Origin of the sequence: Alkalihalobacillus alcalophilus ATCC 27647 = CGMCC 1.3604 (assembly GCF_000292245.2) — a bacterium.
Lineage (GTDB): Bacteria > Bacillota > Bacilli > Bacillales > Bacillaceae_D > Alkalihalobacillus > Alkalihalobacillus alcalophilus.
Window position 1 is genome coordinate 1 of sequence record NZ_ALPT02000017.1, and the last position, 57,671, is coordinate 57,671.

Below are 57,671 nucleotides of genomic sequence, written 5' to 3' on the forward strand. Positions count from 1 at the left end.
AAAAAGCGTAGCCTGTTTGCCCAGAAGCGAGAAAAAATAAGAACAGCTGATGAAGACGCTTTTTGTCTTCATTCAGATGGGCGATTTTTCTCGAGCTTCTAACAGGTGTAGCTGGATTAATAAAAAGCGTAGCCTGTTCGGTCAGAAGCGAAAAAAATTAGGGGCGGCTGATGAAGACGCTCTTTGTCTTCACTCAGACGAACCGATTTTTCTCGAGCTTCTAACAGGCGTAGCTGGATTAATAAAAAGCGGAGCCTGTTCGGTCGGATAAATATTTTAAATATTCAAATTATTTATTTCATTTTACCACTCATTTTGTTTATTGTGAATTTAGTCAAAGCACCTGTAAATAATCTTTTAGAGAAAATAAGAGAAAACGACCGCGGCTACTATCGTTTTCTCCTTTGCTATTTAGGCGTCAAAAACGTTTTTAGCTGAAAAAGCTTGTGCTAGTGACGAATATGTTTCAACAGATTTAAAGTTAATACCTAATTGGATCGCTGTTTGAGCGATTTCAGGACGGATGCCAGAAAGACTTGCCTTCGTTCCGATTAATTGTAAGCCTTCAATTACTTGAAAAATCTTACTCGCAACCATTGTATCAACAATCGCAACGCCAGATAGATCAATGACTAAGTTCTGCACTTGTAATTCATTACATTGTGCCAACGTCTTATCAAAAATAACTTGAGCTCGATGTGTATCAATATCCCCAACTAAAGGAAGGATCGCTACATCTTTTCTAATCGATATCACTGGAGAGCTTAGTTCTAAAATCATCTCTTGTTGAGAACGTAACAACTTCTCAGACTCCACGATATTACGTTTACTAAATTCTTGAACGATCTTATTAAAGGCATTTGTTATCAGTTTCGTCCACTTAATTGCTTCTTTATGTGACGGTTTCTCATCTAAACCCTCAATATAATCCTGAATTAATTCAATATACTGTCCTTGAACATTAAAGAACTCACCAATAATTTGGTCTAATGGTGTATTTAGATGCGCTTGGTCTTTAGCAATATTATCAACCCATTTATCAAATTCACCGTTTAATTTTGTTGTTTCTTCATTAAACAACTCAGCAAAATGCAAATGAAACTGATAGTTTTGCTCTTTTAATCTCTTGATTTGATTAGGATCGGTCGTACTATAAATTCCATCTTGAGTTTTATCCAGTGCCGCGTACCAAGCTTCTGTAAGCTCCCATGTTTGCTCCTTAAAAAATTCATAGACCGTTTTCATGATTCCGCTACCCCTTTTATTTACTTAATTTATTGTACGAAATGACTAGCCTCCATTAAGACTTAAACGATTACTACAACTATTATCAAATGACTTATCCAAACTTGATTGGCAACGATTCAGTCGTCCTTATTTCATCGCTCTCTATCCCTTTTAAGAAGGATTTAGCGAATCTGTCCCTTTGCAGAAAATGATCCTTTTAACACAAACGTACACCTATACCCTAATTTTGTCACCATTAAACCTACTTCTAATCTTTTTTTCGATAGATTTCTATTTTTCCTTGCCAAGTGCTGCTTAACTGCTCAATTGTTATGATTTGCCAAGGATTAAACATCAGCTGTCCATCTTTGTTAAAAACTAACCCGACACCTAAATAAAAATTCGTATGGATTAACTCATTTTCGTCATTTTTCCAAATGATCACATCTTCAGCTTTTAACATACTCTCCTCAATGGTTTCCATTTCAAAAGCAAATACATAATCACGTTGTTTTAAGCCTAGCAGGAACGAATCCGGCTGTAGCCATTGATTAATAATCCAGTCAGCATTGTACTGTTTTTCAGTTGCTGCTGCTAATACAGTTGCAAAACAATTTGCTCCGTTTTGTTCAGGATATCGATTGATAAATTTGAGTAAGTGAGGATACTCTTTTTGGATGAATTCTTTTTTCTCTATCTGTAAACTTGTCCATACATCTTCATAGTTCACAAATAACGTTGCATATACTTTTAAAAAGAAGACTTTCTGTTCCCAAGATAATTGATTCCAATTATGATGGTTAATTGCCACAATCCTCTTGCCTTCATAACTAAATAGAAAAAACTCTTCAATTATTTGTAATAGCCGACTTTTTGTTTCTTTGTCAAGCTTGCTAAAATAATAATCAATAAGCTGTTCATCCCAAACTAACCCTCTCCCTAAACGGTGCTGCTCCAATAAAACCTTCACCTGCTGTTCAACAGACCAAGTTAAAAATAGCTCATTTGGCACGACAGCGACAACACTCGCTACCTTTTTCACCTGCCAAAGGAATAAACTGTTTGTTACATTCATCGTATAGAGTCTGGCATCATTTGCAAATTCTTTTCTTGTCATAATTAAAGTATCTTTTACTAAATACTGCATGGCTTCGGTCTCATTTATAAAATAGAACAAATCAAATGCTGGTACAAAAAGCTTATCCCACCTCGTTAAGGTTTGCTCATCTGTGTGAAGTCCTTGAAATATATTCATAACTATCCCCTATTTTTCTCGAACGGTTTAATCATGGCTAAGATTGTCTCTGTATACGGAAGCTGTAACTCTTTCTCTTTTGCTAACCGAAGAGCTCCACCATGTAAATGATCAACTTCTAGTGTCAAACCCTTTCGCCTATCTTGATGCATCGATGAAGTCGTTTCTTCATTTAAAAGACGAAACTTCTCAACCGCTTCCTCAACATGAACATCACTTAGATAGACGCCGTATTCATTTGCTAATTGTTTTAATTCTTTTAAAAGATTTTTGGCGATACTGAATGTTTCTAATTGTTCACGAATCGGGCCAATGGGCAAATTCGTTGCCGTAGTTATTCCTGAAAAAGAAGAAATAAACATATACTTTTCCCACATCTTAAAGGAAATGTCATCACTTAACACATTATGAAAATTCGCTGCCTCCATAATGACATCGAGTTGCTGACAAAACTCAATTTGTGAAGGGTGAAGTGGTCCAAATATTAAATCATGAAATTCACTTGAATGAATAACATGCCCCTCGTCACTCAAAGTGGCGATTATAAAAGATAACCCTCCTAAAACTACCTCTTCACCTAGCTTATTTTGTAAAATAGGAATATGCTCAATTCCATTCAACAAAGGGAGCACTTTCGCCCCTTTTTCCACAAACATTTTTAATGGCTCCAGTGCCCCTTGTAAGTGCTGACCTTTAACAGCTAATATGACTAAATCAACATGAGCAACTTCAGTTGGACTTTCAATAATTTGTGGATTCAAACTTTGATAGTTTCCTGTTGGGCTGCTTACTTTTAAACGATATTTTCTTATTTGGGCTGCCCGTTTTTCTCTCACTAAATATGTAACGTTTTCACCAACCTCTTCCAATCGACTTCCAAAATAAGCACCAAGTGCACCGGCACCAATGATGACAATTTTCATTTAAATGGCCTCCCACAATAATCTCTTCTAATCTATTACTATTTTATCGGAAGCTTGAGGTGGTGGCAATGAAACGATATTAGTAAAAAAAGTTCCCCTATTTCCACTCTCATTTATCATAAATTTCATTTTAGTGGACTACCCTTCTCTTTATCTTAATAAACCGAAAACCAAATCATAGATATTGTCTTCTCATTTATTGTCCAAAGGGTCAGTTGATAGTTATTTTCCCTGTCTACATAGACAATCGCCCGACCTAATCCCATTTCACGATATGTATAATATCGATCGCCGTAGAGAGATTTTGCTTTTTCAATTGTATCTCCTATCATCAGACCTGATGTTGTCTCCAATTGAGTACGACTGGAAGATATTGAGGAAATGAGATTTTCTGCATCAACGCTAACATATAACGAATCGAAACTATAAGCGATTCCAGCTGGCTGTTCCCTTTTTACATATGAACCTAAGCGTTCAAAATCTTCTTCCATTAAGGGTTCTCCTAATCGAAATCCAGCAATCGCTTCCTCAGATAAAGAAGTCGAGGAGACAAAATGATGGTTTATCGAATAAAACCACCATCCTGCAAAAATGAAAAGAAGAAATAGCGGGATTGCCATCAACGTCATTCCCAAAAATTTTGCATGTTTGTATACAATGAATCCGCTAACTGGAATTAAAATCATAAATGCGAGTAAAATGAGCATCATTCTAAAAAACCTCCTATTTATAATACCTAGTTATTCTATGTATATTAGTAAAAATAGAAGGAGATCTAAATCCCCTTTAAGTAACCTATTTTAAAACTAACTTTACTTAATGGATAAAATAATAACGTAACGATCACACAACTTATCATAAAAGGTGGTGTAATAAGTGCATGAAACCAAATTTGAACCGCTTCATCAAAGAGTACACAGAACATTAGAATAAGGTTGGGTACTATCGCCAGTTGAATGACCTGCTCGATTTGCTTTTTCCCTTTTGCACCACTTAGTTTCCCAATCCAAAAACTGATAATTAACCACAATAACCCATAAGAAACTAAAAGAAACCACTTCATATGAACAAGAGCATACCAAATAGATTCAATTGGAGTGAACGGCTGATAATGATAAAGAACACTCAATATAAAGCCCGAAAATAACAGGAGATAATTCCCCCAGATCATTTTTTCTTTGAGTGAGTTAAGATTTTTAGACCCTTTTTGATAGCAGGCTGCAATATCCTTCGCTTGACCAAGTTCCTCGATGGAGCGTTTAACGGCCTCCTCCTCATCTATGCCTTGATACATAAGTTCACGACTTTTTTCATCTAAAATCGATTGATATTCTTTTATTATCTCTTTCCCGTCACAAACAGAAGTTAGTTCTTCTTCAAGGTCACTTAAGTATTTTTGCTGCAACTTGTTCATTTTGAAGTTCCTAAAACCTGATTGATCATTTTCACAAACAAGTTCCATTCCTTTGTTTTCGATTCAAGTAACTCTTGCCCTTCCGCTGTTATGCGATAATATCTTCTAGCCGGTCCTTTTACTTGCTCTTTCCAATAAGATTCGATAAAGCCTTTGTGTTCAAGCTTATGCAACCCTGGATACAAGGTTCCTTCTTTAACTTCTAGAGCATTTTCACTACGTTTCTTCATTTCTTTAACGATTTGATAACCGTACATATCACCTGTTGAAAGCAACTGTAAAACGAGTAATGATGTGCTTCCTTTTACTAACTCCCGATCAAACAAACTCATCACCTACCTAGAATTATGAGGTATATTTAGATTACCAATTTATACTTATTAGTGCAAGAGATAAAATATTAAGAACTCCAAATATACGAACATTATTTATCCAAACTTACTTTTCGTTCGTTTTTAAGATTGACTTTTAGCAATCACACTCCTAAAATGAGCATAGATATTAAAATTGTCGAATGAACAACTAAGGGGAAAATTTTAGATGCCGTTACAAGATCAAGTATTACGTAATGAATGGATTGCCGTTTCTCGATCGGCGGAACTGCTTAATTATAAAGAATATGAACGTTCAACAACCATCCAAACTTTAAAGTTGGTTGGTTGCTTTTTGTAAATTGGTCCTTCTTTTCACACAACAACTCCAACTATTTATGGGCAAGTCATCGCTTGTTTTTGCATAAGCATAAGTAAAGACATTTACAACCACGAACTTTCCTATGAGGAGGAGATCATGTTTAAACTTCCTAAAAAGAAATACTACTTAAATAAAAATAAAACAAGACTCAACTCACCTTTCCCCAACGTGTTTTTATTTCTTTTATTCTTTTTCTCGGTTTGACTTTTTTAGGCTTTTATATTGTGGAAGCTCAAATTAGACCGACTATAATTGATATTGCACACATGGAGACACAGAAGATAGGTACAAGTGTGATTGAGTATGCAGTTAGGCAATCACAAAATGAAGTGAATGTCGATAAAGTTTTAAATTATGAATTAGATGGGAATGGTAACTTAATTTATCACTATTTTGATACAAAAATTTATAATGATATGCTGACATCGTTGATTTCTAATTCACAAACATATATTCAATTATTAGAAGAGGGCTCCCTTCCAGAAGAACTCGAAACGATCCCACAAGAATCTCATGACTCTGTTAATGAAATTGGTTTATTATACTCAATCCCTCTCGGTCAAGCAACTGGGAATAGTTTATTGGCTAATCTCGGACCGAAAATTCCCATTCAATTAACTGCGATTGCCGATATTAATATTCACATAAATGAAGAAATTAAATCATTAGGTATTAACAACACTTTTTTAAGATTAGCGATAGATTTTGAAGTCAATGCCCAAATTATTATTCCATTTACAACTATAAGTGATCCCGTTAAAACGACAATTCCGATTGGGTTTGCATTTTTTCCAGGCGAAGTACCTCAGTTTTATAGTGGCAATTCTAATGGAGTTATGCCATCTTTACCGTTACCAATTGAGGAACAACTAGAAGAAGAAACAGCTCAACCTTCAGATAGTAATAATTAATGAGTAGGACTGTCGATTAAGGGATGCTTAAACTGTGACAAAAGTTGTTAACAAGATTTCCCTGTAATCATTCCATTAACGTTTCTTTCCCTTTAGTGATTTAAAATAACCCTCAAGTCGTGATGAGACGTCTTGAGGGCCTTTTTATTCTTTCATTACTAAATCAGTAAAAGATTCTAACGTTTCTATGCCCTATCTCTTGTTAATAATACTTAACGGTTTCTTGATAATTTTTTCCTTCTTTTGCTAATCTAAGCACCGTATTGACTCATGCCAACACCATGTCCGTACCCAATTATGGTAAATGGTAAATTCGATCGTATCACCAACAATATTGAACTTAAAGTCTGTAGACCTTAATTCTAAAACCTTCCTGAACTCATCACCTGAAAATTCCTCTCCATATCTTTAAATTCACAAATAGTAGAACAGAACGTTAAAAAACCTAACTACACCCTATTTATTCCAAAAATCATGTTATAATACTATTTAAATTTAATTCTTTGGAGGTTAGATAGATGTCCATTATATTAAATCGAGTTGGGGCGATTTTTATTCCGGTCAGTAATATCGAAAAGGCTAGAGATTGGTATTGTGACTTGTTAGAAATTCCAAATGATCAGGAAATTTTGTATGGTCATTTATATATTTTGCCTATGGAAGGGGTTCGTATTGTACTAGATAGTAAAATTTATCATGAGGAGCATGTATTTAAAAAACCTGCCTTTCATTTAAATACAAACGATATTGAAGCAGCCTATGAATATATGAAAAGGAAAAACATTCGCTTGCTTACAGAAATTGAAAATAATCATTGGTTTAATTTCCAAGACCCAGATGGCAATACTTTAATGATTTGCAAGTGTTAACCAGATAAACGGTTATGTTGGAGCAAAATAGGCACCGCCACCATGAAGCAAAGACTCGTGCAGGATCTAAAACATCGGATCTGTGCTTAATTTGAATTACACCATCAGCTGTATACCCGTAGCAATCGTGGGTGAACCGGGAGCCTCTCGCGAATAATCGCTACGGGTCTCCCTTGTTTCTCGTCTCTCACAGGACGCAAAGTATCATTTCTTTAGCCATAGCAGAAATACCTTATTTGTCCATCAGCCGCATTTAATTTTCAAACAAAAAAAGAATAGGAACGTTACTTATTCTCTAACACTCGTTAACCTTACAACTCTTTAATAACAGCAATATATGGTTGCACCCATTCAGAAAAGGAAAGATTATCATCCCATGTCACAGCCCCCATTGCTTTGAAGCAGCCCCAATCCAATACACGTTGATGGAGCATATGTATGGTAAGTCTATTTTTCATTTGCTCCCTATTCTTCTGTGTGAGTTGTACATAAACACGAAACAATTCATGCACTAAAGATTGTTTTTCTTTTTCAATATAATATAAGAACATTTTCACTAGATCATTAGATCCATCAGCAAAATAAGCATTCGTAAAGTCAAAAATCCCGCTGACCTTCCACTGACCGTCTATTTTATCAACAACAAAGTTCCCTACTTTAAAATCCCCCATTACAAATTCAGCTTCTTTTAAGGAATCGAATGCGGACTTTGCTTGTTCAATTAAGTCCAAAGTGAATTGTTCATCCAACTCTGTAATGGTTGAATATTTTTTGGCATCCTCTAACCAATGAAGAATTCGTGCTTTCAGCCATTGAAAATAAGAGGATGCAAATGGTTGTATTTCTGCAGATACTGGTTGATACTCGCCAAAAATGGGCGTTTTCCATTGATGCATTACAGCTAAAACTTTGGCGACTTCTGTGACTATTTGTCTTTCTCCCTCTACTAATAACTGCTCTTGAATTTCATTTAAATGAGTGCCTTTTTTTCTCGGCATCAAAACGTATGACCAACCTATTAAATCTTCTTCAAAATCAATTATGTATGGGGTCGGCAAAGCCAACATCGTTTTCTGAGCTAAATTCTCAATATAAAAACGTTCTTCCTCAAACTGACCTGGAAATAATGGATTACCTTTGAGCACGTACTCACCTTTTGTAGATTGGATAAACATCGTTTGCCCCATCGCTCCAATGTTTGTTCTTTCACCTGAGACAAACTTCCCTAAATGAAATCGTTCAAGCATTTGTTCAATAATGGACTCATTTAATTCCCCTAGTTTATTAGAACCAAAGATGATTTTAGTTGTCATAACGCCCTCCTTCTACAGGTAATAAACTTGTTCAGACGGAAGGCTCTTTAGAACAAAACCTTCATTTCTTACTTTATCATTTATATGAATTTTCAAACACTATTATTTGAAGACGTATTTTGTGAAAGCACACCAAACAAAAAAAGCCATCCATCAGGCATAAAAACCATCAAGATGACTTCTGTTCATTACTCGATTTCAAATGTTTCGGTTATGTTAATACTGTTCTTCACTGATTGGACGATTTTTGCTGGATCATTTTATTAACCATCCAGGTTATTTATTCGTCGTCATCTTTCATTTTCATCAATCTCATGCCGTTTAAGGTAACGAGTAAAGTCGCTCCAACATCAGCTAATATCGCCATCCATAACGTTAACCACTCTGGAATGACTAATAATAAAGCAATCGCCTTAATGCTCAGGGCAAAAATAATATTTTGTTTAATAATCGCCAAAGCTTTTCTACTTACTTTTATCGTAAAAGGAAGCTTCTTCAGGTCATCACTCATTAGGGCTAAGTCAGCGGTTTCAAGAGCCGTATCAGTACCAGCTCCTCCCATCGCGATGCCGACACTTGATGCAGCAAGAGCTGGTGCATCATTTACCCCATCCCCTACCATTGCAACATGTTCATATTTCTGACGTAAGTCTTTAATGACATTTAACTTATCCTCTGGTAAAAGTTCAGCACGAACCTCTTTGACACCTACTTGTTTCGCAACCGCTTCGGCTGTTCGTTGATTATCACCGGTCAGCATAACGGTCTCACGGATTCCTAGTTCCTCTAACTGTTTAACTGCCTTTTGACTAATCGACCGAACTTCATCAGCAATTCCGACGACTGCTAACACTTGTTCACTTGTACCAAGTAAGATAGCTGTTTTTCCTTCTGATTGCATCTTTTCAATATCATTTATCACTTTGTTATCTATGGTAGAACTCACCGTTTCCTTTAGTAGTGAGAGGTTTCCAATTACATATTCCGTAGAATCAATTGTCGCTTTTAATCCTTTACCAGTGATTGAACTAAAGTTACTAATTTCAATTTCCTCGAAGAAAATCTTTTCACGCTCTGCTCTCTCTAATATAGCTGATGCGAGCGGATGTAATGATTTACTTTCTAATGCAGCTACTTTTGCAAATAATTGATTTTGCTCAACTTCCTCATCATAGACGATATAATCGGTAACTTTTGGTTTCCCTTTTGTTAAAGTTCCGGTTTTATCAAAGGCGATCGCTTTAAGAGCTCCTGTTGCTTCTAGATAGACGCCACCTTTCACTAACACACCATGCTTAGCCAAATTGCCAATTGCCGTTACGATCGCAACAGGAGTCGAAATGACTAAAGCACACGGACAACCGACTACTAAAACGGCTAACCCGAGATAAATCCAATCTTCCCAGCCTTGACCAAAAAAGGTTGGCGGAATTGTCGCTATTAAGGCGGCTAGCACGATAATGGCTGGTGTGTAATATTTGGCGAATTTATCAACAAAAGCTTGTGAGGGTGCTCTTTCTGCTTGAGCCTCTTCAACAAGGTGAATAATTTTAGCAATCGTTGTGTCATTTACATGCTTAGTGACCTCGACTTCAAGAAAACCTTCTTCATTTAACGTTCCCGCAAACACTTCATCTTTTACTGTTTTTTCTACAGGAATTGATTCTCCTGTAATCGTTGCTTCGTTAATCGATGACTGCCCTGAAACGACCATACCATCCATTGCTAACTTTTGTCCTGGTTTCACAATCATAATATCGCCAATTTCGATATCTTTGACATTAACGACCTGTTCAATGCCGTCTCGACGGATCAGGGCTTCCTTAGGAGCTATGTTCATTAATGAACGTATCGACTGTCTTGCTTTATCCATTGAAAAACGTTCTAATGCTTCACTTACTGCAAATAAAATGACAACAATTGATCCCTCAACCCATTCTCCGATAATCGCGGCACCGATAACCGCAATCGTCATTAAGGTTTTCATATCAAAACGAAGGCGAATTAAATTCTTAAAACCAGTCATAAAAAGCGAGTATCCACCGATAATAATCGCCGAAATAAAAACAAAAACTGTAATCAAACTTTCCTCACCTAAGGCAAACTGTAACACTAATCCGAGCAACACGAACAAAGCAGAAAAAATCACATGTAAATTCCCTTGCCAGATTGGCTTTTTTTCCACTGCCACATCCGTTTGCCCTTCTTTTTCATTCACCACTTTAATGTGATCAAACGCTCCTGCTTTTTCAATTTCTGAAACAGTTGCCGCTCCAATAACGGTTATTTTAGATGCTCCGAAATTCACCTTCGCCTCTTGTACTCCTGGAATCTCTTTTACATTCTGCTCAAAAGTAGCGGCACAGCTAGCACATGATAAGCCCGTTACCCGAAAGACTTCTTTTTCTATCGCTCCCATTTAATCACGCCCTTTACCTTCCTCAGAGTGAATCAATGCGGTCACGACTAATTCTTTTATATGATTATCATCAATCGCATAAAAGACCAATTTTCCTTCTTTACGACTTTTTGTGATTCCTAAATTTTTTAACAATCGTAAATGATGGGACGTTGTGGCAGTTGTTGCTCCAATAATATTGGCGACATCACATACACATAATTCTTCTTCCTGTGTCAGAGCGTACGTTATTTTTAATCTAGTCGGATCAGATAACGCTTTAAAAATAGCTGCTACTGGACTTAGTTCCACTTGTTTCATTTTATTTGAGACCGTTTGTACCTTTTCTTCATCAAAACAAAACACTTCACACATATCTTCATTTAATTTATTTTGAGCTTTTGTCGCTGCCATATGCCCACCTCATTCAAACATTCATTTGATTATTATTCTATGTATCTATTTTCCATTTGTCAATAATCAAACACCCATTTGATTGTTATTAACTCAACTTTCGCATCGAGAAAAACCGTTCAACTAGTTGGCAGAGCGAATAGAAGCTCTTAAAAAAATGCCCTTGACACGTTTGAAAAGCGAGAACGCACTATCACACCAAACGGATAAACTGTGCATTAAGAAAATATTATAGACCCTCCGGCTGTCGCTCCCAAAACCATACTCCGCGTCCTGCGGGAACCTTGCGAGCCTCCTCGGCAAGCCTTGCGGGGTCTCGCTCCACGGTTTATTCCCGCGGGAGTCTCCGTATGGTTTTGTCCGCTAAGTGTGGTGGAGAGGTTTGATGATATCGCCATTCTCAATTAGCTATTTCTAACGCAGAAGGACCTTCTTCTTCACTTTGTTAGTTATGAAAAGACAGGATTCCAATCGAAATAAGCTCGCTAGTCTAGCTAACGTACAGAGCATCAGCACGGATTTATTTACAACTGTAACGGAATGAGTCATGGAAGGAGAAAAATCATTCTCAAGCTACTGTATTTTGAAGTATTGTCTGTTTTTTTATTCCATGAGAAAACCGAACCTAGATTCGATTCCATTATCTAGCGGACAAACAGACACGGAGACTCCCGCAGGAATAAACCGTCCAATGAGACCCCGCAAGCGTGCTGAGGAGGCTCATGAGGTTCCTGCAGGACGCGGAGTGTCTGTTTGGGAGCGACCGCCGGAGGGCCTATTATTTATTTCTTGATGCACAGATAACGTGAGATTGGTTTGTTCGTTTATGAACATGACGTATTAAAGCAAAGGGTTGACTGTTTACATTTTTTTCAATAAGAAGGAAGAGTTAATCACATTGTTCGCGACAGCCGAAGCGCTTCATTTTAGTGAACAGTTTCCTTCAACAGCCTACGAAGAGATGTGTTCAGACTGTCAACGATTGAACCGTTCATGTAAAGTCAAATTGAGTATTGTATCGCCCTAAAATCAATCTCTATCAACGGTTAAGAGCCAATCATACTCTGCGAAAGTTGAGTTATTAATAAAAATTTCCCTTAAAAAGGACATTGCCTTTAGAGATTTAATTTGCTAGAATGGCTTGACGAACGATCGTCAGTTTATTAGTTTTTAAGATTGAAAGGAGCTTATCATGAGCTACGATGCCATCAAAGAGTCTGCCTTAGCTCTATTTGCCAAACACGGTTATGAAGGAACATCTTTGGCCCAAATCGCTGAATCTGTCGGGATAAAAAAACAATCGATTTATTCGCATTTTAAAAGTAAAGATGATTTGTTTCTTCAATTATTAAATGAAACATTTGAGATTGAATTAATACGTGTCACCAATTATTTGCAGGAGCATTTTGAAAAGCCATTGGGTGATTGTTTATTTAAATCGTTACAAAGCTATATTGAACGCTTTAACAATGACAGTCGGATGAAATTTTTTTTACGAATTTCCTTTTTTCCACCTGCCCATATATACGCTCAAGTAATGGATGCTCTTTATGAATATATTGATCAAGTAGATGCCCTATATTTAGAACGCTTTAAACATGCGATTGAATTAAAAGAAATGAGCGGCCAAGCCGAAATAGCGACAATGGCTTTTTCTGCTTTAATTGATTCAATTTGTGTGGAGCTTGTTTACGGGGGGACGAAACGAACAGAAAAGAAATTACAAGCAGCCTGGATTGTTTTTTGGAATGGATTAACTGCTTCCAAAAATAACAGCTAGAAGTGAGGGATGTACGATGTATCATGCAGAAACGTATAAAGAAAAGTTTACGCTTTTCTTAACGATTCTTTGGCCAATCATGGTCACTCAGCTAAGTTTACATGCCATGACGTTAATCGATACGATGATGAGTGGTCGTGTTGGAACAAATGATTTAGCCGGTGTTGCTATCGGCTCAAGTATTTGGCTGCCTGTTTTCACAGGGATAAATGGGATTTTACTCGCTGTGACACCAATTGTCGCCCAATACATGGGAAGTGGCGAGAAAAATAAAATTAGCTTTACCGTTACACAATTTATTTATTTGTCGTTCATTCTTGCCATCCTTGTCCTTATCATTGGGGCTCTTTTTTTGGACCCGCTTCTTACGATGATGGCATTAGAACCGGAAGTTCATCATATTGCTTTTCATTATTTGGTTGGTCTCGGGACAGGAATCATTCCATTATTTATGTTTAATGTCGTGCGGAACTTTTTTGATGCTCAAGGGTTTACGCGAATAACGATGTTTATTACCGTTATTGCTGTACCTTTTAGTGCGTTATTAAATTATGGTTTTATTTTTGGGAAGTTCGGCTTGCCTGCCTTAGGTGGAATTGGTGCCGGTTATGCAACTGGATTAACCTTTTGGATTATCTTCATTTTGAGTATTATTATGACATTTAAAATTAGTCCAATGCGTCCGTATAAAATTTTTGTCAATTGGTTTAGACCGTCATTAAAAGCGTGGAAGGAGCAACTTTCCATTGGGGTGCCAATTGGGCTATCGATTTTTTTTGAAGCGAGCATTTTTGCGATTATGACATTATTAATTGGGATGATGTTCTCAACCGTGACGATTGCTGCTAACCAAATTGCTTTAAACTTCACATCCCTTATTTTTATGATTCCATTAAGCATCTCCATGGCCTTAACGATTGTTGTTGGCTACTCGGTCGGAGGTAAACGAATTAAGGCTGCGAAACAATACACGTATTTGGGTGTTATTGGAGGAGTTGGAATTTTAGCCATTGCTTCCGTTTTCTTGTTCTTCTTTAGGGAACAAATTGCTGGCATTTATTCAACCGAAAGAGAAGTCATTGTTCTCGCAGCTCAATTTTTTATTATCGCGATTTTTTATCAGCTTTCTGATGCTCTTCAATCAGGTCTACAAGGAGTATTACGTGGTTATAAAGATGTAAAAGTTCCCTTTATGATCGCCTTTACTTCTTACTGGATTATCGGAATTCCAGTCGGTTATTCGCTAGCTGCCTTTACCGCACTCGGACCAAAAGGCTTCTGGGTAGGGATAACGATTGGTTTAACATGTGCGGCGATTGGCTTCTTCACTCGTTTAGTCTTCGTCCAACGTCGAACGCTCAAACAATTTGCGGCAGAAGCTAACGCCGAAGGGCAAAAAGGAGCTTAGATGAATTCTGATGACTCTAGTGAATCGGGAGACCCCACAACAATGTGCTGTGGGGTCTCCCGTATTTCACTATTCGCACAGGAGTCACCGGGCACTTTTACTCAAAAACATACTCTTGTTGCAAATGTTGGATAAATAGTTGTAAAGCTTCGTCTTCTGTTGTTTCCATCCAATCCTCTAATTCATTTTTTTCACCTGCAAATAAGAACTCCAACTTCTCCACGATCGTATTAAACTCGATTTGATTTTCAGATAAACCGTTAATCATCGCACCCCAGTTCACTGGTTGATAGCCACTAGCTCTGACAGGGTATTGGTTAGCTAACTCGACAACTTCATCGATATTTGCCCCAAGATAGAGTTCTAATGCTAATAATAAACCGACATCAATATGCGTACGATCTCCATCCATCACTTCATACATTACCGCAAGTGCTTCATTATATTTTCCATTAACTAATAAATACTGTGCATGTTCTGTCAGCATATGTGGATCCAACTCGCCTCCATTATGCACTTTAAACCTCTCATATATTTCTTCATATAACTCCCAGTTCTGTTCAGAATAATAATGCCCTAATAAAAAAGGTAAATATTCATCATATGAGAATTTTCTAGTTAACTCTTCCATATAAAAATAGGAACGATCCACTTCCTCAAACGCCACAAGGATTTTAATCAGCATATTCAAACTATGAATATCTTCGGTCTGCTCGTAATGTTGCTCATATAGACGATACGCTTGAGCGATTTCACCGTCAAGTAATAATCGATCAGCTTCCGTTAATTCACGCTCCTGCAAATAAAAGAAACCTGCCGTGCTTGCATTGACTCCAAGTCCCCCACTTGTTGAAATTCTTCGATTATGTTGATCGTAGGCATCAACTGCCCAAAGCAGGCGCTGATTCGGATTCGCTAAGCCAAGCAACGATTGAGTTTCAATGTCCTTATCCACTTCAAAAGGTAGATCATGATAATGGACGATTTCTCGTTCTTCAGTCGGATTAAATAAAAGGCCTAACTGATAAGAATATAATTCTTCGACTGGAATTAAGGCTTTGTTATCGACAAAGCGATCCAACCGACCTGATAACAATGAGCCATTATCCGTTTGATAACCGAATGATAATTGATAATAGGCCGCTCCTTCCACCTCTTCCCATTCAAACAAAACTTCTTGATCGGTTATGACGTCATCATTTATTGGATGTTGCAAATCAATTAAAGGAGTTAAAACGACATCATACTCAACCGAATGACTATCTGTTACAGTAATCCAATCATCCGCATCAACAGCCCAAGTCCATCCATTTAAATGTTCAAATCGCAATCCAATAAAGAGTTGATAATTCCCTTCCTCTACTCCCTTAAATACAAACTCTCCCTTTTCATTTGTCCTTATTGATTTTTCAGAATGACTAACACTCTGATTTACCATTGATTGTTCCCTTAGGTACACTTCTATGTTTTCCAGTGCTTGACCATCGGAACGAGTGACTCGCCCTGATACCGTAACGGCTCCTTCCGCTTTATCGAACTCCTCCTCGGCCGCGTAATAAGAAGCAAGCTCTTTTGTTGCCTGTGCCCATTCAGAATCGATGTTTCCTTCCTTCACATATTGCTCTAAAATCCTTTCCATTTCGCTTTGACTAAAATAAAAAGGAGAGCCATTTGAATGACTAAAGCTCGGGCCAATCATCACATCATAATTATTTTCAGAAAGACGTGCTAAAATATAGTCCTCAATGAGGCTCCTTTTCTGGGTTTCAGTAATGGAGCTTTCAAGGAGTTCAACTAATTGTTCTGAACCAATTTCAGCTCCAGTTGATACAGCTCGCTCAAATTGTAATAATTTCACCTGAGGAATTATAACGAAAGCAACAATTGGAATTAGTGCAATCACAAATAGAGAAAAGGCTAAGTGTTTTATTTTTACTTTAATTTTCATTTAGTAAGCCTATCCTTTCTAATTGTTCCTTTGTATAATAATTTTCACCTATTTTTTGAAATGAACTTCCCTCTATATTTTCAAAACTTTCCTGTTCATAGAAAAGACCTTGTGCAAATATAGTCCCTACAAATACAATCGCCACAGCCATTACCATAACTAAAGAAATCTCAATCTCCTTATTCATAAAGGAAGTCCATCTATTTTTCCATGACTTCGGATGTGTTCGGATCGTGACAGCTTGATAACTCGTAAAGCGTATTGACGCCATTTCATGATCCATTTGTTTCCTTAATCGCTTTTTCTCGTCCGTCATCCCAAAACTCCTCCTTTAATAAAATCTCTTTTAAAAGGGCTCTTCCTCTTTTGAGTCTAGCTTTTATCGTATTTTCCTTCGTTTGAATTAACTCGGCAATCTGAGCTATTTTTAATTCATTAAAATAATATAGAACAATAACTTCTCGATATTTGATGCCAAGCTTTCCGATCGCGGCTGTTAGTTGTTGATTTTGAGCATTTTGCAATAAACTTTCTTCGGGATACTCTGATAATTGTGTCGATTTTATTTGTTTGATTTGTTCAAAAAAATAAGCCACATTATTAAATTTTGACTTACGGAAATGGGAACGACAGTTATTATAGACAATGGAGACGAGCCAGCTTTTTAATTTGGTTGGATCTTGTAACTGATCGATTTTTTCATAAGCGATAACAAATGTATCTTGAACCGCTTCCTCTGCTACTTGCCTGTCTTTCACAAACAAATAGGCGGTTCGTAATAAATAATCGCCATATTCAATCATGAGCTCTTTTAATGCAGCCTCTTCTTTATCTCTCAATCGATTAATTAGCCTCAAATTGCTCTCCCCTCCTTTATTGAGCTCTACTTTATAGAGGCAATTTCCTATAAAAAAGTTGCATACTTTTCTAAAAAGATTTTTATTCCAAGCAGATCACTTGAATCTCTTCCTCATCTATTGTAAAACGATAATCAGTCATTGAAAATAACCGGCCATAAAGCCATTATGTCTCTTCTAAAATATCAATTGCATTTCAGCAGAAAAGCAGTATAATAGTCTTATTAAACCATCACGTTATAGTTAGGGGGTTTTCTTGTTGGGGATACGAAATTCAAAATTGGTGAGTTAGCGGATAAGTCGGGTGTAACAAAACGTACGATTGATTATTATACAAATTTAGGTCTGTTAAAAGTAGAACGTTCTTCTTCTAATTATCGTTATTATGACGAGTCACAGTTAGAACGACTGCATTATATTGAAGACTGCAAAGCGAAAGGCATGTCTTTAGAGTTGATAAAAAAAGGCATCTTTGAAAAATTCTCTGAGGAAGTCGATATTCATGAACTCAGACTAAAGATTCAAAATCTTGAACACGACGTTTCTGAGGTTTTGGGGAAATTGGATTCCTTGAATCAACAAGAAATCAAACAGAATATTTCTAAAGAAAGCTTTTCCTTAATTCAATCGTTAATCACGCTTGTTAAATAAAGTAAGGGATCATCGTATAAAACGATAGCTGTAGAAAAAAATAATCATTATGGAGAATCTTAAGGAGGTGTAGGTCTTACCTTTTACGTAGGACCACATATTGACCAGTCTGAATTTAATTCTTTTTGTTATTTTAATTGTTTTAACTGCATTTTTTGTAGCAACTGAGTTCTCGATCGTTAAAGTACGCTCAACCAAAATCGATCAGCTCGTTGCTGAAGGTAATAAAAGGGCGATTGCCGCTAAGCATGTCACATCGCATTTAGATGAATACTTATCTGCATGTCAACTCGGGATTACAGTAACAGCTCTAGGTTTAGGGTGGATCGGGGAGCCGACTTTTGAAGTCATTTTATCGCCACTATTTGACTGGATTGGGGTTCCGGAAGCTTCTCGTCATATTTTAATTGTTGCCGTTGCCTTCTTAATTGTTACGTTCATTCACGTTGTTGTCGGTGAGCTTGCTCCTAAAACAGTTGCGATCCAAAAAGCTGAAGCCGTTGCATTATGGTGTGCCAAACCAATTATTTGGTTCTACCGCTTATTATATCCATTCATTTGGGTTCTAAATGGTGCTGCTCGTATCCTTGTTGGTTTATTCGGTTTAAAACCAGCATCAGAACATGAAATGGCCCACTCTGAGGAAGAACTTCGTCAATTAATGACAGAGAGTTTTAATAGTGGTGAAATTAACAAAAATGAATTCAAATACGTAAATAATATTTTTGAATTTGACGAAAGAGTCGCCAAAGAAATTATGGTACCACGAACTGAAATTACAAGCATTTCTATTCATGATTCTATCGATAAAGTATTAAATATTATTAAAAATGGTCGTTATACACGATACCCTGTTACAAATGAAGATAAAGATCATATTATTGGTTTTTTAAACGTAAAGGAATTTTTAACAAATCGTATGGATATTCAAGATGATGCCATTGATATCAATGACTTTGTGAATCCAATCATTCACGTAATTGAAACCATTCATATTCATGATTTATTAGTAAAGATGCAAAAAGAGCGCATTCATATCGCCATTCTTTTTGACGAATATGGTGGAACCTCAGGCCTTGTAACTGTTGAAGATATTCTCGAAGAAATCGTTGGGGAAATTCGCGATGAATTTGATGAAGATGAAATATCTGATGTTCGTCAAATCAGTGATGGTCACTTTATCGTAAACGGGAAGCTTCTATTAGCCGATATTAATACCCTTTTAGATACAACGATTGAACATGAAGAAGTTGATACAATTGGTGGTTGGTTCTTAACAAATAAGTTAGACCCAACGGTGGGCTCGACGATTGAATTTGCTGGATATTCATTTATTGTTCATGAAAGCAACGGTAGGCAAATTCAGTACATTGAAATTAAATCAGTCACCCCTCAAACAGAGCCTCTTAAAGAAGATGAGGATGATTGTAAATAAGAAGGTAAAATTGGGTTGCTCTTAATAGGGCAACCTTTTTTGATACATTACAAATTCTGAATATTGTGGTAAGATCATCTAAAAAAGAAAGTGGGAAATCACTTGTCATTGCCTTATATTTATCAAGCTAAATCAAATGAAAATAATGAAGTAACTGGATACCCTGCTTTTGCTCGTATCGTATCAAGACTTCAAGATGTTTTATTTGAAAAATATGGTTACGCATTTACTATTTATAGCACGGACAATTCTTTTTATGAACTTTGGACGATATTAGAAGAAGATGTAAAAGAAAATAGTGATGAGATCGATCATGTTGCCCAAATATTTGAAAAACTCGAAGCGAAAACTTATGAATATGACCGTGAAGGAGAGACCCCACAATTTAAAGTCATCCATTCGGTTCATAACCATGTTTACGCCTATACAAAAGCTGGGGTTGCTTTTGCGAGAATCCCTGCGTTTGATGAAAATGCGAATATTATGAGCTATAATTGTGTCCTCGCTAAAAACGATGAGGCGTTAATGAATTTCTTACGTTCAATTAATGAGCGACTTTGGTTAAAAAGCCAAAATGAGGTATTAGTTTTCACTGATACGATGCATGGTTTTAACCAAGAGCACCAACCGATTAACCAAGAAATATCACGGGATGATGTTGTCTTAGAGCCGAAAATTAAAGAAGATATTTATGCCGCTCTTGATCAGTTTTTTGATGAAGATCGCAGTTTCTTTAAAATGTATAACATCCCTTATAAAAGAGGGATCCTCCTCTATGGACCACCTGGTAATGGAAAAACTTCCTTAGTAAAAGCGATTGCCAATACAATTAAAGCTCCTGTCGCTTATTGGCAAATTACTGAATATACAAATAGTGATTCCATTTCCACTGTTTTTAGTTCGGCTAGTCGATTATCGCCAATGATTCTTGTCATTGAAGACATTGACTCCCTGCCTGTTGGAGTCCGTTCCTTTTTTCTAAATACGTTAGACGGAGCTACTTCCAAAGAAGGGATTTTCTTAATTGGTACAACGAATTATCCAGAAAAAATTGACCCTGGTCTAATGAACCGAGCTGGTCGCTTTGACAGATCATATGAAATTAGTTTGCCAAATGGAAAAATGAGAAATCAATTTATTCATCAACTCGGCTTCAACCACTTCTTAGAAGAAGATGAAATTTCTCAATTATCAGCGAAAACAAAAGGGTTTTCTTTTGCCCAAATTAAAGAGCTTTTCGTCAGTGCTGCTTTAGAATGGCATCAGAAGCAAACACTTCATCTCGATGAAATCATTCAAGGTATGAAAAAGGAGCATAAAAAAAGCAAACAAGGCGAATGGTGGGATGACCAAGACGAACAGGTCGGTTTCCGTTAATTAAAAAAGTCCTCCTTTTGGTTTAAATTTAAAACCTTTTGGGGACTTTTTTCATTATTTGTCAGGTTCTACATGGACATTCACATCAATCGCCCGATGCTTTTCTTTAATAATTTCTTCCACTTTATCTGATATTTCATGAGCATCACGTACATCTAGATTGCCATTCACTTCAATGACAATATCAACAACAGAGCTATTGCCATAATACCTCGCCTTTACTTCTTTGACCGCCTCGACATCATCAACCATTAAGGCTGTTCTCCGGCATTCATCAAGCTCGCTTTTTTCGAACCCATCCGTTAAATAATGAGTTGCATCCTTAAAAATATCCCATGCAGTTTTGCAAATGACAAAACCAACCAGAACCGCAATCAATGGGTCTAACCAAATAAACCCAAATTGAGCTCCGATTATACCAATTGTTGCCCCAATACTGACAAGAGCATCGGATAAATTATCTTTAGAAGCAGCTGTAACGGCTTGTGATTTTATCTTCTTCCCAAGGTTACGATTATAACGGTAAACAAAAAGCATTACGACAAAACTAAAACCACCGACCCACGCTGCAATTAAATCAGGAGCTTCTTGATTCGGTGCAAATAAGGCTGGAATGGCTCCAATCAGCACTTGAATCCCGACAACCATAATAATAAAAGAGGCCACTAATGATGCCACAGTTTCAGCTTTCCAATGACCGTACGGATGATCATGATCAGGCGGCTTTTGTGACATTCTTAAACCGACTAGAACAGCAATGGAAACCACAATGTCTGTCGCATTATTTAAACCATCTGCTTTTAATGCAGCTGAACCAGCATATAAACCGACACCTAATTTTAATATCGCTAAAATGAGATAAGCAATGATGCTAATAATAGCCCCACGCTCGCCCTTTTTTAAATCTTTATAACGTTCCTCTTCCATCCAAAATAAACCTCCTCACTTACTATCAAATATCATAGCAAGCGGTATCCATGTGGGTCTATAGCAACCTTTTTTTGTACTTGAAAACTTATTTTACATAAGAAAAAAGTTTCCATTAGGAAAAAGTTACAAATTGTATCGTCATATAAAGCTTTTTCGAGAAACCATTTCATTATCATGTCCCTTTTTTGAATGAAAAAACGTAAAAAAAGAATTTAAAAGATATTTTTAGAGCGCTGTTGATAGAGATTTAGAAGGGAAATTTAGAGGGGCTGACTGAGTTTTTTGAGAACAAGTCTGAAGCTAACTGCCTTTCTTTTTACTTTCTTTTTACTTTTTTTTACTTTCTTTTTACTTTCTTTTTACTTTCCTTCTGACTTTCACCCTCATTTACATTCTTGCCTCTGTGTTAATCTATTTTTTATTCCGTCTGCATATGGCAAGATAACATTTCCTAGATAATATCCCAATATACCTCCTAATGAGTTCAAAATAACATCATCAATGTCAACAGTTCGATTCGAAATGTGAGTAAAATATAGGACAAATTGGCCGAATTCGATAACAATAGAAAAGATGAAACTGCCTAATAGAACACTTTTAAACGTCGTTTTACTAAAAATCAACTTCACTAAAAAACCAAACGGAACTGATAAGAGGATATTTCCAAGTAAATTCCAAATTGCAACACCTCGAATCGTGCCAATTTGAATTTCTTTTACATAAGTCCAAATCGTATGAAATGGAATCAAATTATACTTTAACGATTCGCTTGGAACCCCATAACTAAACCAACAAAAATACGCGATATAGACAAAATAAATAGCGAGCAAGTATTTACTAGCCTCTTTTATAAAAGAAAATGAGTTCATCTTTGAGCGATATTTTTTAAACCAAAGCCAATAAAAAAAAGAAAATAATAAGAGCGTTGGTAAAACAAAATAAATAAAAACGACAATAAGATCCATGATCAAATACATAATTTTCCCTCATTTCCAATGATACTTTACTAAACATTGGACGACGGAGCTCTTATTATCGTTTTATCGATTTAGTTACCTTTTTTCATTTGATTGTGATGTTCAAACCATTCTCTCACTCCAGGCCTGTCCTCTAAATAGAAAAGGACTAACTAAAAATCCTCAAACTAAAACAACCCACCTAACTCGAGATGAGTTGTTCACATTCTCTATTGATGTGAAAAATAACGCTTTAGCCAACTATTCACCTTATCAACTAATTCAGGGTCTATCGGCTTTTTCACTTGCTTTTTATAATCTTTTAATATGACGTTCATTTTATATTCTTTTGATGTCTTTCTTAACATATGTGTTAAATGATTGATAAGATGGGTCTCACACTCGCCTTGTACAAGTGCTGCCACCTCTTGTATTTGCTCTGGCTTTACTTGAACATCCTTTGTTCCAGTAATCGCTAAAACTGGACACTGAACTTGCTGCAATGCTTTTTTGACATCAAAATCCAGATGCTCTCTTAACCATTTTGCCTGGACTTTTCTCCCTTTAAATCGAATAACATCTTCTTCTGATGTTTTTAGTTTCTTTGCTAAATGCTCATTATTAGACTCTAGCTTTTTCGCTACTTTTAGGAAGCGAACGACCTTTCCTTGAATCCCTTTCATTTCTTCAAGTTCATTTGTCATTTGTTTTCTTTGCCAAGCCATCGCCTCTTCTAAAGATTCCGTTAATCCCGCTAACAAAATTAACCCTGACACCCGTTCTCGCGTGTAGACAGCAGGAGCAATCATACATCCTTCACTATGTCCAAGTAAAATAATTTTAGCTAAGTCTATTTCTTTTTGCTTTTTCGCAAATTGGACGATCGTTATGGCATCTTCAATCAGATCATACAAGCCTGTTTGATAGTAATTGCCATCACTTTTACCGATACCACGTTTATCATACCTCAACGTTGCATACCCGTTTTCCACTAGCTCATCACTCAAATGATTAAAAACATTCAGCTTCTGCCATGTTGCATTTCCATCCCGATCTAATGGTCCACTTCCATGAATCATAATGACTAATGGATGTTTTGCTCTATCGACTTCTGGTATCGTCAACAATGCAGCCAAACCTTTAATATGAAATTCCCTTTCTCTTTTCATCGGTTTCCTCCCAAGTGAAAAAAATCTGCCGTTAAATAGTATGTTTGGATAAACCGAATCATGATTGATATTAAGTAATTGACTTTTTTAACAACAAAAAAGCAGCCGATCTAAACGACTGCTTTCCACTTATGAGGCTCCACTATTTCCTTTGCCTTGGCTTTGTTTATAAAATTCATGAAACAGCTTCATCAACGCTCTTTTTTCGATACGAGAGACATAGCTTCTGGAAATTCCTAAGTCTTTAGCAATTTCTCTTTGAGTCCGTTCTTCTTCTAGGTCAAGTCCAAAGCGACCGACAATCACTTCTTTTTCACGGGCATCAAGGACGTGAATGTATTCATAAATTTGCTTTTTCTCCATTTTTGTTTGAATGACATCAACAATATCATCGGCCTCTTCTTGCAGCACATCAATCAAACTAATTTCATTGCCTTCTTTATCCGTTCCAATTGGGTCATGCAAAGAAACATCTTTTTTCACCTTTTTTAGTGCTCTCAAATGCATGAGTATTTCATTTTCAATACAACGTGCCGCATAGGTAGCAAGCTTTGTCCCTTTGCCTTCTGAGAAACTTTCAATCGCCTTTATTAAACCGATCGTCCCAATGGAGATTAGATCCTCGGTATCTTCACGCGTATTTTCAAACTTTTTAACAATATGTGCCACCAGTCGTAAATTGTGCTCAATCAATTTATTCCTAGCTTCCTCATCTCCCTGCTGCATTAAAGCAAGGTATTTCTTTTCCTCTTCCTTTTTTAATGGCTGTGGAAAAGCGTTATTTTTCACGTAAGAAACAAAAACGATAACTTCTTTTATAAAATAAGAAACAGCTGCTAATATCGCTGACACAGACTCACCTCCATTATCTCAATACTATAAGTGTATGTCGATATGGGCTTGGTCGTGTCTGTACAAGTAATTTTTTTGAATGTAAACTAAGAAAAAAACTGAATATCTTTACAGCATTCACTAATTAGTCATTTTAACTTTGCCGGTAACACGATAAGTATCATACTTTTTGTTGATTTCTTCTATTTTTCTCTTTAATCTTTCTTCGTCTAATGCAGGTTCCACATACTCTTCATGGATGATCTGTTTTTGCCATTCTGTCCATTTCCTATTCATTCCTAGCACCTCTACCCTTTCATTTTTTGAATATTCTAATTATTATCAACGCAATAGCACTATTAAAGACTTATTTTCTCTTTTCGCCTTTTATTCTCCCATTAACTCCTTTAAAAATATTGTTATTATGTTGTATTGTAAATTCGAAAATCAATCTTATCAATATGAATAAAAGATGGAATCAATATCGTTTTGATATGTATTAGGAAAGCATAAGAACAACCCTCTTTTTATGAAAACGCTTTAAAAAAGGGTTGATATTGAGGAAGTTTTAACATATAGTTCAAATTAAAAGGAGAGGCTTACGCTGTGCACCTATCCGAGAAGCCCAAGCAAAAAATTTAGTTGTCAAGAGTTTTAGAAACAATAGTCCTCTGGAAAATAGACAGATGCAAGTCCAGCACTTCTCTTTCTAAACTAGTTAGAAAAAGAAGCTGAACTGAGTCATTTATTGTTTTTTTGTTAGATAGAAGCTTCGGCTTTATACATTTTTTTCTTGAAAAAAGTCTGTTAGAAATTCATAAAATAATTTTTCGGCTGGAAGTAATTGTCGTTCATTAGAGACAAGAATTCCGACAGTTCGAGTAATAACCGGTTCACTAATAGGGATTTTGATGGTCGCATGAGGTAAATTATCAACTAATGTTATTTCCGGTATTAATGTAATACCTAAGCCTGCTGATACTAATCCTTTTAATGCATCAATATCATCGCCCTCAAATGATACTTGTGGCTTAAAGCCTGAATCATGACAAGCTTGCACTACAAGATCTCTCAAAATAAAGCCTTTTGGTAATAAAATAAACGACTCTTCTTGCAGCTCGTTTAACGTTAATGTTTGCTTATTAGCTAATAGATGATTGACAGGTAATAATGCCACAACATTTTCTGTAAAGAGAATTTGACTTTTTACTTTTCTATGCTTATTTGGGACAGGACCAATTAAGGCCATATTAAAATCACCATCAATGACACCTTCAATAAGCTCGTGATAAACAGCTTGTTTAAGCTGGAACTTAACATTGGGATAGCGTTTACGAAAAGCCACGATCACACTTGGAAGTGTATAGGCTGCCATACTGATTGGAAAGGCAATTCGGATCGTTCCTTGTTCAGGATCTAAATACTCTTTCACTTCCAGCCGAGCGTTATCAATAACATTCATAGCTTGTTTCATCCGATCAAAGAACATTTTTCCAATGGGTGTTAGCTTAACTCTTCTTCCTTTTCTTATAAATAAATCGACACCTAGTTCTGATTCTAAATTAGCTATTTGTCGACTAACCGCTGATTGGGCAACATGTAAAGCATCTGCTGCCTCTGTTACATGCTCCCGTTTTGCCACTTCCATAAAATATTTTATTTGTCTAAACTCCATTTTTTACACCACTCCACTCTTATTATCCATCTCATTTTGGCATGATATTTATCTATTTTCTATATTGTTCAGATTGGTTATAAATAATAAGATATACCATAATAGAAAATCTAACAAATAATAAGAAAAGTCAGTTATTTGAACTAGGGCTATCTAATATCATTTTTGAGCTTGGGGGTAATCATGTCAATTTTAATAGAGCATCAGCATACGGAAACAGAAATCGCTAAAAGTTACGTCGCGGACGTTTATGAGTTAGTCAAAAAACGAAATCCAAATGAAAATGAATTTCATCAGGCTGTTAAAGAAGTTTTTGATTCTTTAGTTCCTGTTCTTGCCAAGAATCCAAAATACATTAGACACGGTATTCTTGAAAGAATGGCAGAACCTGAGCGCTTAATCAGCTTTCAAGTTCCTTGGATAGATGATCATGGCACCATCCAAGTGAATCGTGGCTTCCGGGTTCAGTTTAATAGTGCCATTGGCCCGTACAAAGGTGGGATCCGGTTCCACCCATCTGTAAATGCAAGTATTATTAAATTTCTTGGATTTGAACAAATGTTTAAAAATTCCTTAACAGGCTTGCCTATCGGCGGTGGCAAAGGTGGTTCAGATTTTGATCCAAAAGGAAAGTCTGACCAAGAGATTATGCGTTTTACTCAAAGCTTCATGAGTGAACTCTCTAAATATATTGGTCCTGATGTTGATGTTCCTGCTGGAGATATTGGGGTCGGTGCTAGGGAAATTGGTTATATGTTTGGTCAATATAAAAAAATCCGTGGTCATTTTGAAGCTGGGGTCCTAACAGGTAAAGGCTTAACCTATGGCGGTAGTCTAGGTAGAACAGAGGCAACTGGTTATGGAACTGTCTATTTCGTTGAAGAAATGTTACAAGATATCGGACTAAGCTTTGCTGATCGAACAGTAGTCGTATCAGGTTCAGGTAATGTTTCGATTTATGCGATCGAAAAAGCTCAACAGCTTGGAGCTAAAGTTGTCGCATGTAGTGATTCAAGTGGCTACGTTTTTGATGAGCAAGGGATTGACCTTGCTACGGTTAAAAGGTTAAAAGAAGTAGAAGGTAAGAGAATAAGTGAATATGTGACAGAACATCCCCACGCTCAATATTATCCTGGATGCTCAAATATTTGGTCGATTCCTTGCGATATTGCTCTACCTTGTGCCACTCAAAATGAAATCGATGAAATAGCTGCCAACCTTTTAGTATCCAATGGCGTCTTGGCTGTTGGAGAAGGTGCGAATATGCCTTCGACGTTACAAGCCATTGATGTATTCCATGAAAACAAAGTACTCTTTGGACCAGCTAAAGCCGTGAACGCAGGAGGAGTGGCTGTCTCTGCATTAGAAATGGCTCAAAATAGTATGAGACTTTCTTGGAGCTTTGAAGAAGTCGATACAAAATTACAAGAAATCATGAAAAACATTTATAGAAGTAGTGTCGAAGCGGCCAGAGAATTTAACGCTCCCGGAAACCTTGTTGTTGGAGCCAATATTGCCGGATTTAAAAAGGTAGCCGACGCGATGATTTCCCAAGGCGTAATTTAACTTCACCTAAGAAAAAACCTCAGAGGCTTTCACGACCTCTGAGGTTTCAAAAAAATATTGATATTATACGTAAATGCAGCACGAATCGGTCAATTATTTACGAGACCGCCTTTAATCCTGTCACACCTATAACAATAATGATCAAGCTGACAATCCGGGCAACACTTTTTGATTCGTTAAAGAAAATCATGTTAATGAGGACGGCAGCAGCGGTTCCTAAGCCAATCCATACAGCATAAGCAACACTAATTTGCAAATAGTTAAAAGACATATAGAGAAGAACGAATGAGAAACCAAAACCTCCTAAAAACAAGAAAATGTTCAACAAGTTTTTCTTCTGACTATACTTCTTTAAACCAATGACCCCAACGACCTCAAAAAATGCGGCAAATAATACGAGAATCCAACCCATGATTAAGCAACTCCTTTTTCTTCATTTTCTGTTGGTTGATTATCTGCTAATTTCAAAGTGATAACACCAAGTACTAGTAACCCAATAAAAAAGACTTTAGCAAGATTGAGTGCTCCATTAAATAGATAAACATCCATCAAAGCAGTTCCGACTGTACCTGCTGCAGCAAAAATCGCATAGACCGTTCCTGTCGGCAAACTTTCACATGCTTTCGCTAAAAAGTGAAAATCGATTAATATAATCGTTACAATTAACCCCCAATGCCACCAAGTGCTTGCAACATTAAATCCATACACCCAAAATAATTCAAATAAACATGTTAAAATAACATAAATCCAAGCTTTATTCATTTTTCTTTTCTCCTTATTATTCAATGTGACTGAATTTCATTCACCTAAATACCAATTAAAAACATCCCTACTAATTAGGAATGTTTGGTTATGCCTGCTTCTAAAAATAAAACGAGTGATCTTTTTCGTTCTAATTCGTTTTCTCGTTCTTCTTTATCATATAAATAGACTTGCTCTGCTGTTGATTCAATTAATCCGACAAGCATTTTTGATAAATGTTCGATTTTTATTGTTTTTGTTTCTATTACTCTTTCTAAGAAGTGATGAAACCAACTATAGATGGGCTCATACATATTTTCCCACTCTTGTACATGTTGTGTCTGAGTCAAGCCTGCATAAATGAGTGTAAAAGTTTCTTTATTTTGTTTTGTAATCTCAAAAAATACATCTATGATTTGAGTTAACTGTTGAGATAAACTTCCTTGAAGCTGCAATGTTTTTAAACCTGCTTCAATTTTAGCTACCATCACTTCAGCAATCGCTGGCATAACCGCTAATTTAGAAGGGAAGTAAAGATAAAAAGTTCCTTGCCCAATACTTGCCGCTTTGGCAATATCCGATATTTTCGTTTTTTCAATTCCCTTTTCTGTAAACACTTGTATAGAAGCCTCGATAATTAAGTCTCGCTTCTCCAATTGAACTCACCGCCTTTATGAATGAATGTCATTCAGTTAATTACATTCTAACTCCTTTTTCTTTTTTTGTCAACTGCTCCATCAAATTTCATCAAAAAAGAGTAGACTAGCTACTCTTTGCAATATATGAATCCTTTCTTTTGTTCAATTTTTCATCTACAAGACGGTGAATTAACTTCACAAGGAGCTCGGTTCTTTCCATTAAAGAAGGAATCTCTAGATACTCTTTTTCGCTATGGGCATTCCCACCTATTGGGCCAAGTCCATCAATCGTTGGAATTCCCATGGCCGCAGTAAATGAGGCATCGGAACCACCACCTGTTTTTGTATCTTTTATTTCCATATTTAATTCTTTTCCTACCTCTTTTACAATTTCAAAAAGCTCGGTAATCTGTTTATTTTTTATCATCGGGGGTCGGCTAATATTACCACTTAAATCAATCTTGGTACCAACTACATCCGAAACAGAACAAACCTCTTCAATTTTATGGGCCACTTCTTCAATTTGCTCCACTGTTGCTACTCGTACATCTATATGACCAACAGCTCGTGCTGAAATTGTATTTATCGCGTCCCCACCTTCAATCATCCCCACATTTACTGAAATTCCGTGTTCATGGTCATTTAACGCATGGAGTTTGACAATTTTAAAAGCTAATTCCTGAATCGCACTCCGCCCCTTTTCAGGCTCAATCCCAGAGTGTGCAGCCTTCCCTTTGATCTCGATAATATAGTGACCATTTCCTTTTCTTCCTGTTACGATTGATCCATCTTTGCGAGCGGGCTCCATCACAAGAGCGTATTGAATTCCTTTTGCCGCCTCACTCTCAATTAATGCTCTCGAGCTTGGGGAACCTATTTCTTCATCACTATTTAAAATAATCTTCACATGCTTGTACGCTTGGTTATTTGCTCTTTTTAATTGCTTAAGTGCATAAATAACGGTTACAAGACTCGCCTTCATGTCGATAACACCTGGACCATACGCTCTTGTCCCTTTTATTTGAAAAGGTCTTAAAGCAGCGGTTCCTGTTTCAAAAACCGTATCCATATGAGCAACTAATAAGATTTCCGGCGCACTTACTTCTGGGTGCTGAATCACATAATGATTCCCATACTCCTCTTGTGGAACCGTTTTGATTTTATAACCAAGCTCTTGAAAATAATGACAAAGAATTTTCCCGACTTGGTCAATACCTTTTTTATAATAAGAACCACTGTCTGTATTAACAAGCTTCTCTATAAGCTCTAACATTTCTGTCTCTATCCTTCGAACATTCCCATCCATACTTATTCCCCTCATTCACTTTCATAATTCTATCCTCTTATATAATATGCTTACTTCTTACTAATTGTAGCGAACTTTAGATAATTTACAAGCGGAATTAACTGATAATTCATGCGGTTTTATCCTTTGATCCTACGTTATGCATAAGGAACTTCTTTATGCCCAACTAACTACCTCACTTTTTTAGAAGAATGCATTTCATTTGCCCAAACCAATAACTCGACTCGTCCCACAATTATGATTATACTAAAATAAGAAAAACTAGGAGGTCTACACGATGATGAAATTTATTGATAATCAAAACATAACCGATCCAAGAATTAACCTTGCGATTGAAGAATATGCATTAAAAAATTTAGATCCAGAGCATTCTTATTTACTTTTTTATGTTAATGAACCTTCAATTATTATTGGAAAAAATCAAAATACGATTGAAGAAATTAATTTAGATTATGTAAAAGATCATAACCTACATGTTGTTCGTCGTTTATCAGGTGGTGGTGCTGTTTACCATGACTTAGGAAACTTAAACTTTAGTTTTATTACAAAGGATGATGGGGAGTCTTTTCATAACTTCAAAAAATTCACTGAACCAGTCGTAAAGGCTTTAAATGATTTAGGTGTTCACGCAGAATTAAGTGGACGAAATGATATACAAGTTGGTGAAAGAAAAATCTCTGGAAATGCTCAATTTTCAACAAAGGGCCGGATGTTCAGTCACGGGACTTTAATGTTATCTTCTGAAATCGAAAATGTCGTTTCTGCTTTAAAAGTAAAAGATGAAAAAATCCGTTCAAAAGGGATAAAATCGATTCGTAGCCGCGTCGCTAACATTGTAGAGTTTCTCGAACAGCCAATGACAGTCGATGAATTAAAAGCTGTTTTATTAAAATCGATTTTTGCAGACTCTGAAGAAATACCGAAAGTTGAGTTGACCGAAGAAGATTGGAAAGGCATTGATCAACTTTCGGCAGAACGTTACCGGAACTGGGATTGGAATTATGGAAAATCTCCAGCATTTGATTTGCAACGTTCTAAACGTTTTTCAGTTGGAACCATTGATATCCGTTTAAACGTTAAAAAAGGAAAAATTGTGGATTGCAAAATTTACGGTGACTTTTTCGGTGTGGGAGATATTAAAGAGTTAGAACAAAAACTGATCGGTGTAAACCACGAAACCGTAGCTTTAAAAGAAGCACTTCATAATATAGACATCACTCATTATTTTGGTGCGTTGACAGAAGAAGAATTGTTAAGTTTGTTATATTAATTTTAATAAACCTTGTACATAACTTAACAAAAAAGTGAGCGATTCGACGATTCGAACCGCTCCAATGGGGAGAGTAGAGAGAACATTTTGGAAGCTAGGTCGTTGACCTTTCCTATTAATAATGTACATTATTAATAGGAAAGAAACAGCTTGTTTGTAACATCTTCTTACAGAGAATGTTTAACCAATCGTTAAGTTGGTTTATTTCTCTTATCAGGATGTAAGAAAGGAGAGTTGAGACAAAACCCTCTTCTCATTAATATTGTAAAAAACAGAGACTATCTTAAAAGGAAAACTTGCCTTTGAGTAGTCTTTTTTGATGAGGGTTTTAAATAACAATAATACCTAAATAATTTTTCCTACTTTTTATGATTTGATGATGATTGCTCTTTTCTTTTCCTTTACAATAGATGATATGATGGCAATAATCTTGGAATACCATTTTACCGAAAAGAAATAAAAGATTTTTAAAAGGGGTTTTCTGATTGTCAAAGACAAACATAAATACGATTATAAAAAAATTACATTCACGTAAAGCGAATATGCTTGGTCATGATACGAGCAAACATTCAGCAGTTCTTCTTCCATTAGTCCAAACAAAGGAAGGGATTTCAGTCCTTTTCGAAGTAAGAGCACTGACTTTAAATAGCCAACCTGGAGAGATTTGTTTTCCTGGTGGGAGAATAGATGCCACTGATCAAACAAATGAAGAAGCGGCCCTTAGAGAACTAAAAGAAGAGATTGGCATCCCACCTTCAGAAATTAAAATGATTTCTTCACTAGATTATATTGTTAGTCCAAACCGCGGTATTATTTACCCATTTGTTGCACAATTAAATTCTTTAACTACCCTTCATTTAAACAAAGAAGAAGTGGACCACATTTTTACAATTCCTTTAGATTACCTCTATTCCTATCAAGCTCAATCATATGAACTCACAATGAAGATGGTTCCTGACAGTCGGTTCCCCTTCGAAAAAATTGCCGACAAAGACGCTTATGTAAATCGAACTCAAACACATACAGAGTACTTTTATTTTTATAAAGATTATGTTATTTGGGGCTTAACAGCGAAAATCTTAAAGCACTTTTTAGACTTAACACGCTAAGCCAATGCTTTAACAATAAGATTATGTTTCATACTATAACTCGCCATACAAATGAACCTCTCCAAAACATCTGATGATATTTTGGGGAGGTTTTATTATATGCTGTGAATATCAATTACGCGGTTATTCGTAACATAATTCTAACTTTCCTTGATTTTCATTACCTATCACTTGTTATTCGTACCGTTATTCAAGCGTCACGGAGTTTCCATTACTTATAATCGGTTTTTCGCACCGTAATCCCAGTGCCACGCGGTTTTCATTACTTATCACTACTTTTTCGCACCGTAATCCCAGCATCACGCGGTTTTCATTACTTATCACCACTTTTTCGCACCGTAATCCCAGCACCACGCGGTTTTCATTACCTATCACCACTTTTTCGCACCGTAATCCCAGCACCACGCAGTTTTCATTACCTATCACTCACTCCTTATAACCGAAACACTCTTCTCAACAAAAAAAGAACTATCACACAAAGGATTTACCTTTGGGATAGTCCTTAATGTTATTTCTGTAGCGACAATTAACCTTTACCTCTTTGGTTTACTAACTTGAAATGAATTTCTTCGATTATTTCACTGCTTTTTCTTGATTCGGTTTACCTTTTGGTAAGGCAAGAACAAAAACTAAACTCACAATCGCCAACATGACTAACATCATAAATAGCCATTGGTATCCAGATGATAAACCATTTTGTAAAATCGACTGCTCCAATGAGGAAAGAGCTGCCAATTGTTCTCCTTCTAACAAAGCACTTACTGCATCAAGCGACGGTTCAAAACTTAATTGCTCGTGATGTTCTTCTAGTGATTGTTTAATACGATAGTTAAGGATGCCGCCAAGAAAAGCAACTCCTACACTTCCTCCTAATTGACGCATAAACAAATTAAGCGACGTCGCTTCTCCTCTAATATTCCAAGGTACCGTTGATTGAATCGAAACGATAAATGTCGTTGTCATAAATCCCATCCCGACTCCAATAAAAAACGAGCCGAAAGCCGCGATAAGAGCAAATGGAAGAACATTTAATAGAACATAACAAATGGAGCCGACGACAAGACTAACTCCTCCAATGACAGCGGTCGTACGAAACCCCGTCTTTAGCATCATTCTTCCAGCAATCATTGCCGAAAGTGGCCAGCCAATCGATATAACGGTTAACGTTAACCCGGCAACTAATGGTGTAGCGAACAATGACCCTTGTACAAAAGTCGGTAAAAAACTTGAAATCGCGAGTAAAATGGCTCCAGCTGTAAATGAAGCAATATTAGCGATTCGCACCCCTTTTTCTTTCCATAACGACAGCGTCATAATTGGTTCTGCAGCTCTTTTTTCCTGCTTCAAAAACAAATAAAAGCTACTACAAGATAAAAGCAATAGTAACCAAAAGATAGCATCTGTCCAATACCAGCTTGTTCCTGTTTGAATAAATAGGATCATTGCTGGAGCAATCGCTAATAATAACAAAATGGCTCCTCCATAATCAATCTGTTTTTTCGATTGACTAACGGGTTCTTTTAAATAAATGAGGATAATCACGACCGCTAAAATACCAAGTGGAATGTTTACCCAAAATACCCAAGACCAGTGTAAATATGTAACGATTGTCGCTCCAATAATCGGTCCAGCTACCGCAGAAATTCCCCAAACGCTTGATAAATAACCTTGAATGTTCGCACGTTCTTCTTTTGTATAAATATCACCAACAATCGTCGTCGCCATTGGCTGAACAGCACCTGCTCCAATTCCCTGTATTAAGCGACTAATAATAAGCATTTCCATTGAGGTGGAAAAACCGCATAATAAGGAACCTAATAAAAAGAAAAACATTCCAATAGCAAATATTCTTTTCCTTCCATACATATCGGCAAGTTTCCCATAAATCGGTATTGTCATCACTTGCATAAGCAAATACGCAGAAAATACCCAACTAAATAGGGAGAACCCCCCTAAATCCACAACAATCCCTGGCATAACGGTTGCGACGATCGTTGCTTCAACTGCTGACACAAACATCGCCAGCATAATAGCAAATAATATTAACGGTCTCTTTGATTGTTTGTCCAACATTCTCTCTCCCATAACAAAATACGTCTATATTTTTTAACTTTTATCTCTTTCTATCATAAACGGTTTTTACTAGAATTTATACCGCTAGCTTTGTTTATCTATCTTTCTAACTGAAAGTACCCATATTACACATCTATATTCAAAAAACAAAAGCCAAACTCCTTTCCTTTTGGATAAGAAATTTGGCTTGGCTGAATTTAATTAAGTGTATGCATTTTATTTAATGTTTAGAAGCAAAAATTTGAATCATTTCATGCAGCCACTTCATGTCATTTGTCATAAAGCTCTGATTCTGCTTTTTTAGTGAAATAATGACAGAGGCAAGCAAAAGTAAGCATGATAAAAACTCCAACAATTAACAGAGGAGACACCCAAGGTGCTTTTCCTTCAACTGGAACAATAATACCTAGAAATAAAATCGTACTTAGTGAAAGTAAAATAAAACGAAATCGATTATAGTCATCTATTTTTCCTTCTAACTCTTGTAATTCTTTTTCATTCATTAGGCTCCCCTCCTATCTAGTTCCCATTTTAACATGAAAGATTCATATAAATAGTGGGAACAGACGGGAGATGAGGAGAGTTTTACCAAAAAAAATTAGATGCTTTCAATCATTAACAAAACTTGTTTCGCCGAATGAACGGAAGCTTTTTCTAAAAACTGCTCATAAGAAAGTTTCGCCTCTTGACCTGCGATATCAGATAATGAGCGAATAATAACAAAAGGAGTTCCGAATTGATGACAAACTTGAGCAATCGCTCCCGCTTCCATTTCTGCACAAGCTGGTTCATTAAAAATCTCCTTTAACTCAAGAACACGGTTATGGTCGCTCATAAAAGAATCACCGGATAAAATTAATCCTGGTACTGAAGGAACACCGACCTTCTTAGCAGCTTCAGTTGCAAGAGTTACTAATTCTTGAGCTGGTTGATAATAAGCCGGCATTTGAGGCACCTGGCCAAATTCATAACCGAAAACCGTTGCATCGACATCATTGTAACGAACCTCTGTTGAAATGACAATATCTCCAACCTTTAGGGACTCGTTAAAGCCACCAGCCGAACCCGTGTTAATAATCGCTTTTGGTTTAAACAGCTGAATCAATAAAGTCGTTCCAACTGCAGCATTCACTTTTCCAATCCCCGATTTTAAAAGTACGACTTCTTTTCCATTCATCGTCCCTTGATGAAATTCACAGCCAGCAATTGTTGTATCAACTCGATTGTCAATTTTGCTTTTTAATAATTCTACTTCTTCTTCCATTGCTCCAATAATTCCAATTGTCACTTACTTTACCACCTTTATTTATTTTTAAAGTATTTGTATTTATCACTTACAAATTTTTTATTGAGCCCTATTAGGCTAATTCCTTACAAGTATACACATTTTTTTAATAAAAATCATGTCTGAAAGGAGATTACGTCGCTGATTTTGACTTAGAGTCCTTATTATTCATCGTATCTAGCGGACTTCCGTAAGCCGGTACTCAATCAACACCACTCATATATCCGATCAGTGCCTTTTGATTTCCTTTGCGGCTCTGATTCGATGGCTTTGGACTTCATTGACAGCCTTTGATTCCCTTTCCGGCCCTTATTCACTCGCTTCCGGCTTCATTCACACCTTTTGATTCCCTTTGCCTATCTTTTTCAACTGCTTTCAGCTTCATAGGGGACCTTTTCGATAAGTGATAGGCCCTTAAAAACTAATCAAAGCCGATGTCTTTTACTGCGTGTAAAAGACATCGGCTTTTTCTATTTAAGGGCTGATGAACCAGCCTGTTTTCATATAATGTTTAACGGTATGGGTTGCTGTCTAATTGTTTTTTCTCCAGTGGTTGCCAGCCTTCTCCTTCGACAAATTCCATTAGGATTTCATATGGTCGGTCGACATTTTCACGGTCGGATACAACTCCTTTGACGCGGTGTGAACTACCACCATTTCCAATAAACCAGACCGTCATATTATCCTCACTTAAACCTGTTGCATATCGAAGGGCTCTTTCTTTTTCCTGCCAATTTAAGCTCCCTTTATTAAAATCATGGACGTAAGCACCCGATTGATTCGTTCCTACTGGCTCCCACTCCCCGTCCTCTACTGGTTCAAGCTCACCATCTTCATCATCCTCTTCTCTTGCCTCTTCATCTTCTTCCTCTGTTGCATTCTCATCGTCATTTGTTCCGTTTTCTTCATTTGAGTCAGTTGTTGTCTCTTCATTTGGATCTGTACCCTCTTCACTTTCTTCTAATCCCGATTCAATTTGTTGCTCTGATTCTTCTTGCCCTACTTCTGTTGAGGTTGGCTTAAAGATTTGCCATGCAAACACTCCTATTAAAGCAATCACTACAACTATCGATATATTTAAAAGCTGATTTAAGCGCTGTTTCTTCCTGCTATCCGATCTCGATCTTTGCATTCAACGTCTCCTCCTAAAACTATATCTATATTCATAAGTAAGAACATTAAGGCACAGCTGATATTATCGTTAAAAAGTATAAATACCACTATGACCTAGTCCCTGCTAATGGCCTGCTTCTCGGCAAGCTTTCTTTATATTATAACGAACTTTGAGTAAAAAAGGCAGTCGAATATTATTACGATATTGCATAAAATTATCAAAACAAAACAGACCAATAGAAAAATTCTACTAGCCTGTTATTAAAATTATTTTTAAAGGAAGGAAAGATTCCTATTAGCTAATTTCTAAAATTTCTAATTCCATATCGCCAGCAGGAGTGTTTACAATCACTTTATCATTCACAGAGCGACCCAATAAACTTTTTGCCATTGGTGAGTCGTTTGAAATTTTACCTTCAGCTGGATCGGACTCTGCACTACCAACGATTGTATATACTTCTTCTTCTCCATCAGGAAGCTCGATAAATTTAACGGTTTTACCTAAAGAAACGACATTACTTCCGCCCTCTTCATCTTCAATCATAACAGCGTTACGAATCATTTTTTCAATTTGAGCAATACGCCCTTCAACGAATGCCTGCTCTTCTTTTGCTGAATCGTACTCCGAGTTCTCCGATAAATCTCCAAAGCTACGTGCGATTTTGATTCGTTCAACCACTTCTTTACGTCGTTCTGTTTTTAAATATTCTAATTCCTCTTCTAATTTACGCTTTCCATCCATTGTCATATAATGCTTTTTTTCTTCAGCCATTAGTGTCACTCCTCATTAAATAAATACTGTTGTTATTTTTCTTACTAGGTTTTATTTTCTTATCCCACTTAGTGTAAAGAAGAGCTGCGTCATTGATTACGAAGTTAGGCTGTTCTTAATTAGAACCTTTTTTTGAATGTTTCTTTCCAATCGTTTTAACTATGAATCCGCTTTACTCTTTCTTTACGTCTTTCATCTTGTAAAGAAGCAAGGTTGGAATCTATCCCACCTCGCTTTTCTTATCCTATTACAAAATGACTTTTTCTTCAATAATTGCTCTTATTTTTGTTGCCATTAAATCAATGGCGACTCGATTTTGACCACCTTCAGGAACGATGATATCAGCGTAACGTTTCGTTGGTTCGATAAATTGTAAATGCATTGGTCGAACAACGCCTGTATATTGATCGATAACCGATTCAATCGTACGCCCACGCTCATTAATATCACGGACGAGCCTTCGCATAATTCGTAAATCAGCATCTGTATCAACGAATAATTTAATATCCATGATATCACGTAATCGTTCATCTTCCAAAATTAAAATACCTTCAAGTATAATGACATCTTTTGGTTCAATCTTAATCGTTTCATTTGAACGGGTATGCTTAGCATAATCATAAACAGGTTTATCCACACTTTCACGATTCACTAGCTTTAATAAATGTTCAAGTAATAAATCATTATCAAAAGCAAGTGGATGATCATAATTCGTTTGCAAACGGTCATTAAAATCGAGATGACTTTGATCTTTATAATATGCATCTTGCTCAATTAATACAATTGATTTTTCATTAAATTGGCAAGAAATTTCTTTAGCTACTGTTGTTTTGCCGGAGCCTGTCCCACCAGCTACACCAATGATGATTGGTTTTGACTTCATGAACGAACCTCTCTTCTCATCATGTTTTGCGGGTAAATAGGTTTGTCCACCTTAAATTTAACAATTTGTAATGGATGTTTGGCCGCATCTAATTCTCTTCCTTTTTCATCCCATATCATTTCCACTTTTTGAACGAAATGGTCGATTTCTGGTCCGAAAAATTCTACTTCGTCCCCTTGTTTAAAATAATTTCGTTGTTGTAAGGTAACGATTTTTGTGTGTTCATCATAATCTAGGACAAGTCCACTAAAATCATAGTTTGTCCTTTTCGGGTGATTCCCATACATTTGTTCCTTGTAAGAGGGAACACCTTCAAAAAATTGTGGGGCAAAGTCACGATTCGCACATTTTTCGAGTTCATCTAGCCAAGACTTCTCGATCGTAAAATGATCGGGGTCAGCACAATAAGCGTCAATTACTTTACGATAAACACTTGTAACCGTTGCAACATAATGGATCGACTTCATTCTTCCTTCGACCTTTAAGCTGTCAATTCCTGCTTCGATCAGTTTTGGTATTGACTGAATCAAGTTTAAATCTTTTGGACTCATCGTATAACGAATATCATCATTTGAATAAAGGGCTTTTTCACCGTTTTCATTCGTCTCTACTAAATCATATTCCCAACGACAGGATTGACAGCAGCCACCACGATTTGAATCGCGTGCCGTCATATGATTACTTAACACACAACGACCTGAATAAGCAATACACATGGCCCCATGAACGAATGTCTCAATTTCAATATCAACTTTTCGTTTCATTTCAAGCATTTCATCTAAACTTACTTCACGAGCTAAAACGACTCGATGTAAACCCTCTTCCTTCCAGAACTTTACAGCGAGATGATTACTCAAAGATTGTTGTGTACTTAAATGAACCTCGACTTTTGGTGCTACACTTTTACATGTCTCAATAATTAAAGGGTCGGCAACGATAATACCAGAAATACCAACCTCTTGTAAACCTATTAGGTACTCTTCTAACCCCGACATGTTTTCATTATGGGCATAAATATTCGTTGTCACATAGACTTTTGCTCCATATCTTTTCGCAAATTCAACACCTTCACGCATTTCTTCCTTCGTAAAGTTATCCGCATTGGAACGTAATCCAAATTCTTGCCCACCGATATATACGGCATCTGCTCCGTAATGTATCGCCACTTTTAGCTTTTCTAAACTACCAGCAGGTGCTAAAAGTTCAGGCTTTTTAACGATCACTCTTTTGCCTTCTTTTGTACGCTCTGCAATCATTTCCATATAGTCCTCCTACTAGTAAACCGTTTCCTTAAAGAAAAACCCTGTATCGATTGTCCGATTTTCTGGTTGGATTTGTTCTATTAATTGAAGCCATTCCTCTTTTTTCTTCCCATATTCACTTTGCTTACTAACGCATAAATCAATCGCTTCACGATACAGCTGTGTTATTTTGACTAAATAATCGGTTGACTTTAAAATTCCATCTATCTTAAAGCTATCTACCTTTGCCTCAATCATTTCCTCTAATTCATCGATGATACAAATATCATGTGGACTTAATATATGGGTTCCATTTTCATCTTCAAAAATAGGATATTTGACGCCTCGCTCTGGATCAGCAAGCATCAATCCTCTATGTTGATCCGTTCTTTCAACGGCAAGATTATTTCCTTGAAAACTCATATAATTACCAATAAGCGTCCGTTTTGATTGAAACATACAAGTAGCTCCGTGTACTTGCACCTCCAACTCTACATCTGCCTCTTCTTTCATTTCAATGATTTCATCCATGCTAAGTTCTCTTGCTAAAACCGCTCTTTTGGCCCCTTTACGCCCCCAATAGTTGGCCGTAAACCAATTGGTCGCTGTCGTTTCAGGGTTCCAATGGAGCTTCATCTGTGGAGCTTCAGAACGGACAGTCATTAAAACAGCTGGATCACCAAAAACAATCGCATCGACTTTTGTTTCAGCTAAAAACCGGACATAATCGGCTAATTCATCAATTTTATCATTATGAAAAAGAGCATTCATCGCCACATAGATTTTTTTTCCTAATGTGTGGGCTATTTCGGTTGCTTCTTTTACTTGTTCACGAGTAAATTCACCTGCTAACCGTAACCCATAACGTTGTTCGCCGATTATAAATGCATCGGCTCCTGCTTCACTTAAAACAGAAATCGCGTCTAAATCTTTTGGCGTCACGAGTAGCTCTGGTTTTTTTTGTTCATTCAAAACAGACACCTTCTTTATTTTTTAATACTAATCGCTAACCCATCTCCTACCGGAAGGATTCTCGTATCATAATCTGGATGCAACATTAGCGATTCATTGTATCGCTGCAGCTTCTTAACCATCCCTCTTAAACGTTTACTCTCCACTTCTACTTCCGTCACGAGTCCTCTAAATAAAACATTATCAGAAAAAATAATACCACCTGATCTTACTTTTTGGCTATACAAATCAAAAAAACGCTGATATTGACCTTTGGCAGCATCAATAAATAATACATCAAAGTCAGCTTCTGGTTCAAGTGATTCAAATATGTCTAACGCATCTCCAAAATGTATCTGAATCCGCTCAGTCAGGCCCAAATCTGAGACATTTTTTTTCGCTTCTAAATATCTCGGTTCATCACGTTCAATCGTCACAACGGTTACTTCAGGCAAACTAGTCGCCATCCGAATCGCTGAATATCCAATAGCCGTTCCAATTTCGAGAATTCGTTTCGGTTGCACTAATTTGAGTTGTTGTAACAAACATTCCATCCCAACTAAATCCATTATCGGCACATCATGTTCAAGAGCATAAGCTTCGATTGCTTCTATTTTTTCACCACGTCTGGGAGCAAGTTTTTTTAGATAAGCTTCTATTTTTTCATCAATCATATGTTCACCTCTTATTCTCCATTATGCCTTCTCTTAGTGTATTCAAACAGAAGGAATGTGAATGATTTCATCCACATCCCCTCATTTTTATTCAGAATCATCCTCAGACTCTTCATCATTTTGACCATTTTGGAAATCATACCATTCTTGACGATATTTATTAGCTACTTCAGTATGTTCTTGGAACGTATTCGTATATAATACTTGTCCATTGACACGAGCAAAGAAATAAAAGGCTTCAATGTCATCTGGTCTCATCGAGGCAATAATAGAATCTTGCCCAGGATTGGCAATTGGACCAATCGGGATACCTTCATACCGATACGTATTATATGGTGAATCATACTCTAAATCTGCCAAGGTTGTAATATACAAATGTTCTCCAATCGCATAAGCAACCGTTGGATCGACTTGGAGACGCATATTCGTTTCAAGACGGTTATAAAGAACTCCTGATATTTTATAGCGGTCCTCCGATTGCTGGGCTTCACGTTCAATAATAGAAGCCAAGGCTAATAATTCATGGAAAGTATACTCGCTTGTGTTCACTTCCTCGATATAATTATCATAAATAGCCTGGGTACGATTAAGCATCTCTTCAATAATGGTCTCGATTTCTGGATTTTCATCGGTAAAGTCATATCGTGCCGGAAATAAGTAGCCTTCTAATGGCTGTTTAATATCTTCCTGCAAAATTTCATCTGTAAGCATGTCATAACGGTCAATTAAAGAATTTAAATACTCTTCGTTTTCTACAACCTCTAAAATTTCATCTGTAGAATGATCCGTATTATTAGCGATAATCTCAACTGTATCTACTAACCATCTACCTTCAGGAATCGTAAAACTTAAAGCATAATCAACCATCACGGTACCTTCTTTTAACTCTGCGATTAAATCATCCATTGTCATACCCGTCGATAATTCATAAGTTCCTGCTTGAAATCCTGATTCATTTTTATAACGAACATAATAACGAAAGACTGTCGCATTTTGTACTAAGCCTTCTTCTTCTAAGATCGTCCCAATTGTTGACGGTCCTGACCCGATCGGGATCGTCACTTCAATTTTCTCAGGATTTTCCTCATTCATGGGTTCTAAAGCTGACTTTATGTAATTAAATCCACTAATTGCCACAATAGCCCCAGCAATTAATAAGACAAGAACCGTCACAAGTACGACTCTTCTCACGATTTTTGCTTGTGACACCCGTTCTTCAAATAGTTCATTTTTTGGCTTTTTATTGGATTCAGACATTGTTCTCCTCCTTACACCGTTCCATTATACTATAAACGAAAAAGAAATCAGTAGTAATTTCAGTGATTTTGTCGATTTATTCCTTTTAATGGATTAAAGTTGGCAATATTATTATTAGGATGTGTTAATGTAGTGGGCATCACACATTCTATCGTTAGCTTTTTTAATTTGACGAGGTTGCGCTTTGTTTTTTATACCATCCCCTGCCATGTTCGGGTGGACGAGCTTCCTCTCCCTTTTTTACACTCCCTCACGAGTCAACTCTGAAGAACAACGCTCTTGCTCCGACCACCCCGTGCAAAATGCAAAAAACTCCTCCCAACACCATTCGGCGTTCGGAGGAGTTTGGACTGTAATTTATTCTTCTTCTGCTTCTTCAGAAAATGTGTTAAGCATTTCTTCGATGATTTCCCATTCTTCGTCTGTTTCGACTGGGAATAGGGCGATGTCGTTTTCTTCATCGTCACGGTCTTCGTAACGGAATGCAAAAACTTCCACTTCTTCATCTTCTGCTTCTTCTCCAACAGGAGTCACAAGAATATATGATTGGTTCGTTTCGTCAACTGTAAATTTAAATAACTCATCAAATAAATGTTCGTCACCATTCTCATCAGGAATGACAATGCGATCTTTTTCTTCTGTCATGCTTACACCTCTTTATTATTTATGATCAAGATAACCCTGTAAAATAAGGACAGCGGCCATTTTATCAATTACTTGTTTTCTTTTTTTACGGCTAACATCAGCTGTAATTAACATACGCTCTGCTGCAACTGTTGTCAATCGCTCGTCCCATAGTTTGACTTGAATTCCTTCAATCTCGTTTTCAAGTTGTTTAGCAAATGCTTGGCACATTTCGCCACTTGGGCCAATCGTTCCATTCATGTTCTTTGGCAAACCAACTACAATCGCCGTGACTTCATGCTCTTGTACAAGCTCTGAAACGCTCTTGATATCAGATTGTAAATCATCTTCTGAGCGTTTCAAAGTGACAAGTCCTTGAGCAGTCCAGCCTAATTCATCACTTAATGCGACACCGATGGTTTTTGTTCCTACATCTAGTCCTAACGTTCTCATCCAATCTCCTTACGATGTTGTGATAAATATGATTTTACTAGCTGTTCAATCAATTCATCTCTTTCAAGCTTGCGGATAAGTGTACGCGCTTCTTTATGACGTGGAATGTAAGCAGGGTCACCAGATAACAAATAACCAACAATTTGATTAATTGGATTATATCCCTTTTCCTCTAAGGCCTCATACACTGAAAGCAAAACCTCTTGGACATCAACATCAACGGAATCATCAGGAAAATTAAATTGCATCGTTTTGTCCATAGAGCTCATCACAAACACCTCTTTCTTCAATAACCATTTGTATAATTAAACAGTGTATACAAATAGCTTGTTTATATCCATTGTACACCATCTCCATTAAATTAGGAAATTGATTTTACGTAATCTGTTACATATGCTATCGCTGCATCTACTTGTTCAGGTTTTTTTCCACCTGCTTGAGCCATGTCTGGACGACCACCACCGCCACCGCCACAGCGTGTTGCTACTTCTTTTACAATCTTTCCAGCATGGAATCCTTTTGCCATTAAATCTTTTGTAACCCCAGCAACGATATTTACTTTTTCTCCATTTACAGCAGCAAGAACAATAATACCTGATTGTAAGTCTTGTTTCAATTGATCGACAATAGAGCGTAAACCGTCCATATCACCAGCTTCTACTTTTTTCGCTAAGACACGGACACCATCGACGTCAACCGTTTCATTCACAAGGTTCCCAGCTTCCATGTTACCCAATTTAGCTGCAAGTGATTCATTTTCACGTTGAGATTGACGAATTTGTTGTTGAAGAGCTTCGACACGAGCTGGAACATCCTTCACATTTTTCGCTTTTATTAACTCTGCCGCTTCGTGAAGTAAATCAAGCTGTTCTTTCATAAATTGATAAGCACCTTTACCTGTCACAGCTTCAATTCGTCTGATCCCTGCTCCGATTCCTGACTCAGAAACAATTTTAAATAAGCCAATTTCAGCTGAATTGCTCACATGACAACCACCACATAATTCAAGGCTATAATCACCAATTTGTACAACACGTACGATATCGCCATATTTTTCACCAAATAAAGCCATCGCTCCCATTGCTTTTGCATCATCAATTTTTTTATTTGAAATGTTTACATTGATTGCGTCCCAAATCTTTTCATTGACAATCGCTTCTACTTTTTGAAGTTCCTCTTGTTTGACTTGTCCGAAATGCGAAAAGTCAAAACGTAATCTTTCCTCTGACACGAGGGAACCTGCTTGATTAACATGTGCTCCTAATACATCTTTCAGTGCTTGGTGTAATAAATGGGTTGCTGTATGGTTTTTTACAATCCCGTTTCGTTCCGTTTGCTCCACAATCGCTTCAACAATTTGTCCTTGTGATAATTCCCCTTCTTCTACTTTTACAGTATGAAGATGTTGTCCATTTGGAGCTTTTTTTACATCTAGTACAGAAACGAGTAACCCATTTGCTCGGAAAATCCCATTATCAGAAACTTGCCCACCACTTTCAGCATAAAATGGTGTTTGAGCTAAAATAACTTGTGCTTCTTCTCCCGTTTTTGCTAAATCAACTTTAGATTTATTAACGAGAATAACTTCTACTCGAGTTTCTAACTTTAACTGCTCATATCCAACAAATGTACTTTCTGTTTTTAACTCACCTAGTATTTCATCTTGAACTTGCATCGAGCCCGAATCTTGACGAGCTGAACGAGCACGTGTTCTTTGCTTTTCCATCTCTTCTTCAAAACCAGTACGGTCAATTTCCAAGCCTTTATCTTGAACATATTCCTCTGTTAAATCGACAGGGAAGCCATAAGTATCATACAGACGGAAAACATCACGCCCTGCAATTTGTTGTTGCTCGTTCTTTTGGGCATCAGCGATAATTTTTTCTAGAATTGATAACCCTTCATTTAACGTATCATGGAAACGCTCTTCCTCCGTTTTAATGACTTTTTCAACAAAGTCTCTTTTTTCTAAAACTTCTGGGTAAAAATCTTTCATTACTTCGCCAACAACTGGTACGAGTTGATACATAAACGGACGATCAATCCCAATTAATTTCGCATAACGAACCGCACGACGGAGAAGTCTTCTTAGTACATAACCGCGCCCTTCATTAGATGGTAGAGCTCCATCTGTAACCGCAAAAGCAACCGTACGAACATGGTCCGCAATCACTTTAAATGAAACATCTGACTCAACTGAATCGCCATAATTCACCTTAGTTAACTCACTCGTTGCTTGAATAATCGGCATAAATAAGTCTGTTTCAAAGTTGTTTGGAACATCTTGAATGACTGAAACCATTCGTTCAAGTCCCATTCCAGTATCAATGTTTTTCTTCGGAAGTGGTGTATAAGTTCCATCTGGATTATGGTTAAACTGAGAAAATACTAAGTTCCACACTTCAAGATAACGGTCATTTTCTCCCCCTGGATAAAGCTCTGGATCAGACGGGTCATCACCATAAGATGGACCTCGATCATAGAAAATTTCCGTATTCGGACCACTTGGACCTTCTCCGATATCCCAGAAATTCCCTTCCAAACGAATAATCCGCTCTACTGGAACCTTAATTTTCTTTTCCCAATATTCATAGGCCTCATGATCTTCTGGATGGACCGTAACCGATAATTTCTCCGGATCAAAGCCAATCCAATTTTCATCTGTTAAAAACTCCCATGCCAACTCAATCGCTTCTTCCTTAAAATAATCACCAATGGAGAAGTTACCAAGCATTTCAAAAAAAGTATGGTGTCGTGCCGTTTTCCCGACATTCTCAATATCATTTGTTCGAATCGATTTTTGAGCATTCGTAATTCGCGGATTAGCTGGAATCACACGTCCATCAAAATACTTCTTTAAAGTCGCAACCCCACTATTAATCCAAAGTAAGGACGGATCCTCGTGTGGGACAAGTGATGCACTTGGTTCAATGTCATGTCCTTTTTCCTTAAAAAAATCTAAAAACATTTGTCTTACTTGTGCAGAGGTTAATGTTCTCATATTCAAACTCTCCTTTTCCCTTCATTTATCATCTTTAACGATACCAACGTAATCTAAACAACTTCATCATAGAAATAAAAAAACTCACCCCTCTAAACCAAAGGGGCGAGATTATCTCACGCGGTACCACCCTAATTATGAACAACCAAACGTCCATATCTTAAGTGCCTTAACGCGGCTAACGGTAGAGTTTTCTCTACACTCAGGATTAGCTTTCTGCAAACATCGTTCATAGGATTCTTTTCAGCCTAAGAGAATCCCTCTCTTTTATGAAATAATTGCATACTCATTCCGTCAACGTCTTCATCATTATGTAGTTGCCCTTCAATTATAGAAAGCGTTTTTTAAATTGTCAATGTTTCATCACATAAAGTCTTAAATGAAGCAATGTTACTTTTATGACAGCTAAAATTGGGACCGCTAGTAATAATCCAATCACACCCCCGACCTCAACGCCGACTAATAACGCTAAAATAATTAAAAGAGGGTGCATATGCAAAGTACGTCCGACAATAACCGGAGACAAAATATTGCCTTCAATTTGCTGAATAATAAATAAGACAACAATGGCTAGAATCCCAGTTTGCATAGAATCCATTAAAGCAACAACGATAGCAGGTGCCGCTCCAATAATTGGGCCAAAATACGGAATAATATCACATGCTCCGATAAATAACCCTAACAAAATCGCATATGGAACACCTAGAATCCATAAACCAATCGTCGCTAATATAAACACACATATGGAAACGAGAATTTGTCCACGGATATAACTCCCAATTGAGTGGTCGACATCTTTGGCATAACGATGTAATGATTTACGGTATTTTTTCGGCGTTAAATACCAAACCGTTTTCTGAATTAAACCATAATCCTTAAGAAAATAAAAACTAAAAACGGGATCACGACAAGGGATAAAGCAGACTTTAAAATCGAAATCGCCGTTGCTTCTATTTGATCAAGTGCTTTTACTCCTAATGCTTGAAGTTGTTCGACCCATTCATCGACATGGCTAGATAGTGGGGCCGGCAGCCTCTCTAATTGACTTCCTAGCTGAGCCAAATAAGATTGAATCTCCTTCATTTGCTCAGGTAGCAACTGAAGTGCTTCTTGGACTTGTTCAATAATAAAAGGAACACCTAAAAAGCCAGCAAAAGCAATGACTGCAATAAGCACTAAAAAAACGATAAGCACCGAAAGCGTTCGTGATAGTCCATATTTATGTAAGCCTTCTACGATCGGATGAAGCAAATAAGTAATAAGTGCCGCAAGTAAAAAAGGTAATAGCAAAGCTTTAACAACAGCAAAAATAGGCTTAAACGCTGGTGCGAGGGTGATAAAAATATAAATAATAGCTAGTAAAACGAGTGTTAAAATCGCCTTTTGTAAGAAACTTGATACCCTTTCCTTTTCCAACTGATTCACCTCAAATGATAGTGTGTCACAGTTATTAGGAAATTATCATAGGATTTAAGTTTAAGTGCTGATGTCTCCATCCTAGGAGCGATCGGTACCCTCTTTCTCGTTGAAAAAGTTTTTTTAATTTGGTCTTTCATCCATTCAAGTTAAGCTCTTCCAAAAGTAAAAAACCGATCGGCATCAACACCGATCGGTTTGGCATAGCTATAAACTAAAACATCTTCGCGACTTTTTTCTTGGTTTTTTTCCAAGTTTTTTTGTCGACTAAGTTATCCATATCAAAGGTGGTTATCGGTTTCATAAAAGATTGTACCTTTTTTTTATTTCTTCTGCTTGTCATTGAGTAAGCAGCCGCACCGATTCCAATTGCAACTAAGGAGCTAATCGCTGTTGTACGCATTGGGTCACACATCCTTTACTTTAGGATTTTTTAGCATTTAAGTGGCATCCACCTAAAAAGCTATGAGCCCACTTGTAAATCTGAGTCATCAAATAAGTCATCTAATGAACTTAAGGTTCCGTCCTCTTCTACTTGGTGAAGGGAGAGTTTACCATCTGATAAGCTCATTTCGACAAAGCAGTTCCAGCAGTAGTATTGATTCGTTCCTATTTTTCCGATATCTTTCGTTTGGCAATTTGGACAACGCATTTACAGGGCCTCCCTCTAAATAGACAGGATGGCTTTTTCCTTACCGACTACAAGCTTACCGCCGCCTCGAATGACTTTACGTCCTTCAATTAAGTCGGATAATAATCCATCTGTCACTTCATACCCTGTAATCGTGCCCAATTCCTCATTAAAATATACATCTTCTACCAATCCTAGCTTTTCCCCTTCTTCACTCAATAGCAGTTTGCCACGGAATTGGTTTTTGCCATGTTTTAAATGAAGCCTGTGTTTCTCAGCTTCTGTATAATGGTGGAGTTTTTGTAAATCGCTCACCATTATGCCATCATTGCCAATCGAATGAATCTCTTCAATAGGAATAAGATAATGTCTATTCAGCCATCCTCTTTTATCAATCACAATGCTGGATACGCGCCCTTCATCACAAATCAGATCGAGCACAGCTCCAAACTCATTACCTGACCCAACATCAATAACCGGAAGACCTTCAAGTGTCGAAAATGTCCGCAAAGTTATCTCCACCTTTCCGAACATTTTTAGTTTGCTCGGTCAGTTTTGAATTATGTTAGTTGACCTTTTCCATTCCCGAGGTAAGTTCTTGGAGTTTTTCTTTCAATTTGGAATTTCTCAACTGTTCATCCTTTTTTGTAATCGCTGAATGGATTGCAGGAAGTTCACCACAAAGCAGCAAATATTGTTTCGCACGAGTAATCCCCGTGTAAATCAAATTTCGGCGCAGCATTCGATGATAGCTTCGAACAATGGGCATGACAACGATCGGAAATTCACTACCTTGTGATTTATGAATCGAACAACAATAAGCATGTGTAATTTGATTTAAATCTTTTTTCAAATAAACGACTTCAATTCCATCAAAAGAAATAACAACTTGATCCTGTTTTTCCTCAGTTTCCTTCGCATAAAAAATCGCGACAACTTCGCCACGGTCCCCATTATAAACATTTTCCTCTGAATTGTTCACAAGTTGTAAAACAACATCTCCTGTACGATAGGCAACTTCCCCAAATTTAATTTCCCGTTTTTGCTCGGTTTTTGGATTGAATAAGTCCTGCAGCATGACATTTAATTCCGTAATGCCTGCTGGCCCTTTGTACATCGGAGCAAGAACTTGAATTTCTTTTGCCGTAAAGCCTTTCTTTTTGGCATTTTCGCATATTTGCCAGACCGCATCTTTTACTTGATCCGTTGTACATGGAAAAAAGCGCCGATCTGTTTTCGGTTCAGGTAAGCTCGCTGGCATCGCACCTTCCTTAATGGAGTGGGCGAGTTCTATAATCGATGAACCTTCTTCTTGACGATAAATGACGGTTAAAGGTACGGTAGGAATGACTTCTGAATCAAGTAAATCCTTCAACACCTGACCAGGTCCAACAGAAGGTAATTGGTCTTGGTCGCCGACAAAAATAACTTGCATCGTTTTTGGAATCGACCTTAAAAGCTGATTGGCAATCCAGCTATCCACCATCGAAACTTCATCGACAATTAATAATTCTCCTTGAATCGGCTCAGTTTCATCTTTTTCAAATCCACCGTGATTTCCTTTCCAACCGAGTAAACGGTGTATCGTCGTCGCCGGTAATTCCGTCGCCTCACTCATTCGTTTCGCTGCTCGTCCAGTTGGGGCAACAAGCACAATCGGAAATGGGTTACTTCGCGTATACGCTTTTGCATCAAGGGAAATGCCATGTAACCTCGCATAAATCTCGACAATCCCTTTGATGACCGTCGTTTTCCCTGTACCAGGTCCGCCTGTTAAGATCATCATCGGTGAGGAGAGAGCGGTATGAATCGCCTCTTTTTGAGACGGAGCATATTCAATGTTAAATTCCTCTTCAATTTGACCTAACTCTTTTAAAAACTCCGCTTCCGGAAACTCTTCAGCCACTTCGCTACTTAACAACCTTCGCACATTGGACACAATCCCTTTTTCCGCAAAAAATAAGGAATTTAAATAAATACGCTCCTCTTCAATGACGACTAAATCCTCTTCACTCATTTTGAGGAGTTGCTGACTGACCTCATCGGTCGTAATGGCTTCTTTTGGAGACGTAAGTAGTTGAGCCACTTGCCTGACGAACTCTTCTTCAAATAAAAACATATGACCATCCTGAATGCATAACTCCTGCAATAAATAAAGACAGCCTGCTTTTATCCGATCAGGGTGGTTTCCTGTGACACCAATTTCCGCTCCAAGTAAATCGGCCTTGCGAAAGCCAATCCCCTCCACATCTTCAATCAATTGATATGGGTTCGTCCGAATGACATCTAAAGCCTGGTTTTTATAAGCTTGATACACCTTCATTGAAAGCTCCAGTCCAAAACCGTACTTTGACAATGTTAAAAGCACTTGTTCGACACCTTGTTGATCCATTAACTGTTGATAAAGCTGGTCAGCTTTTTCTTGCGGGAATTTTGGCACGAGCTTTAAGACTGAACGATCTTCAATGATTCTAGAAATCGCTTTTTCTCCGAGCGTTTCCACAATTTGTTCCGCTCTTTTTTGACCAATACCTGGAAAACGATTACTTGATAAATATTGAATGACACCATTCTTTGTTTGTGGAAGGTCTCGGCGAAAGCTTTCAATTTGATATTGATGTCCAAAGCGTGGATGTTTGCTCATTTGCCCATGAAAAAAATAAACCTCCCCAGGCTCAAGCTGGGGCAAGAGCCCTACTACAGTAATTTTCTTTTCCTTGTAGTCCTCATTCGTTGCCCGAACCCGAACGAGGGCGACGGTATAGTAGTTTTCCTCATTTTGAAAAACGATGTGAACAACCTCACCCTTTATATAAGGCTGTTCAATTTCTTGGCTCGCATTCGATTGAACTTGCTCATTTGGCTGTTCATTCATCACATTCTCACCCTTGCTCTAACGCTTGTTCGATTGTTTTCTTCCCATTTGCTGCTAATCCATGTGTAGGTTGGATTTCTAAGGCTTGATTAAAACGATCGAGAGCTTTATTTAACTCTTCGTTATATGCATAAGCGACCCCTAAATTAAAGAACGCATCGGCATGTTTAGGATCACGCTGTACAACTTGCTCTAATTGATCAATCGCCTCATCAATTAACTCAAGTTGGGCTAATGTCAAACCGTATTGAAATCTTGCATCCACATCCGCTTCATTTAATTCAACAGCTCGTTGCAAATTCGCTTGAGCATACGGCAAGCTTTCAAGCTGATAATAACTCATCCCAAGCATAAAAAAGACATCACCTTCTTCTAAACCATTCGCTAAAGCTTGTTTGAACATTTTAACGGCTTCTTCAAATTGATCTTGTTTATAATAAATCGTGCCTGCCCCGTAATAAGCGGTTGCTGCTTTTTCATCGTATTCAATCGCTTTATCAAAGAAAACGAGGGCCTTTTCCATTTCCCCAACCGCTCCGAGTAAATTCCCGAAGTTAATATAGCCCGTTGGATTCGTTTTATCCTCCTCTATCGCTTTTGTAAAAGCTTGAGCTGCATCTTCATACTTTTGTTCATTCATCGCTTGAATACCTTGTTCATTCCAGTTCATTTTTTGTTCTCACCTTTCAAATTTGTCCATTTTCACAACACACACGAGGACCTTGATATTATCTTTAGTTTACAGCAAAAAAAGCAAAAGGGAAAACGCCTACTCGGCATTTTCCCACTTTTTTATTACGCGATCAATTGTTCCGCCACCAAGGCAGCGTTCTCCTTCGTAAAGAACAACGGCTTGTCCTGGTGTAATCGCTCTTTGGCGCTCATCAAATTGCACCTTAGCCGTACCATCTGCTTGAGGATAAACCGTTACAGGGACATCTGTTTGACGATAACGGAATTTCGCAGTACATGTAAAAGGCTCCAAACGTGGTTCAGTTGCAATATAATTCATCTCAATCGCTTCTAAACCTTCAGTATATAAACCATCATGATGGTAACCTTGACCTACATATAATATATTTTCTTTTACATTTTTATCAATGACAAACCAAGGCTCACCTGGTCCACCAATTCCTAAACCTTGACGTTGGCCGAGTGTGTAATACATTAAGCCATCATGTTTTCCTTTCACTTCCCCATCAAAGGTTTGCATTTCCCCTGGTTGAGCAGGTAAAAATTCCGATAAAAATTCTTTAAAGTTTCGCTCACCAATAAAACAAATACCCGTACTATCTTTTTTCGTTGCCGTCGCCAGATTTGCTTGTTTCGCAATTTCCCGAACTTCTTTTTTCGGTAAATGCCCTAAAGGAAACATTACTTTTGATAATTGCTGTTGTGACAACGCATTAAGGAAATATGTTTGATCCTTATTGTCATCAGCCCCACGTAATAATTGAACTTCTCCGTCCACTTCCTTTACTTGAGCATAATGACCAGTTGCCACATAATCAGCACCTAATGTTAAAGCGTGATTTAAAAAGGCTTTAAATTTAATTTCTTTATTACACATAACATCAGGATTTGGCGTTCTACCTGATTTGTATTCCTCAAGAAAATACGTAAACACCTTATCCCAATATTGTTTTTCAAAATTGACGGCATAATAGGGAATGCCAATCTGGTTACAAACGCGAATGACGTCTTCGTAATCCTCGGTCGCTGTACAAAAACCAGTTTCGTCTGTATCATCCCAGTTTTTCATAAAAATGCCAATCACATCATATCCTTGCTCTTTTAAAAGCAAAGCTGTCACAGAGGAATCAACTCCTCCTGACATCCCAACAACAACACGTGTGTTTTCAGGACTTTTATTCAATTGATTCACCACCATTTCCGAGTTGTCTGAATGAAGGTCAAACAAATCGATTGTTTCTTTATTTTTATTCGATAAACGGTTTATCTTGTTTAAGTCTACGGACAATCTCCACCGTTTTATGAGCTGCATACTCAACCTGCTCTAGTGTATTGTTGAGACCGAAGCTAAAACGTAAAGCCGATGCATACTGCTCACGCTCTTCCGGATGCATCGCCACTAATACATGTGAAGGATCAATCGATCCTGCTGTGCAAGCAGAACCACTTGAAGCTGATATTCCTTCCATATCTAAGTTCACAAGCATCGATTCCACATTAACGCCTGGGAAACTGACATTAAAAATATGTGGTAAACGTTGCTCCTGATGACCATTGTAATAGAACGTTAAACGAGACTCCACTAGAATATCAAAAAAGCGCTGTGAAAAGCTCTTATATTGCTCATTTTTTTTTGCCATATTTTCGTAACTCAATTCAATCGCCTTCGCAAAACCAACGACACCGGCGACATTCTCTGTACCAGCTCGTCTTTTTCTTTCTTGCTCTCCTCCAAATAAAGTTGGCAAAAGAGTGATGCCATCCCTTACATACAGCAAACCAATTCCTTTTGGACCATTAATTTTATGAGCCGTAATCGAAAGCAAATCAACACCTAATTCTGGAATGTTGAGCTCAACTAGTCCACAAGCTTGAACGGCATCGGTATGAAAGACCGCTTGATGTCCTTGTAAAATTTGAGAAATCTCCGCAATTGGTTGAACGGTACCAACCTCATTATTCCCAAACATCACAGTTACAAGAATCGTCTCATCTCTTAAAGCCGCCTTTAGCTCATCTACAGAAATTTGCCCTGCTTTATTCACAGGCAAATAGGTCACTTCAAACCCACGCTTTTCAAGTTCCTGACAGGCATGTAAGACAGCGTGATGCTCAATTGATGTTGTAATAATATGTTTCCCTTTTGTAGAATTGGCAAGAGCATAACCGATAATTGCCAAATTATCTGCCTCCGTACCACCGCTCGTAAAGATTAAGGTATGCTCCTTCACTCCCAAATAGGAAGCGATTTTTCTACGCGAATCATCTATTGCTTGTCTTGCCTTCCTCCCAACTTGATGAATACTAGAAGGGTTACCAAAATTGCCTTCATAGACTTCAAACATCTCTTTTATCACTTGAGGATGAAGAGGCGATGTAGCCGCATGATCTAAATATACTAATTCCATTTTTTACACCTCATTCTTTGTTAGCACACAAATAACCTTCCGCTTTTCTGATCTAGCTACTGTCGGCAGGATTTCGGGAAAAATCGCCCACCCGCCGTAAGTCAAAGGGCGACTTCCTCTGTTGGTCTTATTTTTCCTCATTCCTAAACGCCGACATTCGCTTTTCTGATCCAGCTACTGTCGGCAGGATTTCGGGAAAAATCGCCCACCCGCCGTAAGTCAAAGGGCGACTTCCTCTGTTGGTCTTATTTTTCCTCATTCCTAAACGCCGACATTCGCTTTTCTGATCATCAACAAAGAAGTGAAAGGGGGATGCCCTCTCACTTGTGGATCGTTCTTTTTAGTTTAAATGTAGAACATATAATATTCTTGTTCTTCATCAGATTCGAAATTAGCCAAATCATCTAACGTTGTTTCATCTAGAACATTTTTAACTGCATCACGAATTTTTATCCATAAATCTCGTTTCGCTGGCTCTTCATTTTCCATCACTTCCACTGGGCTAATTGGACCTTCTAATACCCGAATAATATCTCCAGCTGTGATCTCTTTTGCATCCTTTGAGAGCATATATCCACCATAAGCCCCTCTAACACTTTTTACGAGCATTGCGTTACGTAATGGGGCAATAAGTTGCTCCAAATAATGCTCTGATAAATCATTTTCTTTTGCAATTGACTTTAAAGAAATCGGACCCTCACCAGACTTTTTCGCCAATGCCATCATGATCGTGAGCCCGTAACGTCCCTTTGTAGAAATTTTCATTTAGAATCCCTCTTTCTAACTTTTTTCGTTCTCAAATTATCATTTATTTAAAATAAGTCAAAAAAGACCTTCATGAACCAACCATGTTCTCCAATCTATTCAGCTGTTCCACTATGCAACTATTTCATACAATGTTATCTGTCCAATTGTTCATTTCCATCAAACACTTCTGCTGATATGCAAACGTTATTATATTCTATCAATTATAGCATGAAAAGCAACCGGAATGGTATGAGATGCATAAAAGTTTGCAAATGATTGGCATTTTCACCGTTTTAAGCTACACTAAAATTAATGGATTTAAGCGAACGTATGCTTGATTTATTTATAAATAAAGAGGTGTATTCTTATGTTATTTGATTCATTAGTCGAGGAACCTCTCTCCTATCGAATGCGACCACGCCATATTGATGAAGTCACTGGCCAACAACATGTCATCGGAAAGAAGACCGCCCTATATAAAATGATTAAAAATGGTTATGTGCCTTCAATGCTTTTATATGGACCTCCAGGTGTTGGCAAAACATCGATAGCTAAAGCAATTGCTGGGACCGTCCAAAAACCATTTCAAGCCATTAATGCAACAACTGCTGGAAAAAAAGACATTGAAGAAGCGGTCCAACATGCAAAAGCAGAAGGGAATTTAATTCTATTTATAGACGAAGTTCACCGTTTTAATAAGGCCCAACAAGATTATTTATTGCCGCATGTTGAAAGAGGTTTAATTACTTTAATTGGAGCGACGACTGAAAACCCCTTTCATGAAGTAAATCCGGCGATAAGAAGTCGTTGTGGACAAATTAAAGAACTGAAACCATTAACCCCATCAGATATAAGAGCCCTCATCACCCGAGCTTTAAAAGATGAAGAACGAGGACTTGGTAAATCGCAAATCGCGATATCCGATGATACATTAACAGTACTCTCCAAATCTATTAATGGTGATGCCCGCTCTGCCTTAACTGTTTTAGAGGAAGTCATTAAAGCCTCTGAAAAAGATGAAAGTGAAACGATAACCATTGAACAACAAACCGTAAAAGAATGTATTGAAAACAAAGGCTTCACTCACGATAAACAAAGTGATATTTATTATAATTTATTATCGAGCTTGCAAAAATCGATCCGTGGTAGCGACGTTTCAGCGGCTCTTCATTATTTAGCTCGTCTAATTGAAGGGGGCGATTTAAAAGCGATATGTCGTCGCTTAATTGTCATTGCATATGAAGATATTTCTTTAGCTGCCCCAGAAGTAGCTGTCCACACTGTTAATGCGGTTGTTGCGGTTGAACGACTTGGTTTACCAGAGGCAAGAATCCCTCTTGCCAATGTCGTCGTGGAACAATGTTTATCACCAAAGTCAAATAGTGCCTACACCGCATTAGATGCCGCGATTGCCGATGTCCGCGAAGGACAAATTGGTGAAATTCCAGCCCATTTACAAGACAACCACTACAAAGGAGCTGGAGCATTAGGCAAAGGGATTGGTTATAAA

General features: G+C 37.3%; 57 protein-coding genes, 1 pseudogene and 1 other annotated feature (1 of these 59 running past the window's edge). Of the genes and pseudogenes, 12 read left to right on the forward strand and 46 right to left on the reverse strand.

What is annotated here, in order from left to right:
• Positions 1-411: 411 nt before the first annotated feature.
• From BALCAV_RS06325 to BALCAV_RS06350, 6 genes are all read right to left on the reverse strand, one after another.
• Positions 412-1,245: an STAS domain-containing protein gene (locus BALCAV_RS06325; RefSeq protein WP_003322813.1), complete on the reverse strand. Its 834-nt coding sequence runs from the start codon at positions 1,243-1,245 to the stop codon at positions 412-414.
• Positions 1,246-1,495: 250 nt separating this feature from the next.
• Positions 1,496-2,482, reverse strand: coding sequence for a hypothetical protein (locus BALCAV_RS06330; protein WP_003322814.1), 987 nt, complete (start codon positions 2,480-2,482; stop codon positions 1,496-1,498).
• A 2-nt stretch (positions 2,483-2,484) separates the two neighbouring features.
• Positions 2,485-3,405, reverse strand: a complete 921-nt coding sequence (locus BALCAV_RS06335; RefSeq protein WP_003322816.1) for a ketopantoate reductase family protein — start codon at positions 3,403-3,405, stop codon at positions 2,485-2,487.
• 155 nt (positions 3,406-3,560) lie between these two features.
• Positions 3,561-4,115, reverse strand: coding sequence for a hypothetical protein (locus BALCAV_RS06340; protein WP_003322817.1), 555 nt, complete (start codon positions 4,113-4,115; stop codon positions 3,561-3,563).
• 65 nt (positions 4,116-4,180) lie between these two features.
• A complete protein-coding gene (locus BALCAV_RS06345) occupies positions 4,181-4,819 on the reverse strand; it encodes a hypothetical protein (protein WP_003322818.1) in 639 nt (212 codons plus the stop codon).
• Positions 4,816-5,145, reverse strand: coding sequence for a PadR family transcriptional regulator (locus BALCAV_RS06350; RefSeq protein ID WP_003322819.1), 330 nt, complete (start codon positions 5,143-5,145; stop codon positions 4,816-4,818). Before BALCAV_RS06350 ends, BALCAV_RS06345 begins: the two co-directional genes overlap by 4 nt.
• A 214-nt stretch (positions 5,146-5,359) precedes the next feature.
• Between BALCAV_RS06350 and BALCAV_RS23055 the strand changes: the two genes are divergently transcribed.
• From BALCAV_RS23055 to BALCAV_RS06360, 3 genes are all read left to right on the forward strand, one after another.
• The gene (locus tag BALCAV_RS23055) at positions 5,360-5,491 is read left to right on the forward strand and encodes a hypothetical protein (RefSeq protein WP_268746796.1); all 132 of its coding nucleotides are present in this window, start codon (positions 5,360-5,362) and stop codon (positions 5,489-5,491) included.
• Positions 5,492-5,688: 197 nt separating this feature from the next.
• Entirely contained in the window at positions 5,689-6,423 is a 735-nt protein-coding gene (yunB, locus tag BALCAV_RS06355; protein WP_081939222.1) for a sporulation protein YunB, read from the forward strand.
• 518 nt (positions 6,424-6,941) lie between these two features.
• Positions 6,942-7,292: a VOC family protein gene (locus BALCAV_RS06360; protein ID WP_003322821.1), complete on the forward strand. Its 351-nt coding sequence runs from the start codon at positions 6,942-6,944 to the stop codon at positions 7,290-7,292.
• A gap of 311 nt (positions 7,293-7,603) precedes the next feature.
• On the opposite strand, the gene BALCAV_RS06365 is transcribed toward BALCAV_RS06360, so the two are convergent.
• From BALCAV_RS06365 to BALCAV_RS06375, 3 genes are all read right to left on the reverse strand, one after another.
• The gene (locus tag BALCAV_RS06365; RefSeq protein ID WP_003322822.1) at positions 7,604-8,605 is read right to left on the reverse strand and encodes an aminoglycoside phosphotransferase family protein; all 1,002 of its coding nucleotides are present in this window, start codon (positions 8,603-8,605) and stop codon (positions 7,604-7,606) included.
• A 280-nt stretch (positions 8,606-8,885) separates the two neighbouring features.
• Positions 8,886-11,024 (reverse strand): heavy metal translocating P-type ATPase, encoded by a 2,139-nt coding sequence (locus BALCAV_RS06370; protein ID WP_003322823.1) that lies wholly within the window; start codon positions 11,022-11,024, stop codon positions 8,886-8,888.
• On the reverse strand, positions 11,025-11,417 hold the full coding sequence (locus BALCAV_RS06375) for an ArsR/SmtB family transcription factor (RefSeq protein ID WP_003322824.1): 393 nt from the start codon (positions 11,415-11,417) through the stop codon (positions 11,025-11,027).
• 1,192 nt (positions 11,418-12,609) lie between these two features.
• Between BALCAV_RS06375 and BALCAV_RS06380 the strand changes: the two genes are divergently transcribed.
• Together BALCAV_RS06380 and BALCAV_RS06385 are read left to right on the forward strand one after the other, a co-directional pair.
• Positions 12,610-13,197, forward strand: coding sequence for a TetR/AcrR family transcriptional regulator (locus BALCAV_RS06380; RefSeq protein ID WP_003322812.1), 588 nt, complete (start codon positions 12,610-12,612; stop codon positions 13,195-13,197).
• 16 nt (positions 13,198-13,213) lie between these two features.
• A complete protein-coding gene (locus BALCAV_RS06385) occupies positions 13,214-14,605 on the forward strand; it encodes an MATE family efflux transporter (protein ID WP_003322811.1) in 1,392 nt (463 codons plus the stop codon).
• Between the two features lie 97 nt (positions 14,606-14,702).
• On the opposite strand, the gene BALCAV_RS06390 is transcribed toward BALCAV_RS06385, so the two are convergent.
• Genes BALCAV_RS06390 through BALCAV_RS06400 form a run of 3 tightly spaced genes read right to left on the reverse strand, consistent with a single transcriptional unit; the run spans position 14,703 to position 17,410 of the window.
• A complete protein-coding gene (locus BALCAV_RS06390) occupies positions 14,703-16,553 on the reverse strand; it encodes a carboxypeptidase-like regulatory domain-containing protein (protein ID WP_003322810.1) in 1,851 nt (616 codons plus the stop codon).
• Complete coding sequence (locus BALCAV_RS06395; protein ID WP_003322809.1) at positions 16,543-16,869, reverse strand: hypothetical protein; 327 nt, start codon at positions 16,867-16,869, stop codon at positions 16,543-16,545. Before BALCAV_RS06395 ends, BALCAV_RS06390 begins: the two co-directional genes overlap by 11 nt.
• Positions 16,826-17,410: an RNA polymerase sigma factor gene (locus tag BALCAV_RS06400; protein WP_003322808.1), complete on the reverse strand. Its 585-nt coding sequence runs from the start codon at positions 17,408-17,410 to the stop codon at positions 16,826-16,828. The genes BALCAV_RS06395 and BALCAV_RS06400 overlap by 44 nt, the downstream gene beginning before the upstream one ends.
• A 321-nt stretch (positions 17,411-17,731) precedes the next feature.
• Here BALCAV_RS06400 and BALCAV_RS23225 point away from each other — a divergent pair, with 321 nt between their 5' ends.
• The 3 genes from BALCAV_RS23225 (at position 17,732) to BALCAV_RS06415 (ending at position 20,873) form a co-directional block, all read left to right on the forward strand.
• Complete coding sequence (locus tag BALCAV_RS23225; protein ID WP_040323737.1) at positions 17,732-18,061, forward strand: MerR family transcriptional regulator; 330 nt, start codon at positions 17,732-17,734, stop codon at positions 18,059-18,061.
• Between the two features lie 100 nt (positions 18,062-18,161).
• Positions 18,162-19,496 (forward strand): hemolysin family protein, encoded by a 1,335-nt coding sequence (locus BALCAV_RS06410; RefSeq protein WP_003322805.1) that lies wholly within the window; start codon positions 18,162-18,164, stop codon positions 19,494-19,496.
• Positions 19,497-19,598: 102 nt separating this feature from the next.
• On the forward strand, positions 19,599-20,873 hold the full coding sequence (locus tag BALCAV_RS06415; protein WP_003322804.1) for an ATP-binding protein: 1,275 nt from the start codon (positions 19,599-19,601) through the stop codon (positions 20,871-20,873).
• Between the two features lie 54 nt (positions 20,874-20,927).
• Here BALCAV_RS06415 and BALCAV_RS06420 read toward each other — a convergent pair whose 3' ends face one another.
• The 6 genes from BALCAV_RS06420 to BALCAV_RS06440 all read right to left on the reverse strand — a co-directional run bounded on the left by BALCAV_RS06420 (position 20,928) and on the right by BALCAV_RS06440 (position 26,434).
• Positions 20,928-21,800 carry a cation diffusion facilitator family transporter gene (locus tag BALCAV_RS06420; RefSeq protein WP_003322803.1) on the reverse strand — a complete coding sequence of 291 codons (873 nt, stop codon included), beginning with the start codon at positions 21,798-21,800 and terminating at the stop codon, positions 20,928-20,930.
• 386 nt (positions 21,801-22,186) lie between these two features.
• Entirely contained in the window at positions 22,187-22,780 is a 594-nt protein-coding gene (locus BALCAV_RS21105) for a VanZ family protein (RefSeq protein ID WP_003322802.1), read from the reverse strand.
• A 209-nt stretch (positions 22,781-22,989) separates the two neighbouring features.
• Positions 22,990-23,928, reverse strand: a complete 939-nt coding sequence (locus tag BALCAV_RS06430; protein ID WP_003322801.1) for an alpha/beta hydrolase family protein — start codon at positions 23,926-23,928, stop codon at positions 22,990-22,992.
• A gap of 129 nt (positions 23,929-24,057) precedes the next feature.
• Complete coding sequence (sigK, locus tag BALCAV_RS06435) at positions 24,058-24,780, reverse strand: RNA polymerase sporulation sigma factor SigK (RefSeq protein WP_003322800.1); 723 nt, start codon at positions 24,778-24,780, stop codon at positions 24,058-24,060.
• 120 nt (positions 24,781-24,900) lie between these two features.
• Positions 24,901-25,056: a peptidoglycan binding domain-containing protein gene (locus tag BALCAV_RS21995; RefSeq protein WP_136446019.1), complete on the reverse strand. Its 156-nt coding sequence runs from the start codon at positions 25,054-25,056 to the stop codon at positions 24,901-24,903.
• 481 nt (positions 25,057-25,537) lie between these two features.
• Complete coding sequence (locus BALCAV_RS06440; protein ID WP_003322799.1) at positions 25,538-26,434, reverse strand: LysR family transcriptional regulator; 897 nt, start codon at positions 26,432-26,434, stop codon at positions 25,538-25,540.
• A 183-nt stretch (positions 26,435-26,617) separates the two neighbouring features.
• On the opposite strand from BALCAV_RS06440, the gene gdhA reads away from it, so the two are divergent.
• Entirely contained in the window at positions 26,618-28,000 is a 1,383-nt protein-coding gene (gdhA, locus tag BALCAV_RS06445; protein WP_003322798.1) for an NADP-specific glutamate dehydrogenase, read from the forward strand.
• Positions 28,001-28,097: 97 nt separating this feature from the next.
• Here the strand turns inward: gdhA and BALCAV_RS06450 are convergent, their stop codons facing one another.
• The 4 genes from BALCAV_RS06450 to BALCAV_RS06465 form a co-directional block, all read right to left on the reverse strand.
• Positions 28,098-28,412 (reverse strand): DMT family transporter, encoded by a 315-nt coding sequence (locus BALCAV_RS06450; RefSeq protein WP_003322797.1) that lies wholly within the window; start codon positions 28,410-28,412, stop codon positions 28,098-28,100.
• 2 nt (positions 28,413-28,414) lie between these two features.
• A complete protein-coding gene (locus tag BALCAV_RS06455) occupies positions 28,415-28,762 on the reverse strand; it encodes a DMT family transporter (protein ID WP_003322796.1) in 348 nt (115 codons plus the stop codon).
• A gap of 74 nt (positions 28,763-28,836) precedes the next feature.
• Positions 28,837-29,397: a TetR family transcriptional regulator gene (locus BALCAV_RS06460; RefSeq protein ID WP_003322794.1), complete on the reverse strand. Its 561-nt coding sequence runs from the start codon at positions 29,395-29,397 to the stop codon at positions 28,837-28,839.
• 106 nt (positions 29,398-29,503) lie between these two features.
• Positions 29,504-30,685, reverse strand: coding sequence for a M20 family metallopeptidase (locus BALCAV_RS06465; protein ID WP_003322793.1), 1,182 nt, complete (start codon positions 30,683-30,685; stop codon positions 29,504-29,506).
• Positions 30,686-30,965: 280 nt separating this feature from the next.
• Between BALCAV_RS06465 and BALCAV_RS06470 the strand changes: the two genes are divergently transcribed.
• Both BALCAV_RS06470 and BALCAV_RS06475 read left to right on the forward strand, forming a co-directional pair.
• Complete coding sequence (locus BALCAV_RS06470) at positions 30,966-31,955, forward strand: lipoate--protein ligase (RefSeq protein ID WP_003322792.1); 990 nt, start codon at positions 30,966-30,968, stop codon at positions 31,953-31,955.
• A gap of 485 nt (positions 31,956-32,440) precedes the next feature.
• Entirely contained in the window at positions 32,441-33,064 is a 624-nt protein-coding gene (locus BALCAV_RS06475; RefSeq protein ID WP_003324008.1) for an NUDIX hydrolase, read from the forward strand.
• A 186-nt stretch (positions 33,065-33,250) separates the two neighbouring features.
• Here the strand turns inward: BALCAV_RS06475 and BALCAV_RS22000 are convergent, their stop codons facing one another.
• From BALCAV_RS22000 to cymR, 24 genes and pseudogenes are all read right to left on the reverse strand, one after another.
• Positions 33,251-33,490 carry a hypothetical protein gene (locus tag BALCAV_RS22000; RefSeq protein ID WP_152563035.1) on the reverse strand — a complete coding sequence of 80 codons (240 nt, stop codon included), beginning with the start codon at positions 33,488-33,490 and terminating at the stop codon, positions 33,251-33,253.
• A gap of 147 nt (positions 33,491-33,637) precedes the next feature.
• On the reverse strand, positions 33,638-35,137 hold the full coding sequence (locus tag BALCAV_RS06480; RefSeq protein ID WP_052044347.1) for an MDR family MFS transporter: 1,500 nt from the start codon (positions 35,135-35,137) through the stop codon (positions 33,638-33,640).
• A 269-nt stretch (positions 35,138-35,406) separates the two neighbouring features.
• Complete coding sequence (locus BALCAV_RS06485) at positions 35,407-35,640, reverse strand: YrhC family protein (protein ID WP_003324010.1); 234 nt, start codon at positions 35,638-35,640, stop codon at positions 35,407-35,409.
• A 95-nt stretch (positions 35,641-35,735) separates the two neighbouring features.
• Complete coding sequence (mtnN, locus tag BALCAV_RS06490) at positions 35,736-36,425, reverse strand: 5'-methylthioadenosine/S-adenosylhomocysteine nucleosidase (RefSeq protein WP_003324012.1); 690 nt, start codon at positions 36,423-36,425, stop codon at positions 35,736-35,738.
• Between the two features lie 508 nt (positions 36,426-36,933).
• Positions 36,934-37,554, reverse strand: a complete 621-nt coding sequence (locus BALCAV_RS06495; RefSeq protein WP_003321495.1) for a YrrS family protein — start codon at positions 37,552-37,554, stop codon at positions 36,934-36,936.
• Positions 37,555-37,830: 276 nt separating this feature from the next.
• Positions 37,831-38,307 carry a transcription elongation factor GreA gene (gene greA, locus BALCAV_RS06500; RefSeq protein WP_003321494.1) on the reverse strand — a complete coding sequence of 159 codons (477 nt, stop codon included), beginning with the start codon at positions 38,305-38,307 and terminating at the stop codon, positions 37,831-37,833.
• A gap of 247 nt (positions 38,308-38,554) precedes the next feature.
• Entirely contained in the window at positions 38,555-39,190 is a 636-nt protein-coding gene (gene udk / locus BALCAV_RS06505; RefSeq protein WP_003321493.1) for a uridine kinase, read from the reverse strand.
• A complete protein-coding gene (locus tag BALCAV_RS06510; protein ID WP_003321492.1) occupies positions 39,187-40,452 on the reverse strand; it encodes a peptidase U32 family protein in 1,266 nt (421 codons plus the stop codon). Before BALCAV_RS06510 ends, udk begins: the two co-directional genes overlap by 4 nt.
• A gap of 12 nt (positions 40,453-40,464) precedes the next feature.
• Positions 40,465-41,403 (reverse strand): peptidase U32 family protein, encoded by a 939-nt coding sequence (locus BALCAV_RS06515; protein ID WP_003321490.1) that lies wholly within the window; start codon positions 41,401-41,403, stop codon positions 40,465-40,467.
• 14 nt (positions 41,404-41,417) lie between these two features.
• Complete coding sequence (locus BALCAV_RS06520; RefSeq protein WP_003321489.1) at positions 41,418-42,056, reverse strand: O-methyltransferase; 639 nt, start codon at positions 42,054-42,056, stop codon at positions 41,418-41,420.
• Between the two features lie 87 nt (positions 42,057-42,143).
• On the reverse strand, positions 42,144-43,313 hold the full coding sequence (gene mltG / locus BALCAV_RS06525; RefSeq protein WP_003321488.1) for an endolytic transglycosylase MltG: 1,170 nt from the start codon (positions 43,311-43,313) through the stop codon (positions 42,144-42,146).
• A 357-nt stretch (positions 43,314-43,670) separates the two neighbouring features.
• The gene (locus tag BALCAV_RS06530; RefSeq protein ID WP_003321487.1) at positions 43,671-43,958 is read right to left on the reverse strand and encodes a DUF1292 domain-containing protein; all 288 of its coding nucleotides are present in this window, start codon (positions 43,956-43,958) and stop codon (positions 43,671-43,673) included.
• 15 nt (positions 43,959-43,973) lie between these two features.
• Positions 43,974-44,390, reverse strand: coding sequence for a Holliday junction resolvase RuvX (gene ruvX, locus BALCAV_RS06535; RefSeq protein ID WP_003321486.1), 417 nt, complete (start codon positions 44,388-44,390; stop codon positions 43,974-43,976).
• A complete protein-coding gene (locus BALCAV_RS06540; RefSeq protein ID WP_003321485.1) occupies positions 44,387-44,659 on the reverse strand; it encodes an IreB family regulatory phosphoprotein in 273 nt (90 codons plus the stop codon). Before BALCAV_RS06540 ends, ruvX begins: the two co-directional genes overlap by 4 nt.
• A 92-nt stretch (positions 44,660-44,751) precedes the next feature.
• Positions 44,752-47,391 (reverse strand): alanine--tRNA ligase, encoded by a 2,640-nt coding sequence (gene alaS, locus BALCAV_RS06545; RefSeq protein ID WP_003321484.1) that lies wholly within the window; start codon positions 47,389-47,391, stop codon positions 44,752-44,754.
• Between the two features lie 98 nt (positions 47,392-47,489).
• Positions 47,490-47,698 (reverse strand) — a binding site (T-box leader).
• Positions 47,699-47,743: 45 nt separating this feature from the next.
• A pseudogene (locus BALCAV_RS23410) lies at positions 47,744-48,816 on the reverse strand (AI-2E family transporter).
• 205 nt (positions 48,817-49,021) lie between these two features.
• Positions 49,022-49,210 (reverse strand): DUF3918 family protein, encoded by a 189-nt coding sequence (locus BALCAV_RS06555; RefSeq protein ID WP_003321482.1) that lies wholly within the window; start codon positions 49,208-49,210, stop codon positions 49,022-49,024.
• A 60-nt stretch (positions 49,211-49,270) separates the two neighbouring features.
• Positions 49,271-49,459, reverse strand: a complete 189-nt coding sequence (locus tag BALCAV_RS06560) for a hypothetical protein (protein ID WP_003321481.1) — start codon at positions 49,457-49,459, stop codon at positions 49,271-49,273.
• 15 nt (positions 49,460-49,474) lie between these two features.
• Positions 49,475-49,948: a PRC-barrel domain-containing protein gene (locus tag BALCAV_RS06565; protein WP_003321480.1), complete on the reverse strand. Its 474-nt coding sequence runs from the start codon at positions 49,946-49,948 to the stop codon at positions 49,475-49,477.
• A gap of 55 nt (positions 49,949-50,003) precedes the next feature.
• A complete protein-coding gene (gene recD2, locus BALCAV_RS06570; protein ID WP_003321478.1) occupies positions 50,004-52,313 on the reverse strand; it encodes an SF1B family DNA helicase RecD2 in 2,310 nt (769 codons plus the stop codon).
• Between the two features lie 7 nt (positions 52,314-52,320).
• Positions 52,321-52,983, reverse strand: coding sequence for a tetratricopeptide repeat protein (locus BALCAV_RS06575; RefSeq protein ID WP_003321476.1), 663 nt, complete (start codon positions 52,981-52,983; stop codon positions 52,321-52,323).
• Positions 52,984-53,082: 99 nt separating this feature from the next.
• Positions 53,083-54,189 carry a tRNA 2-thiouridine(34) synthase MnmA gene (mnmA, locus tag BALCAV_RS06580; protein WP_235213082.1) on the reverse strand — a complete coding sequence of 369 codons (1,107 nt, stop codon included), beginning with the start codon at positions 54,187-54,189 and terminating at the stop codon, positions 53,083-53,085.
• Between the two features lie 64 nt (positions 54,190-54,253).
• A complete protein-coding gene (locus BALCAV_RS06585; RefSeq protein ID WP_003321474.1) occupies positions 54,254-55,414 on the reverse strand; it encodes a cysteine desulfurase family protein in 1,161 nt (386 codons plus the stop codon).
• A 345-nt stretch (positions 55,415-55,759) separates the two neighbouring features.
• Entirely contained in the window at positions 55,760-56,179 is a 420-nt protein-coding gene (gene cymR, locus BALCAV_RS06590; RefSeq protein ID WP_003321473.1) for a cysteine metabolism transcriptional regulator CymR, read from the reverse strand.
• 349 nt (positions 56,180-56,528) lie between these two features.
• Between cymR and BALCAV_RS06595 the strand changes: the two genes are divergently transcribed.
• Positions 56,529-57,671, forward strand: partial view of a replication-associated recombination protein A gene (locus BALCAV_RS06595; RefSeq protein WP_003321472.1) — the 5' portion only. Its footprint extends 153 nt past the window's final position; the window shows 1,143 of its 1,296 coding nt (coding positions 1-1,143); it begins with the start codon at positions 56,529-56,531; its stop codon lies beyond the right edge, outside the window.

What these genes read in the sequence shown, in the direction of transcription:
- BALCAV_RS06455 (WP_003322796.1), bottom strand. Translation starts at nt 28,762, where the DNA reads ATGAATAAAGCTTGGATTTATGTTATTTTAACATGTTTATTTGAATTA.
- BALCAV_RS06375 (WP_003322824.1), bottom strand. Translation starts at nt 11,417, where the DNA reads ATGGCAGCGACAAAAGCTCAAAATAAATTAAATGAAGATATGTGTGAA.
- BALCAV_RS06585 (WP_003321474.1), bottom strand. Translation starts at nt 55,414, where the DNA reads ATGGAATTAGTATATTTAGATCATGCGGCTACATCGCCTCTTCATCCT.
- mltG (WP_003321488.1), bottom strand. Translation starts at nt 43,313, where the DNA reads ATGTCTGAATCCAATAAAAAGCCAAAAAATGAACTATTTGAAGAACGG.
- BALCAV_RS06385 (WP_003322811.1), top strand. Translation starts at nt 13,214, where the DNA reads ATGTATCATGCAGAAACGTATAAAGAAAAGTTTACGCTTTTCTTAACG.
- BALCAV_RS06560 (WP_003321481.1), bottom strand. Translation starts at nt 49,459, where the DNA reads ATGCGTTGTCCAAATTGCCAAACGAAAGATATCGGAAAAATAGGAACG.
- BALCAV_RS21995 (WP_136446019.1), bottom strand. Translation starts at nt 25,056, where the DNA reads ATGAATAGGAAATGGACAGAATGGCAAAAACAGATCATCCATGAAGAG.
- ruvX (WP_003321486.1), bottom strand. Translation starts at nt 44,390, where the DNA reads ATGAGAACGTTAGGACTAGATGTAGGAACAAAAACCATCGGTGTCGCA.
- udk (WP_003321493.1), bottom strand. Translation starts at nt 39,190, where the DNA reads ATGAAGTCAAAACCAATCATCATTGGTGTAGCTGGTGGGACAGGCTCC.
- BALCAV_RS06330 (WP_003322814.1), bottom strand. Translation starts at nt 2,482, where the DNA reads ATGAATATATTTCAAGGACTTCACACAGATGAGCAAACCTTAACGAGG.
- BALCAV_RS06465 (WP_003322793.1), bottom strand. Translation starts at nt 30,685, where the DNA reads ATGGATGGGAATGTTCGAAGGATAGAGACAGAAATGTTAGAGCTTATA.
- recD2 (WP_003321478.1), bottom strand. Translation starts at nt 52,313, where the DNA reads ATGAATGAACAGCCAAATGAGCAAGTTCAATCGAATGCGAGCCAAGAA.
- BALCAV_RS06360 (WP_003322821.1), top strand. Translation starts at nt 6,942, where the DNA reads ATGTCCATTATATTAAATCGAGTTGGGGCGATTTTTATTCCGGTCAGT.
- BALCAV_RS06555 (WP_003321482.1), bottom strand. Translation starts at nt 49,210, where the DNA reads ATGCGTACAACAGCGATTAGCTCCTTAGTTGCAATTGGAATCGGTGCG.
- BALCAV_RS06575 (WP_003321476.1), bottom strand. Translation starts at nt 52,983, where the DNA reads ATGAACTGGAATGAACAAGGTATTCAAGCGATGAATGAACAAAAGTAT.
- BALCAV_RS06340 (WP_003322817.1), bottom strand. Translation starts at nt 4,115, where the DNA reads ATGATGCTCATTTTACTCGCATTTATGATTTTAATTCCAGTTAGCGGA.
- BALCAV_RS06510 (WP_003321492.1), bottom strand. Translation starts at nt 40,452, where the DNA reads ATGGAAATGATTGCAGAGCGTACAAAAGAAGGCAAAAGAGTGATCGTT.
- BALCAV_RS06380 (WP_003322812.1), top strand. Translation starts at nt 12,610, where the DNA reads ATGAGCTACGATGCCATCAAAGAGTCTGCCTTAGCTCTATTTGCCAAA.
- BALCAV_RS06370 (WP_003322823.1), bottom strand. Translation starts at nt 11,024, where the DNA reads ATGGGAGCGATAGAAAAAGAAGTCTTTCGGGTAACGGGCTTATCATGT.
- BALCAV_RS06420 (WP_003322803.1), bottom strand. Translation starts at nt 21,800, where the DNA reads ATGGAAGAGGAACGTTATAAAGATTTAAAAAAGGGCGAGCGTGGGGCT.
- BALCAV_RS06450 (WP_003322797.1), bottom strand. Translation starts at nt 28,412, where the DNA reads ATGGGTTGGATTCTCGTATTATTTGCCGCATTTTTTGAGGTCGTTGGG.
- BALCAV_RS06345 (WP_003322818.1), bottom strand. Translation starts at nt 4,819, where the DNA reads ATGAACAAGTTGCAGCAAAAATACTTAAGTGACCTTGAAGAAGAACTA.
- BALCAV_RS21105 (WP_003322802.1), bottom strand. Translation starts at nt 22,780, where the DNA reads ATGTATTTGATCATGGATCTTATTGTCGTTTTTATTTATTTTGTTTTA.
- BALCAV_RS06495 (WP_003321495.1), bottom strand. Translation starts at nt 37,554, where the DNA reads ATGCAAAGATCGAGATCGGATAGCAGGAAGAAACAGCGCTTAAATCAG.
- greA (WP_003321494.1), bottom strand. Translation starts at nt 38,307, where the DNA reads ATGGCTGAAGAAAAAAAGCATTATATGACAATGGATGGAAAGCGTAAA.
- BALCAV_RS06470 (WP_003322792.1), top strand. Translation starts at nt 30,966, where the DNA reads ATGAAATTTATTGATAATCAAAACATAACCGATCCAAGAATTAACCTT.
- BALCAV_RS06325 (WP_003322813.1), bottom strand. Translation starts at nt 1,245, where the DNA reads ATGAAAACGGTCTATGAATTTTTTAAGGAGCAAACATGGGAGCTTACA.
- BALCAV_RS06485 (WP_003324010.1), bottom strand. Translation starts at nt 35,640, where the DNA reads ATGAATGAAAAAGAATTACAAGAGTTAGAAGGAAAAATAGATGACTAT.
- BALCAV_RS06390 (WP_003322810.1), bottom strand. Translation starts at nt 16,553, where the DNA reads ATGAAAATTAAAGTAAAAATAAAACACTTAGCCTTTTCTCTATTTGTG.
- BALCAV_RS23055 (WP_268746796.1), top strand. Translation starts at nt 5,360, where the DNA reads ATGCCGTTACAAGATCAAGTATTACGTAATGAATGGATTGCCGTTTCT.
- BALCAV_RS06395 (WP_003322809.1), bottom strand. Translation starts at nt 16,869, where the DNA reads ATGACGGACGAGAAAAAGCGATTAAGGAAACAAATGGATCATGAAATG.
- BALCAV_RS06520 (WP_003321489.1), bottom strand. Translation starts at nt 42,056, where the DNA reads ATGATTGATGAAAAAATAGAAGCTTATCTAAAAAAACTTGCTCCCAGA.
- BALCAV_RS06540 (WP_003321485.1), bottom strand. Translation starts at nt 44,659, where the DNA reads ATGAGCTCTATGGACAAAACGATGCAATTTAATTTTCCTGATGATTCC.
- BALCAV_RS06430 (WP_003322801.1), bottom strand. Translation starts at nt 23,928, where the DNA reads ATGAAAAGAGAAAGGGAATTTCATATTAAAGGTTTGGCTGCATTGTTG.
- BALCAV_RS06440 (WP_003322799.1), bottom strand. Translation starts at nt 26,434, where the DNA reads ATGGAGTTTAGACAAATAAAATATTTTATGGAAGTGGCAAAACGGGAG.
- BALCAV_RS06335 (WP_003322816.1), bottom strand. Translation starts at nt 3,405, where the DNA reads ATGAAAATTGTCATCATTGGTGCCGGTGCACTTGGTGCTTATTTTGGA.
- cymR (WP_003321473.1), bottom strand. Translation starts at nt 56,179, where the DNA reads ATGAAAATTTCTACAAAGGGACGTTACGGGCTCACGATCATGATGGCA.
- BALCAV_RS06480 (WP_052044347.1), bottom strand. Translation starts at nt 35,137, where the DNA reads ATGTTGGACAAACAATCAAAGAGACCGTTAATATTATTTGCTATTATG.
- alaS (WP_003321484.1), bottom strand. Translation starts at nt 47,391, where the DNA reads ATGAGAACATTAACCTCTGCACAAGTAAGACAAATGTTTTTAGATTTT.
- gdhA (WP_003322798.1), top strand. Translation starts at nt 26,618, where the DNA reads ATGTCAATTTTAATAGAGCATCAGCATACGGAAACAGAAATCGCTAAA.
- BALCAV_RS06365 (WP_003322822.1), bottom strand. Translation starts at nt 8,605, where the DNA reads ATGACAACTAAAATCATCTTTGGTTCTAATAAACTAGGGGAATTAAAT.
- BALCAV_RS06530 (WP_003321487.1), bottom strand. Translation starts at nt 43,958, where the DNA reads ATGACAGAAGAAAAAGATCGCATTGTCATTCCTGATGAGAATGGTGAC.